47 protein-coding genes and 1 riboswitch are annotated in these 57,671 nt (G+C 52.0%); of the genes, 27 read left to right on the top strand and 20 right to left on the bottom strand.

From position 1 onward, the window contains the following. Positions 1-297: 297 nt before the first annotated feature. From A9B99_RS15850 to acuI, 3 genes are all read left to right on the top strand, one after another. On the top strand, positions 298-1,494 hold the full coding sequence (locus A9B99_RS15850; RefSeq protein ID WP_064599127.1) for an MFS transporter: 1,197 nt from the start codon (positions 298-300) through the stop codon (positions 1,492-1,494). 196 nt (positions 1,495-1,690) lie between these two features. Then, positions 1,691-2,320, top strand: a complete 630-nt coding sequence (gene acuR / locus A9B99_RS15845) for an acrylate utilization transcriptional regulator AcuR (protein ID WP_231889204.1) — start codon at positions 1,691-1,693, stop codon at positions 2,318-2,320. A 21-nt stretch (positions 2,321-2,341) separates the two neighbouring features. Beyond that, positions 2,342-3,331: an acrylyl-CoA reductase (NADPH) gene (gene acuI, locus A9B99_RS15840; RefSeq protein WP_064599124.1), complete on the top strand. Its 990-nt coding sequence runs from the start codon at positions 2,342-2,344 to the stop codon at positions 3,329-3,331. Between the two features lie 34 nt (positions 3,332-3,365). Here the strand turns inward: acuI and dhaR are convergent, their stop codons facing one another. Together dhaR and A9B99_RS15830 are read right to left on the bottom strand one after the other, a co-directional pair. Then, positions 3,366-5,279 carry a dihydroxyacetone kinase operon transcriptional regulator DhaR gene (gene dhaR, locus A9B99_RS15835; RefSeq protein ID WP_064599122.1) on the bottom strand — a complete coding sequence of 638 codons (1,914 nt, stop codon included), beginning with the start codon at positions 5,277-5,279 and terminating at the stop codon, positions 3,366-3,368. 229 nt (positions 5,280-5,508) lie between these two features. Further along, positions 5,509-6,606, bottom strand: coding sequence for a glycerol dehydrogenase (locus A9B99_RS15830; protein WP_064599120.1), 1,098 nt, complete (start codon positions 6,604-6,606; stop codon positions 5,509-5,511). A 612-nt stretch (positions 6,607-7,218) separates the two neighbouring features. Here A9B99_RS15830 and dhaK point away from each other — a divergent pair. Genes dhaK through dhaM form a run of 3 tightly spaced genes read left to right on the top strand, consistent with a single transcriptional unit; the run spans position 7,219 to position 10,376 of the window. After that, positions 7,219-8,289: a dihydroxyacetone kinase subunit DhaK gene (gene dhaK, locus A9B99_RS15820; RefSeq protein WP_064599116.1), complete on the top strand. Its 1,071-nt coding sequence runs from the start codon at positions 7,219-7,221 to the stop codon at positions 8,287-8,289. Between the two features lie 2 nt (positions 8,290-8,291). Continuing rightward, a complete protein-coding gene (gene dhaL / locus A9B99_RS15815) occupies positions 8,292-8,939 on the top strand; it encodes a dihydroxyacetone kinase subunit DhaL (protein WP_064599114.1) in 648 nt (215 codons plus the stop codon). Between the two features lie 3 nt (positions 8,940-8,942). Further along, on the top strand, positions 8,943-10,376 hold the full coding sequence (gene dhaM / locus A9B99_RS15810; protein ID WP_064599112.1) for a dihydroxyacetone kinase phosphoryl donor subunit DhaM: 1,434 nt from the start codon (positions 8,943-8,945) through the stop codon (positions 10,374-10,376). On the opposite strand, the gene A9B99_RS15805 is transcribed toward dhaM, so the two are convergent. The 3 genes from A9B99_RS15805 to A9B99_RS15795 all read right to left on the bottom strand — a co-directional run bounded on the left by A9B99_RS15805 (position 10,377) and on the right by A9B99_RS15795 (position 14,568). Further along, the gene (locus A9B99_RS15805) at positions 10,377-12,305 is read right to left on the bottom strand and encodes a sensor domain-containing diguanylate cyclase (protein WP_082917893.1); all 1,929 of its coding nucleotides are present in this window, start codon (positions 12,303-12,305) and stop codon (positions 10,377-10,379) included. It abuts the gene before it with no gap. 120 nt (positions 12,306-12,425) lie between these two features. Further along, a complete protein-coding gene (locus A9B99_RS15800) occupies positions 12,426-13,508 on the bottom strand; it encodes an MBL fold metallo-hydrolase (protein WP_064599110.1) in 1,083 nt (360 codons plus the stop codon). A 205-nt stretch (positions 13,509-13,713) separates the two neighbouring features. Next, positions 13,714-14,568: a helix-turn-helix transcriptional regulator gene (locus tag A9B99_RS15795; RefSeq protein WP_064599108.1), complete on the bottom strand. Its 855-nt coding sequence runs from the start codon at positions 14,566-14,568 to the stop codon at positions 13,714-13,716. A gap of 107 nt (positions 14,569-14,675) precedes the next feature. On the opposite strand from A9B99_RS15795, the gene A9B99_RS15790 reads away from it, so the two are divergent. The 3 genes from A9B99_RS15790 (at position 14,676) to A9B99_RS15780 (ending at position 17,025) form a co-directional block, all read left to right on the top strand. Next, entirely contained in the window at positions 14,676-16,118 is a 1,443-nt protein-coding gene (locus A9B99_RS15790) for an MFS transporter (protein WP_064599734.1), read from the top strand. Between the two features lie 179 nt (positions 16,119-16,297). Beyond that, positions 16,298-16,609: a type II toxin-antitoxin system HigB family toxin gene (locus tag A9B99_RS15785; protein ID WP_064599106.1), complete on the top strand. Its 312-nt coding sequence runs from the start codon at positions 16,298-16,300 to the stop codon at positions 16,607-16,609. Next, positions 16,606-17,025, top strand: a complete 420-nt coding sequence (locus A9B99_RS15780) for a helix-turn-helix domain-containing protein (protein WP_064599104.1) — start codon at positions 16,606-16,608, stop codon at positions 17,023-17,025. Before A9B99_RS15785 ends, A9B99_RS15780 begins: the two co-directional genes overlap by 4 nt. Before the next feature lie 81 nt (positions 17,026-17,106). Here the strand turns inward: A9B99_RS15780 and A9B99_RS15775 are convergent, their stop codons facing one another. Then, a complete protein-coding gene (locus tag A9B99_RS15775; protein ID WP_064599103.1) occupies positions 17,107-18,381 on the bottom strand; it encodes an MFS transporter in 1,275 nt (424 codons plus the stop codon). Beyond that, complete coding sequence (locus A9B99_RS15770) at positions 18,378-19,802, bottom strand: M20 family metallopeptidase (RefSeq protein WP_064599102.1); 1,425 nt, start codon at positions 19,800-19,802, stop codon at positions 18,378-18,380. The genes A9B99_RS15775 and A9B99_RS15770 overlap by 4 nt, the downstream gene beginning before the upstream one ends. Before the next feature lie 170 nt (positions 19,803-19,972). Between A9B99_RS15770 and A9B99_RS15765 the strand changes: the two genes are divergently transcribed. The 8 genes from A9B99_RS15765 to lpxC all read left to right on the top strand — a co-directional run bounded on the left by A9B99_RS15765 (position 19,973) and on the right by lpxC (position 30,243). Then, complete coding sequence (locus tag A9B99_RS15765; RefSeq protein ID WP_064599732.1) at positions 19,973-20,908, top strand: LysR family transcriptional regulator; 936 nt, start codon at positions 19,973-19,975, stop codon at positions 20,906-20,908. A 203-nt stretch (positions 20,909-21,111) separates the two neighbouring features. After that, a riboswitch (guanidine-I (ykkC/yxkD leader) is annotated at positions 21,112-21,206 on the top strand. Positions 21,207-21,266: 60 nt separating this feature from the next. After that, entirely contained in the window at positions 21,267-22,322 is a 1,056-nt protein-coding gene (locus A9B99_RS15760; protein ID WP_064599100.1) for a putative urea ABC transporter substrate-binding protein, read from the top strand. Positions 22,323-22,336: 14 nt separating this feature from the next. Then, positions 22,337-23,149, top strand: a complete 813-nt coding sequence (locus tag A9B99_RS15755; protein ID WP_064599098.1) for an ABC transporter permease — start codon at positions 22,337-22,339, stop codon at positions 23,147-23,149. Positions 23,150-23,173: 24 nt separating this feature from the next. After that, positions 23,174-23,947, top strand: a complete 774-nt coding sequence (locus A9B99_RS15750; RefSeq protein ID WP_064599096.1) for an ATP-binding cassette domain-containing protein — start codon at positions 23,174-23,176, stop codon at positions 23,945-23,947. Between the two features lie 21 nt (positions 23,948-23,968). Next, entirely contained in the window at positions 23,969-24,682 is a 714-nt protein-coding gene (locus A9B99_RS15745) for an urea amidolyase associated protein UAAP1 (protein WP_064599094.1), read from the top strand. Between the two features lie 2 nt (positions 24,683-24,684). Next, positions 24,685-25,320, top strand: a complete 636-nt coding sequence (locus A9B99_RS15740) for an urea amidolyase associated protein UAAP2 (protein WP_064599092.1) — start codon at positions 24,685-24,687, stop codon at positions 25,318-25,320. Between the two features lie 80 nt (positions 25,321-25,400). Next, a complete protein-coding gene (gene uca / locus A9B99_RS15735) occupies positions 25,401-28,979 on the top strand; it encodes an urea carboxylase (protein ID WP_064599090.1) in 3,579 nt (1,192 codons plus the stop codon). Between the two features lie 307 nt (positions 28,980-29,286). Beyond that, complete coding sequence (lpxC, locus tag A9B99_RS15730) at positions 29,287-30,243, top strand: UDP-3-O-acyl-N-acetylglucosamine deacetylase (protein ID WP_064599731.1); 957 nt, start codon at positions 29,287-29,289, stop codon at positions 30,241-30,243. A 67-nt stretch (positions 30,244-30,310) separates the two neighbouring features. Here lpxC and A9B99_RS15725 read toward each other — a convergent pair whose 3' ends face one another. Next, entirely contained in the window at positions 30,311-31,177 is an 867-nt protein-coding gene (locus A9B99_RS15725) for an NAD(P)-dependent oxidoreductase (RefSeq protein WP_064599088.1), read from the bottom strand. Positions 31,178-31,975: 798 nt separating this feature from the next. Between A9B99_RS15725 and A9B99_RS15720 the strand changes: the two genes are divergently transcribed. The 4 genes from A9B99_RS15720 (at position 31,976) to A9B99_RS15705 (ending at position 36,263) form a co-directional block, all read left to right on the top strand. Beyond that, entirely contained in the window at positions 31,976-33,631 is a 1,656-nt protein-coding gene (locus A9B99_RS15720; RefSeq protein ID WP_064599087.1) for a methyl-accepting chemotaxis protein, read from the top strand. Between the two features lie 234 nt (positions 33,632-33,865). Beyond that, entirely contained in the window at positions 33,866-34,324 is a 459-nt protein-coding gene (locus A9B99_RS15715; RefSeq protein WP_064599085.1) for a MarR family winged helix-turn-helix transcriptional regulator, read from the top strand. Between the two features lie 46 nt (positions 34,325-34,370). Next, a complete protein-coding gene (locus tag A9B99_RS15710) occupies positions 34,371-35,612 on the top strand; it encodes an MFS transporter (protein ID WP_064599083.1) in 1,242 nt (413 codons plus the stop codon). 102 nt (positions 35,613-35,714) lie between these two features. Then, positions 35,715-36,263 carry a GNAT family N-acetyltransferase gene (locus tag A9B99_RS15705; RefSeq protein WP_231889203.1) on the top strand — a complete coding sequence of 183 codons (549 nt, stop codon included), beginning with the start codon at positions 35,715-35,717 and terminating at the stop codon, positions 36,261-36,263. On the opposite strand, the gene A9B99_RS15700 is transcribed toward A9B99_RS15705, so the two are convergent. Genes A9B99_RS15700 through speB (A9B99_RS15685) form a run of 4 tightly spaced genes read right to left on the bottom strand, consistent with a single transcriptional unit; the run spans position 36,232 to position 40,574 of the window. Further along, on the bottom strand, positions 36,232-37,767 hold the full coding sequence (locus A9B99_RS15700; protein WP_064599081.1) for an amino acid ABC transporter permease/ATP-binding protein: 1,536 nt from the start codon (positions 37,765-37,767) through the stop codon (positions 36,232-36,234). The genes A9B99_RS15705 and A9B99_RS15700 overlap by 32 nt on opposite strands. A 37-nt stretch (positions 37,768-37,804) precedes the next feature. Next, positions 37,805-38,629 (bottom strand): ABC transporter substrate-binding protein, encoded by an 825-nt coding sequence (locus tag A9B99_RS15695; protein WP_064599079.1) that lies wholly within the window; start codon positions 38,627-38,629, stop codon positions 37,805-37,807. Beyond that, on the bottom strand, positions 38,626-39,612 hold the full coding sequence (gene speB, locus A9B99_RS15690; protein WP_064599077.1) for an agmatinase: 987 nt from the start codon (positions 39,610-39,612) through the stop codon (positions 38,626-38,628). Before speB (A9B99_RS15690) ends, A9B99_RS15695 begins: the two co-directional genes overlap by 4 nt. Then, on the bottom strand, positions 39,609-40,574 hold the full coding sequence (gene speB, locus A9B99_RS15685; protein ID WP_064599075.1) for an agmatinase: 966 nt from the start codon (positions 40,572-40,574) through the stop codon (positions 39,609-39,611). Before speB (A9B99_RS15685) ends, speB (A9B99_RS15690) begins: the two co-directional genes overlap by 4 nt. A gap of 155 nt (positions 40,575-40,729) precedes the next feature. On the opposite strand from speB (A9B99_RS15685), the gene A9B99_RS15680 reads away from it, so the two are divergent. Continuing rightward, positions 40,730-41,638, top strand: a complete 909-nt coding sequence (locus A9B99_RS15680; protein ID WP_064599074.1) for a LysR family transcriptional regulator — start codon at positions 40,730-40,732, stop codon at positions 41,636-41,638. Positions 41,639-41,668: 30 nt separating this feature from the next. On the opposite strand, the gene gap is transcribed toward A9B99_RS15680, so the two are convergent. The 3 genes from gap to cfa all read right to left on the bottom strand — a co-directional run bounded on the left by gap (position 41,669) and on the right by cfa (position 44,985). Beyond that, on the bottom strand, positions 41,669-42,679 hold the full coding sequence (gap, locus tag A9B99_RS15675; RefSeq protein ID WP_064599072.1) for a type I glyceraldehyde-3-phosphate dehydrogenase: 1,011 nt from the start codon (positions 42,677-42,679) through the stop codon (positions 41,669-41,671). A gap of 65 nt (positions 42,680-42,744) precedes the next feature. Beyond that, positions 42,745-43,740: a GlxA family transcriptional regulator gene (locus A9B99_RS15670; protein WP_064599070.1), complete on the bottom strand. Its 996-nt coding sequence runs from the start codon at positions 43,738-43,740 to the stop codon at positions 42,745-42,747. A gap of 93 nt (positions 43,741-43,833) precedes the next feature. After that, on the bottom strand, positions 43,834-44,985 hold the full coding sequence (gene cfa, locus A9B99_RS15665) for a cyclopropane fatty acyl phospholipid synthase (protein WP_064599068.1): 1,152 nt from the start codon (positions 44,983-44,985) through the stop codon (positions 43,834-43,836). Between the two features lie 114 nt (positions 44,986-45,099). Here cfa and A9B99_RS15660 point away from each other — a divergent pair, with 114 nt between their 5' ends. After that, positions 45,100-45,888 (top strand): helix-turn-helix transcriptional regulator, encoded by a 789-nt coding sequence (locus tag A9B99_RS15660; RefSeq protein WP_064599066.1) that lies wholly within the window; start codon positions 45,100-45,102, stop codon positions 45,886-45,888. Here A9B99_RS15660 and A9B99_RS15655 read toward each other — a convergent pair. The 3 genes from A9B99_RS15655 to A9B99_RS15645 form a co-directional block, all read right to left on the bottom strand. Further along, positions 45,882-46,241, bottom strand: coding sequence for a hypothetical protein (locus A9B99_RS15655; protein WP_064599064.1), 360 nt, complete (start codon positions 46,239-46,241; stop codon positions 45,882-45,884). The genes A9B99_RS15660 and A9B99_RS15655 overlap by 7 nt on opposite strands. A 290-nt stretch (positions 46,242-46,531) precedes the next feature. Further along, the gene (locus tag A9B99_RS15650) at positions 46,532-47,320 is read right to left on the bottom strand and encodes a prepilin peptidase (protein WP_064599062.1); all 789 of its coding nucleotides are present in this window, start codon (positions 47,318-47,320) and stop codon (positions 46,532-46,534) included. Beyond that, entirely contained in the window at positions 47,320-47,589 is a 270-nt protein-coding gene (locus tag A9B99_RS15645) for a hypothetical protein (RefSeq protein ID WP_064599061.1), read from the bottom strand. The genes A9B99_RS15650 and A9B99_RS15645 overlap by 1 nt, the downstream gene beginning before the upstream one ends. 1,043 nt (positions 47,590-48,632) lie before the next feature. Between A9B99_RS15645 and A9B99_RS15635 the strand changes: the two genes are divergently transcribed. Further along, positions 48,633-50,264: a sensor histidine kinase gene (locus A9B99_RS15635; RefSeq protein WP_064599056.1), complete on the top strand. Its 1,632-nt coding sequence runs from the start codon at positions 48,633-48,635 to the stop codon at positions 50,262-50,264. Further along, positions 50,261-50,980 carry a two-component system response regulator DcuR gene (gene dcuR / locus A9B99_RS15630; protein WP_064599054.1) on the top strand — a complete coding sequence of 240 codons (720 nt, stop codon included), beginning with the start codon at positions 50,261-50,263 and terminating at the stop codon, positions 50,978-50,980. The genes A9B99_RS15635 and dcuR overlap by 4 nt, the downstream gene beginning before the upstream one ends. Before the next feature lie 74 nt (positions 50,981-51,054). On the opposite strand, the gene A9B99_RS15625 is transcribed toward dcuR, so the two are convergent. Together A9B99_RS15625 and A9B99_RS15620 are read right to left on the bottom strand one after the other, a co-directional pair. Further along, complete coding sequence (locus A9B99_RS15625; protein ID WP_064599052.1) at positions 51,055-52,032, bottom strand: FAD:protein FMN transferase; 978 nt, start codon at positions 52,030-52,032, stop codon at positions 51,055-51,057. Positions 52,033-52,098: 66 nt separating this feature from the next. After that, positions 52,099-54,876, bottom strand: a complete 2,778-nt coding sequence (locus A9B99_RS15620) for a flavocytochrome c (RefSeq protein WP_064599727.1) — start codon at positions 54,874-54,876, stop codon at positions 52,099-52,101. Positions 54,877-55,566: 690 nt separating this feature from the next. Between A9B99_RS15620 and A9B99_RS15615 the strand changes: the two genes are divergently transcribed. Continuing rightward, entirely contained in the window at positions 55,567-57,078 is a 1,512-nt protein-coding gene (locus A9B99_RS15615; RefSeq protein WP_064599050.1) for an anion permease, read from the top strand. Between the two features lie 150 nt (positions 57,079-57,228). Further along, on the top strand, positions 57,229-57,671 hold a 443-nt coding region (locus tag A9B99_RS15610; RefSeq protein WP_197499255.1), incomplete at its 3' end, for a fumarate hydratase.

The following is a 57,671-nucleotide window of genomic DNA, read 5'->3' as shown; positions in this document are numbered from 1 at the left end:
TAAGTCAATCACCATCAAATGCACATTTTTTTAAAAAATAGTTTTAAATTACCTTTCAGGTCCAATAATGAATAATCAGGTGAACTATAATCATCCATACTAGTAAACTAAAAAATATTTACACTGTGGCAATCAGACATGCCGGGCAATAATTTTTCATACAACAACCTTGTACAGGCGAAACACAAAGCATTTCTTGGGTAACAACCAGCGACAACAAAAGTAACATTACGCACTGGTAACCAGCCTTGTTGATCAGTTACATTTGTCATACCAATCTGCTGTCCGGGATATGTCATGTCCGCCCCATTAACTGGCGCCAAACTGAATTTGCGCATTATTTCAATCGTTGTTTTCACCTGCATTTGCTACTTCTCTATCGGGCTGCCGCTGGCAGTTTTACCCAGTTTTGTACATTACGATTTAGGCTACAGTACGTTGCTGGCAGGCATTGTTATCAGTATTCAGTACATTTCCACTCTGTTCAGCCGCCCCCATGCCGGGCGTTACACTGATACCTGGGGTCCCAAAAAAGTGGTGTCCCTGGGGATTATTTGTTGTGGGCTGAGCGGGTTGTCCACACTGATTGCCGCGTTTCTTACCCATTCGCCTGCCCTGGCCGTTGCCGCATTACTGGTTGGCCGCCTGTTTCTTGGTGTGGGCGAAAGCTTCACCGCCACTGGCGCGACGTTATGGGGCATTAAAACGGTGGGCAGTATTCATACTTCCCGGGTGATTTCCTGGAATGGCGTAGCAACTTATGTCGCCATGGCATCCGGTGCACCGCTCGGTGTTATTCTGAACCAATATTTTGGGTTAGCCGGCTTTTCAATACTCATTATTGTTATCGCAACCATTGGGTTGTTTTTTGCCCGTGGTAAAGCGGACGTCAAAGTGGTCGCAGGTAAACGCGCGCCATTTCATAAAGTTGTCGCCCGCGTGTTCCCGTTCGGGATGGGGCTGGGTCTGGGTACCATTGGTTTTGGGGTTATTGCCACATTTATTACCCTCTACTTTGCTCAACGCCAGTGGCAGGGCGCAGCTTTTACGCTCTCACTGTTCAGTATTGGGTTTATCTGCGTCCGCCTGGTTCTGAGTAATACGATAATCCGGTTTGGTGGTATACGGGTGTCACTGGTGTGTTTTATCGTGGAGTGTCTGGGGTTATTGCTTATCTGGCTCGCGCCAAATGCCTGGCTTGCCGGTGCCGGAGCATTTATGGCAGGTTTTGGTTTCTCACTGGTATTCCCGGCACTGGGTGTTGAAGCGGTTAACCGCGTGGAAGAACAAAATCAGGGGTCAGCACTGGGGGTTTTTTCCGCATTTCTTGACCTGGCGCTGGGAATTACCGGGCCGGTTGCCGGGTGGGTAAGCGGCCTGTGGGGTATGCAATCGATATACCTGTGCGCGGCCATCATGGTGATGGTCGGCTGGGGGCTAATGTTATGGGTTAACACCCGTTCCCCTTCTCAGCAGAAAAAAAATACAGCTTAAGGCAGTTATGCCATTCCCGCATCAATACAACACCCTGGCTTTCCGGGGTGGTGGCGGTTGCCACGGCAGACCGTTCTTAATTCCACTTCCAGACACATCTCCATCCTCATATTCTGGAAAACCCTAAAACCCTTACTTTACTGTGCCATTATTATTGCATTTTATAGACGACCAGTCTAAATTAAGCGCCATGAACATGCCCACGATACAAAAGCGCCGTGGTCGCCCGCCCAAAGAAGGGCGCAGCCGCGAAGAAACCCAACAGGCCCTGCTCAGAGCCGGGACAGAAGCAATGACCAGTCATGGCTTTACCGCGTCTGGCCTGGATCAAATTCTGAAGTCGGTTGGTGTACCTAAGGGGTCGTTTTACTACTACTTTTCCAGCAAAGAAGCCTGGGGAATGGCAGTGCTTGAGTGGTACGACGCCTTCTTTCGCCGCATGCTGGAAAAACACCTGAATAACACGGCTCGCCCTCCTCTCAGCCGCCTGGCGGATTTCGTTGACCATGCCTGCGCAGGCATGGCGAAGTACCAGTTCACCCGGGGCTGCCTGGTTGGCAACCTTGGGCAAGAAGGCCCGTTACTCTCTGCTGATTTTTGCGCCCGGCTGGAGGCTGTGCTGCAAGGCTGGCAAGCTCTGGTGGAACAAACATTACAAGCCGCACGCGACGATGGCACTCTCGCGCCAGGTGCAGATTGCGCACAACTGGCCGCCTTTTTCTGGATTGGCTGGGAAGGTGCGGTATTGCGCGCCCGCCTGACACGCAGTGAAGACCCGATGCGGTTATTCCTCGCAGGATTCCTTGCCGGTCTCCCCCGAATTTAATACAAGCTAACAGGAGTTTTTATGAGTCAGTTTAATGCTCTGCTGGTAGAAAAAGATGACGCCGGCTACCGCTGCACAACCCGCTGCCTGGATGAAAGCCAGTTGCCTGATGAAAACGTCGCAATTGATGTTGAATACAGCACACTGAACTTCAAAGACGGGCTGGCAATTACCGGAAAAAGCCCGGTAGTACGCACCTTTCCACTGGTTCCTGGTATTGACCTTGCGGGAACTGTCACACACAGTACCCACCCGCGCTTCAAAGCGGGCGACAAAGTGGTGCTGAATGGCTGGGGTGTTGGTGAACAATACTGGGGTGGCCTGGCACAAAAGGCGCGGATTAATGGCGATTTTCTGGTGCCACTGCCAGCAGGTATTACGCCGTTTCAGGCAATGGCGACTGGCACCGCTGGTTATACTGCCATGTTGTGTGTGATGGCACTGATGCGCCACGGCATTAAACCGCAGGATGGTGAAATACTGGTTACCGGCGCAAATGGCGGTGTTGGCAGCGTGGCTGTCGCACTGCTGGCAAAATTGGGCTACAACGTGGTGGCATCCACCGGTCGCCCTGAACTGGCCGAAGGCCTGAAAACACTGGGCGCCAGCACGATCATCGACCGCGACACCCTCAGCCAGCCGGGCCGGCCGTTAGGGAAAGAACGCTGGGCTGGCGTGGTGGATTCCGTTGGCAGCCACACGCTGGCAAACGCCTGTGCAACGACTAAAGCCGATGGTGCGGTTGCCGCTTGCGGGCTGGCGCAAGGTATGGATTTCCCGTCAACCGTTGCGCCGTTTATCCTGCGCGGTGTGAGCCTGTTGGGCATTAACAGTGTGACCCGGCCTTATGAAGAACGCACTGAAGCCTGGTCCCGCCTGGCTGAAACGCTGGATTTCTCCTTGCTGGAAGGGATCACCCGCACCATCGGCCTGGAAGAAGCGATTCCGGCCGCCAGTGATTTGCTGGCCGGGAAAATTCGTGGCCGCCTGGTTGTGGATGTAAACCGCTAAACACTCTGCCCCGCTGGCTGGCTTCTGGCGGGGTTTATCGTTCCCGAAATTGCCTGGCATCAATATGGTACTGCTTCATTTTGCGCCACAACGTGGTACGGCCAATATTAAGCAGGCGTGACATTTCAAGAACCCGTCCCTGTGTCACTCTGGCTGCATGTACGATGGCATCCCGTTCTATTGCCGGAAAAGATAAGCCCGACGCCATGGCAGGCCAGGTCGATTCACCGGATGCAGAAATACTCAATAAATAATCGGGTAAGTTACTTAGCCGGATACGCCCATTATCACTGCGCATTGCCATATTTTCGACCACGGTATTCAGCTCAAAGTCATTACCAGGCCAGGTATAATCCGCCAGCTGAGCCAGTACTTCATCATCAATTCGGTAACGGACAGCGAAAGGCTTTTCCAGCTGCGCCAGTTTATGGCGCACCAGTTTCTCAATACTGGCTTTACGCTGGCGCAGTGGCGGAATGTGAATTTCAAAGGCATGGAAAGCGTAATACAACTGACGGCTGAACTGTTTTTGCGCCACCCGGTCTTCCAGGTTTTGCCCTGTCGCCGCCACGATTTTGACATCCACCGGGATCATGCGCTGGGAACCCAGGCGGGTAACCATACCTTGCTTGATAACCTGCAATAGCGCCGACTGAATCTCTCCCGGTAAAAATTCAATATTATCCAAAAAGAGCGTTCCACCATGAGCCAGTTCAGGCTTACTTAACTGGCCGTTTTGCTCATCTGTTGGACCAGTACCCAGGAAATCGGCCACCGCGTCCGGGTCGGCAAAACGCTGGCAGTTAATGGCAATATATGGCCCACCCGCCTGGCGGGTTTCATTATGAATAGCTTCACTGAGCCTGGTTTTCCCCACACCTTCTTCACCAGTCAGTAAGACCGGAAAATTGCCTTTTGCCGCCTGACGCCCAAAGTGCACCAAACGCCGTGAATCGGCGTCCTGCTGAGGCATTTGTTCGAAAGTATGGCTGACCCGGCTTATCTGGCTGGTCATTAACTGGCGCATCTGCTCAGGCGGATGCAACAGCAAAATAAAACTGTCGCCCTGAGCATCATGAATGGGCTTGAGCGTCACCACCAGGTCAATGAACTGGTGCTGGCTCTCAAAAGTGACTTCAACATGGTTCAGGCGCTGACGCTTACGAATACTTCTGCGTAGTAATGCCGGTAATGTAATCAGTTCCTGTAACGGTTGTCCCTGGCTCAGTTGCGGCTGTAACAGCAATAATTCGGCCGCCTGCGGATTCAGAAACTGCACAATACCTTGAGAATCCCAGGCCAGTACGCCGTCGTTCATACTTTCCAGCAAACCATAAAGTTGGTTTAAGTGGCGATTTGACTCTGCCAGCAGGCTGTCGGTCAACAATGAGTTGCCCACTTCACGGGCAATGGCCAGCGTCAGTGGCAAGTCACCGGGACAAGTTTCTTCACTCCGGCACACCAGTGCCACAGAACCCGCCAGCCGCCCGTGGTTATCAAATACCGGCGTGGCACAAAAACACCAGTCAAACAACGCCTGTTTAAAATGCGCACGACCTGTGGTTTTAACCGGCTGGCCCAGTTGAGCGGCAAGGGATAACGCACAACTGCCAATAATGCTTTCCGAACAATAGCACCCGGCGCTGAAGCCCAGTTCAGCCAGCGCGGCTAACGTCTGTGGGTGCCCGCAACTTTCCAGCAAACAGGCAGACTCATCCAGCACCAGTAGTGCGCAATGCCGCCGGTCCATAAACTCCAGCGCATCTTCCAGTGCCGCCTGAGCAATGGTTATTAACGCAGCTTTGCGCTGGCAAATAGAACGAAATGTAACGCCCAGAGCCCGGTGCGGCTGGCGCCAGGTTTCCGGGTGCATCATCGCGGCACAGCGATGCCAGGATTCATGGATATAAGGCGGATATTCAGACGTGGACGTTACGATATCTGTCATGCGGGATCCGGTAGCTGCCTGGAAGCAAAATAATTCGAGTTACAGCGAGGCAAACACCTCAGAGGCTGGCACCCGCCAGTGACCAGGTGATGAGAGCAGCCAGCATAACTGCAATTCGAAGAGTGAAGAATATCAGGCCATTATTATCCCTGCCTGGCAAAAAAAGGGGGCGAGACGGATCATATTTCTGTTAATCCCCCGCCAGTTTCCTGATGGCGGGGGAATAATCTTACTTCGTCAGCCACTGCTGGCCGAGTAAATCGGCGGTCAGGATGGCACCATAAACCTGTTCAGGAGTAACCGGGAACGGCATATTATGGATGGTTTCACCTTCAGCACAACTGGCTTTCGCTACCGCCATAATGCTGTTTTCAATATCGGTAGTGACACCCATTTCAGCCAAAGTAACCGGCAGACCGACCCGGTGGCAGAAGCCCAGTACGGTTTCCAGCTCTTCCATTGGGCTATTTTGCAGCACCAGTTGAGCAAGTGTCCCGAAAGCCACTTTTTCACCATGATACAAATGGTGGCAGGACTCCAGCACAGTAAACCCATTATGAATGGCGTGAGCCGCCGCAAGGCCACTACTTTCAAAACCGATACCACTCAGGTAAGTATTGGCTTCAATAATCCGTTCCAGCGCCGTAGTTACCACGCCCGCCTGGGCGGCAAGGCGTGCTTTCTCCCCTTCCGCCAGTAAAGTGTCATAGCACAGGCGGGCAAGACTAAGAGCCGCGGCAGTAGACTGCCCCCCGGCCATGCTCACAGCATGGGCGTCATAACAGGCTTTGGCTTCAAACCAGGTGGAAAGCGCGTCCCCCATCCCCGCCACCAGCAGGCGCACCGGCGCTTTCGCAATAATGGCGGTGTCCATTACCACCATATCGGGGTTTTTCGGGTAAATAAGATATTCTTCAAACTCGCCCTGATCGGAATAAATCACGGATAATGCACTGGTTGGTGCATCAGTAGAAGCAATAGTGGGCACTACAATCACCGGCATATGCAGGTAGTAACCCATGGCTTTCGCGGTATCGAGTGTTTTCCCGCCACCAACGCCAATGACGCCTTTACTTCCCTGGGCTTTCATCAGTGCTATCAGGCGGTTAATTTCATTGTGGCTGCATTCGCCACCAAAACGTTCGGCATGGCATTGAATGTCATTACGGTGCAGGCCATTCATCACTTTTTCTCCGGCCAGTTTCATGACCAGATCATCGGCAATCACGAAGAAACTGTCTGCAAGGTTTTTGGCATACTCGCCAAACAGTGCTGCTGCATCCGGGCCTTGCAAGTATTTAGAAGGGGACTGAATTACATTGAGCATTGGTTATCCTCCACAACCAGGTTGTTTTCTTGCCCGTATTACGACCGGAATCGGGTTGTAATAACCCTTGTTTCACCTCAGCGCTCCGGCATTAATTGGGCCATATCCTTTCACTGTTTAATGCACTGATGTCATTCTGGCCCTCACCAAAAGATAAAAAACAAAAAATATTAACGTTTCATTTTGAAACAAATTAATAAATACTGCGTTTCAATCAGAAACAGATATCCAAAAAACCAGGCGAAATTGCGATCCAGACATCACTCAAAAATGGGAAAACCGCCTGCTACAGCCGGGTTTAGTTTGTTCCTTTAGAGTAAAAACCACGGAGAGGCATACACAGAAAAAGAGTAACCACCCGCCTCATTCACAATAAACCTTGTATTTCTGGCATAACAAACCTGGTCTGGCATTAGTTTATTTGACATCAGTCGCAGTTTTTATTTCAGCAACCAACATACGTTTCATAATGGAACATATATTTATTTTTGAGTTCCATAATGGAACGCCATTTTTGGTTTTTTTATTTCACGAAAGCCCAGGCAAGAATAATGTGGTGAACATAAGAAACTCTCTGTCAACCAGCCCCCCTGAAATGGAGCATCAAACAAAATGAAAAAACTGATTAATGATGTTGAAACTGTGCTAACGGAACAACTTACCGGTTTGGTAAAAGCGCACCCCACATTGCGCTTGCACCCGGATCCACTTTATGTCACCCGGGCCGATGCCCCCGTGAGTGGTAAAGTGGCGCTGCTGTCTGGCGGTGGAAGCGGGCATGAACCAATGCATTGTGGCTATGTCGGCAAAGGAATGTTGAGCGGTGCCTGCCCGGGAGAAATTTTCACCTCACCCACTCCGGATAAAATTTTCGAGTGCGCCCAGGCAATAGATGGCGGTGAAGGCGTACTGATGATAGTCAAAAACTACACTGGCGATATTCTCAATTTTGAAACCGCGGCAGAATTACTACACGAGAGTGGTGTGCGGGTCGCGACGGTGATAGTTGATGATGACGTGGCAGTAAAAGACAGCCTGTATACCGCAGGGCGCCGGGGTGTGGCGAACACAGTGCTGATTGAAAAGCTGTTGGGCGCGGCCGCACAGCGTGGTGATTCATTAAGCCAGTGTGCGCAGTTAGGCTGGCAAATTAATAATCAGGGGCATTCGATTGGTATTGCACTCAGTGCCTGTACCGTACCAGCTGCCGGAACGCCGTCGTTTACCCTGAATGAACATGAAATGGAGTTCGGCGTGGGTATTCATGGTGAACCCGGCATTGATCGCCGGGCGTTTACCAACCTTAACGATACTGTCGATGCCATGTTCGCCACACTGCTGGAAAATGGTACCTGGCAACGCACCCTGCGCCAGTGGGACTGCAGCCAGGGTGAATGGCAGGAACACACAGAACAAAAACAAGCGTTACAACAGGGCGACCGGGTTATTGCCCTGGTGAACAACCTTGGCGCAACGCCACTGTCTGAATTGTATGGTGTTTATGACCGGCTGGCACACTGTTGCCAGCAAGCCGGGCTAATCATTGAGCGCAACCTGGTGGGGTCTTACTGTACCTCCCTGGATATGTCCGGCGTCTCCATTACCTTATTAAAAGTAGATGATGACCTGCTGTCATTGTGGGATGCGCCAGTCAACACACCTGCACTGAGATGGGGAGAATAATCATGAGCCAGTCATTAAGCCGTGAACAAATCGTCAACTGGTTAACGCTGTGTACTGAAGTATTCACTCGGGAAAGTGACTTTCTGACCGGGCTGGACAGAGAAATCGGCGATGCCGACCACGGTCTGAATATGCACCGTGGGTTTAATAAAGTGGCAGAGAAACTCCCGGCAGTGGCCGATAAAGACATCGGTTTTATATTAAAAAATACCGGCATGACGCTGCTTTCAAGCGTGGGCGGTGCCAGCGGCCCACTATTTGGTACCTTTTTTATGCGCGCAGCCCAACCCGCTCAGGCACACCAGGCACTTACCCTGGAGGAACTGACTCAGGTCATTCAGGAAGGTGCCGCAGGTGTTGCCAGCCGTGGCAAAGCCGAGCCAGGAGACAAAACCATGTGTGATGTCTGGTGGCCGGTGGTTGAAAGTTTACGCCAGTCCAGCCTGCAACAGATACCTCTGAATGATGCGCTCGCTGCCGCCAGCAGGTGTGCTGAAGAAGCAGCGCACAGCACAATTACCATGCAGGCGCGCAAAGGCCGTGCCAGCTATCTGGGTGAGCGCAGTATTGGCCATCAGGACCCGGGGGCAACCTCAGTGATGTTTATGATGCAGGCGCTGGCACAAGCCGCACAGCCACAGGGAGTATGAGATATGGTTAATCTGGTTATCGTTTCACACAGTGCCGCTTTGGGTGAAGGCGTGTGTGCGTTGTCGCAACAAATGTTGCAGGGGAAAACGAACTGCCGGATAGCTGTCGCCGCCGGGTTGGATGACCCGGACTTCCCCATCGGCACCGATCCGGTAAAAGTGATGGATGCCATCAACTCCGTTGCCGATACTGCCCATATTCTGGTGTTGATGGATATGGGTAGCGCCCTGCTCAGCGCTGAAACAGCGCTGGAACTGCTTGACCCGGAGGTCGCAGCCAAAGTCACACTCTGTGCCGCACCTCTGGTGGAAGGGGCGCTGGCAGCAGCCAGCATTGCCGCTACAGGAGCCAGTATCGAGCGCGTAAAAGCTGAAGCAGAAAATGCACTGCAGGCAAAGCGTGCCCAGTTAGGGGTGGAAGAGAACGCACCATTGCCTCCACCGGTTGCGCTGGCGCAGGCACCAGGTGAGAGCGCCATGACAGCCAGTTGGGTGGTCACTAACCCTCATGGGCTGCATGTGCGCCCGGCGGCCCACCTGGTGGCAGCGCTGAGTGGGTTTAATGCCGCTCTGTCGCTGGAGAAAGACGGCAAATGTATCTCGCCGATTACCCTCAACCAGATTGCCCTGCTCCAGGTACGCTGTGGCGATACATTGCGGTTAATCGCCCAGGGTCCGGATGCCGCGGCGGCCATTGACGCGTTTCTGGCTCTGGCACAAAACCAGTTTGGTGAAAGACCAGGCACAGCAGGTACAGCCACTGAATTACCGGCCAAAATAACGGGTGTTGTTCACTGGCTGGCACAGGACAACGCGCCATTTACGCCAGAAGCGCTGTCCCGGTCAACAGCGTCATTTTCCGCACTGGAACAGGCTATCAACCATACACTGGATGACCTTCTGGCTCTGGCTCACCAGGCGGAACACGACGGGCTGGCAGATATTGCCGCGATTTTCAGTGGGCAGCATACATTGCTGGATGACCCGGATTTACTGGCTGAAACCCGCACACACATGCAGCAGCACCAACAAAGTGCCGCACTGGCATGGTTTCAGGTGATATCCGGCGTGGCAGAGAGTTACCGCGGGCTGGACGATGCCTATTTACAGGCACGTTATATTGACATAGACGATATTTTGCACCGCACGTTGTGCCACCTGCTCAGTATACCGCTTGCCGTGCCAACCTTCCCTGCGGGCAGCGTATTGTGTGCTGAAAACCTGTGGCCGTCACTGGCGATGCAGTTGCCTGTGGATGAAGTCCGTGCTATTTGCCTGCGCGCCGGCAGCCCGCAATCCCACAGTGCCATTATTGCCCGTCAGCGCGGCATCGTCATACTGACCGGGCTGGAAGACACACTGGATAACTGGCAGGAAGGCGAAGCCATTAGTGTATTCAGTACAGGCAAGATCACCCGGCCGGGCGCTGAGTGCTGATCACCCGGTGACTTCAAGCCCGTCAGGTGGTGGCGGCAACTCTGAGGCTACCACCACCTGAGCCCTCCCCAGGTGTTTTGCATGATACAACGCTTCATCTGCACGGCTGATCAGTTGCTCCTGGCGGGCGTCTTCCGGCCAGGTTGACACGCCCACAGAGACAGTAACCGCACCAAAGCGTTGGTAATCCGGTAGCTGATTAATAGCTGCGACATGCTCCAGCACCTGGCATGCCACGCTTTTTGCCGCCGTGCTGTTCAGTTCAGGAAGCAAAATCAGAAATTCTTCTCCGCCGTAGCGCCACAAATGGCCCCGTTCGCCCACCACCCGTTTAAGGGTTGCCGCAACCTGGCGAATCACATCATCGCCCGCCTCATGGCCAAACTTATCATTGAGTTGTTTAAAATTATCAATATCCACCATCAGGCAACTGACTGGTTGCGAATTTTGGCTTGCCTGATCCAGGCAATTTTTCAGGGCGTCTTCAAGATAATAGCGGTTACGCAACCCGGTAAGGGAATCAAACAACGCCTTTTCCTGCAAGGCTTCGCGCAATTTCTGGCTGGTCAGTGCCTGCGCCAGCGTTTCTGCCACCAAATCCAGATACAGAAGCGGGAATTCAGCTTCCGGGTCATTTTGGCGCAGCACCATCACACCAATATTTTCCCCGTAAGCCATTAACGGCACACAAACATGATGGCGAGAGTCTTCACCAGATTCAGACAAGTGCAGGCAGCGCATATCCGGGCCCAACAGAGTGGCACTGTGGCGGTGACTACGGCGAATCGCCCAACAGGCCTGGGGTAAAAAAGGCGCTGAATCGCGTGTCATACCTTGCCAGGCGGCAACACAATGCATCTCACCTGAAGCATTTTTTTGCACAAAAAGCTGCCCACCAATACCTGGCGCGATTTCTGGCACAAAGACGCCCGCAACCCGCCAGATATCTTTTCGATGTTCACAGGCCTGGAGGCGCTGAGCCATGGTTGCCAACAAACGCCGCCGGGCGAGGTCTGCTTCGCGCTCCTGCTCCAGTTGCTGGCGCACCAGGCCATTTTCACGAAATATGCGCAGGGCCTGAGCCATATCGCCAATTTCGTCAATCTGGCGGTAATCGGGTGGTTCAGCGGCATAGTCCTGGGCCGCCAGGCGACTGACCACATCACTCAATTTAACTACAGGTTGTAATAAGCGGCGGCGTAAAATCACCCCGAGCACCAGCAAAAATAACCCGGATGTCATCACAACGATAACTTCAGAAAGGGTGCGTAGCTGGCGGGCCGTTTTCCCGGTTTGCACCACTATATTTTGCGCCTGGGCGTTTACCTGGTTATAAAACGACGTTACCGCGCTATCTATTTGTTCCAGTTGCTGTTGGTATTCCCGGTTAAACAGTAAATTCACCGCCTGATGGTCATTCCCGCCATCTTTCTCAGCCATCGCCTGGCGCTGAAGTGCTGTTAAAGCATCGCTCTGCGCCAGCGCTTTGCGCAGTATATCCAGCGCGCTGTCGGGGATCCCCCGCACCCGGTAATGTTCCAGCCGAATCTCCATTTTATTTTCAACAACCTGTAATTGCTGCCACGCCTGCAAATCCTGCGGATCATGGTCAATAACATAGTCGCGGGCAAGATCGCTTTCTCCGTAAATATCTTTATCCAGTTGCTCGCTGAGGTCATCCAGCGAGGCTCTTTGCGCCACCGCCTCGCGCTCAGCGGTATCAGCCCGGGAGGCAAGAATCAACGCACCACCAGAAATTAACGTGAATGCCACGGTAATGCCGTAAGCCCAGTTAGTGATTGTGGCGATACGCACAGGGAACCTCGTTTGTATGGAAAGTTTTACAGAAAGTGTAGTAATGGCAGCCAGTAAGCGGCGTGTTAATGCCCACAAAGCATAAAGCATCTCACTAACTGGAATCCAGCGCATATAAAAACCGGCAGAAACCTTTTGCGATACCCTGGAGCGCGCAGACCGTGCGTTATATGAGGCGAAAAAACAAGGCAGAGACTGCCTTGTTTACCTCACTTAGCACCGGCCAACAGGGTTTTACTGGTTACGCCACCAGTCTGTAAACACTTGTTGCGGGTCATCAATGTTAATGCGTTCACCAATGCGTGGTGTTTTTAGCCGCCAGCTGTGGTGCTGGCTTGCGGCAGAAATGCGCTCCAGTGGTTCATACCAGGCATGGTGCGCCAGCTTGAATTTACTATTATGGGATGGCAGCAACGCAGTACTGTGCAAATCAGATGCTGCCCGCGCAGTTTGTTCCGGTGTCATGTGGATACGCGGCCAGTCATCGTCGTATTGCCCACACTCAAGCACGCTGATATCAAACGCCCCAACCCGTTGGTAAATTTCCTGAAAATGCGGGCCATAACCACTGTCGCCGCCAAAATAAAGGCGATGATGCGGCGTAATAATGGCAAATGATCCCCACAAAGTTGGGTTACGTTTAAATAAGCGCCCGGAAAAATGTTGGCTGGGCAAAATATGCAGTGTTAAATCGCCCTGCTCTACTGTGCTGAACCACTCCCCTTCGGTAATAACGCTTTCAGGAAAACCCCATTTTCTAAAATAAGATCCCACACCAGTGGGTGTGACCACATGGCGAATTTTGTCACGCAGTTGAGAAACCGTGGGGTAATCAAGGTGATCCCAGTGATCATGGGTGATAAGCAGGTAATCTATTTCCGGAATATCAATAGCATGGTAAACATTACTGCCTTTAAAGGCCCGGTTGGTTCCCGGTACCGGAGAAGCCTCGTCACTGAACACCGGGTCAACCAAAAACCGGTACCCGTCAACCTGGCAAAAATAGCTGGAATGCCCCATCCAGATAATCACGTTATCAGTCAGCGACAGCGCATGCAGGTCCACTTTAACCGAAGGCAATGCCTGCTGCGGTATAGCGTCTTTCGGTTTTAGAAACAAAAAACGATACCACATAGCCAGCACACTTCGGGAACGCCCCGAGCTGACCGGAGCAGGAGCAACCGGGTTACTGAACTGGCCGTCACGGTACAGTGCACTTTCGCTTCCGGCATCACACTCAGGTGCGACATACTGGGGCTGTTTTAGCCAGACAAACACACCAAATACAACGATTGCCACCACCAGCAAAACATACATAAGCCACCCACTTTAGCTGAGAAAAGAGAGATGGCTAAGCCTGACAGGCACGGCCACCTTCCCTGTTACTGGTGGCAATGTAACCACTTTCAAGCCTGAAAAGATGTAACAATCTGTGCGGGCTGGCACGTTATTTCTCTGGCGGTTGTGCATACAAGATGCGTTGCACTGCTATCTGTACGTATCCGAAAGACATAATGGCACGTTACGCGACCACCTCCGCCAACGCCATTGCTGCCTGCAGGCGGGCTTTATCTGTATCGTTTTCGGGTAAGAAGACCTGTAAATCACCAGAAATATTCCCGCTGGCATTCGACCAGAACTGCTTCACCAACCGCACCTGGCCTGCCCGGCAATGGCGGTAGTGACGCACAATTTGCTCTTTTGCCTTAACCCGGTGGTTAGCCCACACTTCACGAAATATTGGACCTGAGGCCATCAGTTGATCAAGGCGAAGCTGCCACTCCTGCTCACTCACTCTGCTGGCAAGTGCTGCGCGCACCCGCGCGGAAGCATTGAGCATACAATTTGTCAGTTCATCAGGTGAGCGGACATTCAGCCATTGTTGCCACTGAGGGTGGTGCTCCAGTAGCCAGAACGTATTGCGCTGGTGCACAGGCAGCGCATTCACATCGAACCCCACCATATATTCAAAAGCCTGGTTGACCTGCAGGATGTCGTAAAAATCATTACAAAACAGCGCAGGAACCGGATTAAGCGCTTCCAGTAAATTTTGACTGGCTACAGACAGTTTGTTACAGGTTTCAATACGCCCTGCGCCATCCTGGTAGCCTCCCAGTTGCAGCAAATACCGGGTTTCGCTGTCATCACACCGCATGGCGCGCGCAATACCCAGCAATACCTGCCGGGAAACGCGCTCTGCTTTTCCTCGCTCAAGTTTGGCATACCAGACAGTACTAATCTGGGCCAACTCTGCTACATCTTCCCTGCGTAACCCGGGAGTGCGGGAGCGCAAAGGTTTACCTAACCCCACACTTTCCGGGGCAATCGTGTTGCGTTTCAGGCGGAGAAATTCGCCCAGCCGTTCCGGGTTCGTCATTGCAGTTTGTCCTGTAACAGATACTGCCAGTACACGTCTTAGTGGTTTCTGGTACACCTTTTATTAAGCGCTAATATAGCATGACCTGTTACTTTTTGGAGCGCTTCATGAACAAAACGTCCCCAGGACGCCATACATTGACCATGGCAGGTCTGTTGTTGTTGGTTGCGGGGCAATTGATGCCACAAATGGATTTTTCAATTGTTAACGTTGCGCTGGAATCAGTGAGTATTTCGCTGCATGCCAGTAAAACTCAGTTAGGCTTAATTGTTTCATTATACGGGCTGGCATTTGCCGTTTGCCTTGCATTGAGTGGTCGTCTGGGTGACCGCTACGGGCGGCGGCGGCTCTTTATGCTGGGTATTGCGCTGTTTGCCATTGCGTCCTTCTTCTGTGGGCTGGCAACCACCATTCATCAGTTAATTGTGGCCCGCATCGCCCAGGGTGTGGCAGCGGCACTATTAATGCCACAAATTCTCGCCACCATTCATGTTTCACTTTCAGGAGCCCGCCATTCACAGGCGATTGGTATTTATGGCTCGGTTGGTGGATTGTCCTTTGTTATCGGCCAGGCGCTGGGTGGCTGGCTGGTGTCAGCAGATTTATTTGGTCTGTCATGGCGTACCGTGTTCTATATTAATTTGCCTGTCTGCCTGGTGATTCTCTATTTCGCCCGCAAATTTATTCCAGAAACCCAACAAGACGGGCAAACCATATTTGACTGGTACGGCACAGCACTCCTGGCGCTGGTCATCACACTGATTTTAACCGCCATCTCCTGGGGGCCGGAATGGCAATGGGGCTGGCCGGTTTGGCTATGTGCCACAGCAGTCATCGCGCTGTTGCCTGGGCTGGTTCGGGTAGAAAAAAAATTGGCAGGGCTCGGCAAAATGCCACTGCTTCCACCTGCGTTGTTGCAACGCCGCACTTATCTGGCTGGCGTGAGCAGCCTGGTTCTCCAGGTGGCGTCTTATGGTGGCTTTATGTTTGTGGTGGCCCTGACACTACAGTCGGGGTTTCAGTGGTCATCTGTTGAATCCGGTAATGCGTTTATTGCGCTGGGGGTTACGTACTTCATTACGTCACTGTACGCCGACCAGGTGGCTAAATGGTTTGGACGTCTGTCTTACTCTGGTCTGGTCATGTGTGCCAGCCTGATTAACCTGTCCGGTTACTGGTTATTATTCCAGTTGATTACAGCACATCAGGGGGCGCTAACCCCCTGGGACCTGATTGCGCCAATGGCGATTACCGGGATTGGCAACGCCTTTTCCGTTAACTGTTCGGTACGTATTGGGTTAACCGATTTGCCAGCCCAGTTTGCCGGTGCCGGGAGTGCACTGATGACCACTATGCAGCAAACCGCTATTGCTCTGGGTACAGCACTGGCGGGGGCCATGTATATTCAGCACCTTGCCAGTGATGATATCCACCAGTTAAACGCGCTGAAAGCTGGCCTGCTGGTGCTGGGATGTATGATGTTGCTGCAATTCGCGTTGCATGCTGCAAGTGTGGTTCGCCGGTTGCGGGCAGCACCAGCACGCACCTGAGCAGGGTTATCATCGGGGTTGTAACTGCTCCCTGGCCGCAGCGCGCACGCAGCCGGTCAGGGCATCCAGCACCTGTGAATGGAGATTCCGGCAATGCTGGCTTTTCGTTTACATATTGTAAACCATCCAGCTTAACGTTATAGTGTTTACATAATGTAAACGGATGGAACCAATGCAAGATGCACGTCATTTCAAAGGAGCCTTTCGAGGAGGCGGCAAAGCGGTATCCCAATGATTCGTTAGCCATACTGGCACTGTACCGCTTAGTGCGTGAAATAGATTTCTCTTCTCCGGCTGAGATGAGAACACTGATTCAAGGCCTGGACAATTTTAATTACCGGAATAAATGGTGGTTTTTGGACGTGGGAGGCAACAACCTGCGGGTTGTCGCTTACATTAACTTTGTGAATAACCGCTTTTACGTCAAGCATATTACAACCCACGCTGAATACGACAAGTTGACCCGTTATTACAGGGAGAACCAGGAATGATAACCAACGCTGCAAAAGCCATTGAAGCTACCAGGCAACTCGTAGACGCAGTCCCTTTTCTGGGAAGTAACGCCTCAGAGAGCGATTACCTGGAGGCACTGTCGTTGGTAGACTATTTGATAGAGAACGATGATGAGAACCCGCTTATTGACTTCCTGGCGAGTAAAATAGCTGATTATGAGGATAACAGCGAGCGTTTCGCCAGGTTCAATAAAGCCCAGGCTGAAATGTCGGTCGGCGTGGCGCTGCTGCGAACACTTATTGACCAGCACAAACTCACCTACTCAGACCTGAAAGAAGAGATCGGTTCAAAATCGCTGGTAAGCCAGATTTTATCCGGCCAGCGCTCTCTGACCATTACGCACATTAAAGCGCTATCCGCCCGCTTCGGCGTAAAACCTGAGTGGTTTCTTTAAACCGCACTCTACCTACATTAGGGCAACCGCTTTAATGCCGGGCAAGGCACCGGGAAACACCTGGTGTCTTGCCCGTTATTATCAGCGTTGTTTTTTCTGCGCCTGCCACAGAGCCAGCACACTCAGGAACACCGTTGCCATCAGGTAAAAACCGGGGGCAAAGTGAGAGCCGGTGGTGCGAATCAACAGCGTACAAATGAACGGCGCAAACCCACCAAAGACCGTGACGGCAATGTTATAGCTTACCGCCATGCCGCTGGCCCGCGTGCTGATGGGGAAAATATCCGCCATCATTGAGGGAATTGTCGAGAAGTAGACCGATTTCAGCAGGGCCATCCAGCCTACTAACAATATCAGCGACCAGGCAGTGACATCCCGGCTCATTAACCAGAATGCCGGCAGGATGGTGAAGCCCAGTAGCGCCAGCGCACTCCATAACAGGCGCCCACGCCCAAAACGCTCGGCTGCCAGCCCGGCAAACGGCGTGACTACGGTGAGGATAATCCCCGCGACCAGTGTGGCGGTATACGCCGTTGAGGCGGGCAGCCCCAAAGTGCGGGTTGCCCATGTTGGCACATAGTTGAGCATGTAGTTAATGGCGGTCGAGACCACCATCAGCCCAATCGCCACTGCGATAAGGCGTTTTTGCCCACCGAAGAGCGCCCGCACCGGGTGTGCGCTTTTCTCTGCCTGGGCATAACGTTGCGGTTCATGCACATGTCGGCGAATGTATAAACCAATCGGGCCAATAATTAACCCAAACGCGAAAGGAATACGCCATCCCCATGCCATAAGCTGGTCCGTGGACAGGCACTGCGCCAGCCCCAAACCAAATGCCGAGGCCAGTAACGTACTTGCGCCCTGGGTGGCAAACTGCCAGCTGGCAATAAACGCCTTGCGTTCCGGAAAGTGTTCAACCAGAAATGCCGTAGAACTGCCGAACTCACCTCCCGCAGAAAAGCCCTGAATCAACCTGGCGACCAAAATCAGCAGAGGTGCTACCAGGCCAATGGTCTGGTAGCCAGGCATAAAGGTGATTATCGCGCCACCCAGCATCATCAGGTTGATGGACAACAGAAGCGAGGCTTTGCGGCCATGTTTGTCTGCATATGCACCCAGCACAATGGCCCCTAATGGGCGGATTAAGAACGCCACACCAAAGCTGCCAAATGTCAGTAACAATGAAACTGACGGGTCGGTTACCGGGAAAAAAGCATGAGCAATATAACTGGCAAAAAAGCCGTATACCGCAATATCAAACCACTCCAGCGCATTACCAATACAGGTGGCAAATAAGGTTTTGTACAGGCTGGGGCGCACGGTAACAGTGCCGTTTTCACGTACAATACTGGTCATTGTGCACCTCCGGCCTGGTACTGGCGGTGAGCATCGAGCAGAGCATTACCATTTTCGCCTAACTCCCAGAACAGATGCGTCATAATCGCCAGGCCTTCGCGAGCAACACATACCAGCAAATGTTCGTCTGGCGCATGCTGGCCACAAGCCGGGTAAGAGTGCGGAACCCACAATGTAGGCAAACCGAGGATCCCGGCGAACACATCGTTTGGCAGGGATCCGCCCAGGTTGGGTAATAACGCAGGTTTTTTCCCCGTGGTGTGTTCCATCGCACTCAGCGCCCAGTTCACCAGCGGGTCACAAGGGTCGAAGCGGGTTGCCGGTGTACCCCGCACTTCACTGATTTCCACCATGGAAAAACCGCAGGCGTCCAGGTGAGTACGCACATGGGAGGCCAGATTTTCCCAGTCCGTACCCACCACAAAGCGTAACTGGCAAACGGCTGTGGCCTGGCCGGGAATCGCGTTCATGGGTTGCGCCGGGTTCCCGGTCAGAAAAGCCAGCACTTCAAGGGTATTCCAGCCGAACAGTTTTTCTGCCGCGCTTAAGCCAGGTTCGCCCCAGGCAGCGTCGGTCTGTGGGTCGCCCGGGTTACCGGCAGGTGTGACATCCGCAAGAATAGCTTTGAGTGAATCCGTTAAAGCGGGTGGTTTCAGGCCTGCAACCTGAATCGCTCCCTGGCCGTTCACCAGGCAGGAAATAGCATTAGCCAGTTGTGTGCCCGGATTGCTGAGCAGCCCACCCCAGTTGCCGGAATGGTAGTCTTTCGCACGGGCATTAATACTGAGGCGAAAGTTGATACACCCGCGGGACCCTAAAAAAAGTGTCGGCCGTTCAGCATTAAGTCGAGGGCCATCGGACGCGATAAACAAGTCGGCGTTAATGCGGTTTTTCAACTGGCTGCACACTTGCGCAAGCCCTGGGGAGCTTATCTCTTCCCCCATTTCACACAACCACACACAGTTAAAACCAAGGCGCCCTTCACGGGCACGCCACACCTGTTCCAGTGCAGCCAGGTTAACGCTGTGCTGGCCTTTGTTATCTGCACTGCCGCGCCCGTACCATTTACCGTCTTTTTCGACTAACTGCCAGGGCGACAACCCTTCACTCCACCGGGCATCATCACCAAAAACCACATCACCATGGCCGTAACACATCACGCTGGGAAGTGACGGGTTTTCCTCGCGTATCGCCAGTAAAAATGGCCGGGCCGGGTTAACCGGGTTAGGGATGATTTCTGTGGTGAAGTCCATCTGCGTGAACGCAGGAATAAACACGTCATCATAATAACGGCGCAGCTGCTCATCACGGTCTGTTCGCTGGCTCTCACTGGCAATCGCTACACGCTCTGCCAGCAGTACTTTGAAATACCCGCTGTCGAACCAGTCCAGTGCCTGGTTAACCACCTGTTGTGTTTTCATGTTGTGTACCCTGTCCGGTATCAGCCCGCTGCATGTTGCGCGGGCTGTTGTTGTTGTCTTTTTGTTCTAAACCAGACCAGAGCATTGCCACAATAATAATAATTGCAATTATGCATTGCCTTTTTTATAACGCTAATATGCACACTTTTGGCGCACTGGCAGGAACCACGATGTTAAATAATGAGTTACGCTATTTTTTGGCTGTTGCCACCACAGGCTCATTGAGCCAGGCCAGCCAGCAACTGTATGTGGCGAGTTCGGCAATCAGCCGCCAGATCCACAAGCTGGAAAGCCGTATGGGGGTCACACTGTTTCAACGCCACGCGCGGGGAATGGTCCTGACGGATGCCGGGCAAATACTGGCAAACCACGTTCGCAAAAGCCTGCGCGATATGGATAACGCGGTGGCAGAAATTCAGGGACTGAAAGCCGTGCGCAAAGCGCTGGTTCGCCTGGCCTGCACTGATGGAATGGCGTTTGATTTATTTCCCGGGCTGATAGCCCGCTTTCGCCGCCACTACCCCAGTGTGAGTTTTGATTTACAGGTGGGTACGGCACAGGCTGTTGCCGAATGGGTACGTAAAGGCACCTGTGATGCAGCCTGCCAGTTCAGCCTTGCGCCAGAACGCGATGTAGATATTGTGACTAGCTGGCCTGCGCCGGTATTATTGCTGTTACATCCGGGGCACCCCCTGGCACAGCAGGAAAAAATTGCCATCAGTGATTTACAGGATTACCCCGTGGCATTGCCAGAATCCGGTACCACCATTCGCCAACTGTTCGACCTTTCCTGCCGCCTGGCCGGAACATTTCTGGAACCCGCACTGAGCTGCAATAACTTCGCGACACTCTATGGTGCGACACGCCAGTTATCCGGTGCAGTAACGGTATGCAGCCATTTCAGTGTGCTGTGGCGTGCGAAACAGGATGGAATGGTGTTAAAACCTATCGACAGCCCCACATTAAGCCAGCGGACCCTGCAGTTACAAACCCCGGCAAGCCAGAACCGCTCAGCCGCCCTGAATCTGTTTTTAGAAGAGACAGTGGCAACACTGACGCAGGCACATCACAGCCATTTTCCTCCGGCGAGCCATGCTCCGAAATAACGCAGAATTGCGCCAGCTCAGTGCACCCGTTACGGGCATTGCACCAACATCACTCACAGAACACAGGGGGAGCAATGCTCAAAGGTGAGTGTTATCCATCTGTTTTTAAAGGTTTTTAAAAATATCAGCCAGACTGGCACCATTCTTGCCTTGCTAAACCAGCAGGGGTGACAAGCGGGTAACCGGTGTCGCCAGACAATCTGGAAATGGATCACTAGGGTTCCGGTCTTTTGACGCAGGTCCGAGAGTGATCGACCGCCCTCTGGCGGTTACACGGCGGGATAAAAGCCCGGGAGGATAAGCGACCATTACGCGCCGCCCTCCTGCTTTTATTTACTCCAACGTCAGAGGAAATTTCATGCTTACAGCCTGTAAACGCGCCCTGCTCCTGGTCACGCTCGCCCTGTTCACCACAGGCGCACTCGCCGCCACACCAACCTTCAAACTGTGCTGGTCCATTTATGCAGGCTGGATGCCGTGGGATTACGCGCAACAAAGCGGCATCCTGAAAAAATGGGCAGATAAATACCATATCAACATCAAATTTGTGCAGGTCAACGACTACATTGAGTCTGTTAACCAGTACACCGCTGGCGGGTTTGATGGCTGCACCATGACCAACATGGATGCCCTGACTATTCCGGCCGCAGGCGGTGTGGACAGCACGGCACTGATTGTCGGGGATTACTCCAACGGCAACGATGGCATTCTGTCGAAAACCGCTAAATCCATTAAAGACCTGAAAGGCCAGGACATTAACCTGGTGCAGTTGTCGGTTTCCCATTACTTGCTGGCCCGCGCCCTGCAACAATCGGGCATGAGTGAAAAAGATATCAAAGTCGTGAATACTTCTGATGCCGATATCGTCTCTGCTTTCACCACGCCAGAAGTTAAATCCATTGTCACCTGGAACCCGTTACTGGCAGAAGCCGCCAAACAACCGGGGGCCAAATCACTGTTCACCTCAGCCCAGATCCCGGGCGAAATTCTCGACTTACTGGTGGTGAATTCTGCCACGCTGAAAAAACACCCTGAGCTGGGTAAAGCACTGGTGGGAGCCTGGTTTGAAACACTGAAAACCATGGAAGGTAACAGTGCCACGGCGAAAGCGGCCCGTACCCAAATGGCAACGGCATCAGGAACTGATCTGGCCGGGTTTGATGCGCAACTGGCCGATACCTGGTTGTTCGACACCCCGAAAAAAGCACTGGACTTCACCACCAGCCCGCAGTTGAAAACCACCATGCAAAAAGTGGCCGAGTTCTCTTTCGCCCACGGCCTGTTAGGCGATGCCGCGCCTTCTGCGGATGTGGTGGGTGTTGCGACACCGGCTGGCAACTGGGGTAACCCGGGCAACATCAAACTGCGCTTTGACGATGAATTTATTCGCATGGCCGCCAGTAACCAACTGTAACCCGGAGGTGCCCAATGCAAAAGATCATTAACTACCAACCCCAGCCGATGAATCGCCTGCTGCTGGGCACCCTACCACTCCTGGTGGTGCTGGTTGTCTACCTGGTCGCGTCTGATGCGCGGCTGGCCGCCAACAGCGCCGACAAGTTACTTCCCGGTTTTAATGCCATGGGTGACGCCATTATGCGCATGGCGTTTACCCCCAGCCCACGCACCGGGGAATACCTGCTATGGGCCGACACCTGTGCCAGCCTGGCGCGCCTGCTGATGGGCACCGCGCTCAGCGCCCTGCTCGCACTGGTCTTTGGATTGTTCTGCGGGGCTCTGCCAGTGGTGCGTGCGTTTCTGTCACCGTTAATCACCGTGATTGCGCTGGTGCCACCGCTGGCAATACTGCCCATTCTGTTTATTTGTTTCGGCCTGGGCGAACTGGCAAAAGTCGTGCTGATTATTATCGGTATCACGCCGTTTATTGTGCGTGACCTGCAACTGCATGTGATGTCGATTCCTGAGGAACAGTTAGTGAAAGCCCAAACACTCGGCGGGCATTCCGGGCAGATTTTGTGGCGTGTGGTATTGCCGCAGTTACTACCACGGCTGATGGATTCTGTACGCCTGTCACTGAGTTCAGCCTGGTTATTTTTGATTGCCGCAGAAGCCATTTCCGCAACCGATGGTTTGGGTTACCGCATCTTCCTGATGCGCCGTTATATGGCAATGGATGTGATTTTGCCTTATGTCGCCTGGATAACACTGCTGGCGTTTGCGCTCGACTTCGCCCTGCGCTTTATCAACCGCCGCTGTTTCCCCTGGTACTACGCAAAATAACCCCCGGCCGCTTAAGGAACTGTTATGCCGTTAATTGAACTGAAAAACCTTGAGAAACACTACGACGGGCAGGTCGTGCTGGAACGGCTGAATGTCAGTGTTGATGAAGGTGAGTTTGTGTCCATTGTCGGGGCATCTGGTTGCGGTAAAACCACCTTTCTGAAGATGCTGTTAGGCACAGAGTCCCCGAGCAAAGGCGAATTACTGCTGGCAGGGAAACCGCTGGCGAAAGAGCCGGATGCCAACCGTGGCGTGGTTTTTCAGCGCTACTCGGTATTCCCGCACCTGACCGTTCTGGGCAATGTCATGCTCGGGGAGGAATTCAGTGAATCCCGCTGGCTTGGCAAAGTTTTTGGCCGCCGCCGTGCTGCCATTCGTGAACGGGCACGCAACATGCTGAGCCAGGTAGGGTTACTGGCGGCACAGGACAAATACCCCCACCAGCTTTCTGGTGGGATGCAGCAACGCCTGGCCCTGGCACAGGCGCTTATCAAACAACCGCGTATTTTATTGCTGGATGAACCTTTTGGGGCGCTGGATCCAGGCATTCGGGCGGAAATGCACACGCTGATAAGCGAGCTATGGACCCGGCACCAGCTCACCATCTTCATGATAACCCACGATCTCAAAGAGGGATTCTCACTGGGTTCACGCCTGTGGGTGTTCGATAAAGTGCGTCACGACCCGCACGCCCCCGATGCCTTTGGCGCAAGCATTACTTACGACATCCCGCTGGAGCGTTCTCCGGCGGGCTCTCCTGCTGCCGGGCCAGCCCCGCTGGTTAACCGCGCAGCCTGATACACCTGGACGGAGATAATCATGACAACCCTGAACTACCACACGGTTTTGCCTGCTGGCAGCCACTGGTCACTGGTGATGCGCCGTGGTACGGCACTCACCCTGACCGACATCGATGGCGGGGCCAACGCAGCCGTGCTGTTTTACAACCCGGAGAACTTACTGGAGCGGTATAACGCACCAGATACGCTGAAATGCCAGCATACGTTCCGCCTTGGCCGCGGCCACTGCCTCTATTCCGATATGGGGCGAATCTTCTGCGCCATTGAAGAAGACAGTTTTGGCTGGCACGACACGGTCTGCGGCAACAGCAACGCCACCCTGGTTGCTGAGCGCTTTGGTGCGCTGAATTACCAGACCGCACACAATAAGCGCCACCAGAATGGCTACGACAGCTTCCTGGTTGAGCTGGCGAAATACGGTCTGGGAAAACGCGACATGGCCGCCAACATCAACTTTTTCACCCAGGTCACGGCGGGCGCAGACGGCACGTTACACCAGGGGCAGCACAGCAAGCCGGGTGCCGAAGTCCGCCTGCGTTTTGCCATGGATACACTGGTACTGCTGCATACCTGCCCACACCCGTTGCATGCAGGCGGTGATTACCCGCGCGCTTCTCTGGGTATCACCCTTGATGGTGAGCGCAAACCACTGGCAGAGCACTGCCTGGTACGGGAAGAAAACCAGCGCGGCCTGCGCAATAACCAACTCTATTACCTGAGCGAAGGAGTCTGAACATGTTGCAAACCAGCCCACGAGTAACCGGCGATGCACTGTACCGCATGGCTGTACCGGCCGGTGATTACTGGCTGTACCGGGTGGAAGCCGGGCAAGTTTTACGAATTACGGACCTGGAAGGCAACCAGGCCGCCGACACCCTGTTTTTTAACGCCGATGACACTGCCGAACGCTACAGCGTAACCGACACACTGCGCGGCCAGGGAAACCTGTTTCTGACCACAGGCAGCGTGCTGCGATCCAATGAAGACCGCCCGATGCTGACCATTGTTGCCGATACCTGTGGCCGCCATGACACCCTGGGTGGTGCCTGCGCCACCGAGAGTAACACCGTGCGTTACGACCTGGAAAAACGCCATATGCACGCCTGCCGTGATTCCTGGATGCTGGCGGTTGCCGAACACCCGGAATACGGCCTGACCCGGCGAGACATCACCCATAACATCAACTTTTTTATGAATGTCCCCGTTACTGAACAGGGTGACCTGACATTTGCCGATGGCATTTCCGCACCCGGAAAATACGTTGAGCTGGAAGCACACATGAATGTACTGGTGCTGATTTCCAACTGCCCACAACTTAACAACCCCTGCAACGGTTATCACCCCACTCCTGTTGAAGTCGCGGTCTGGTAAGGTTGGGCGCTGCGGGACGACCCGCAAGGACGCGCCAGGATTGACGCAGGACGACCTGCATAGCCTGAGGCCAGTGAGTTATGTTAACCCGAATTCTAATTGCCAACCGTGGCGCAATCGCGGTGCGAATTATCCGTACCCTGAAACAGATGGGTATTACCGCCATCGCGGTGTATGCCGAAGCAGATAAGCATGCAGGCCATGTGCGCCTGGCCGATGAAGCCTGGTCGCTGGGCGATGGCAACGTCCGTGAAACCTACCTGAACCAGGAAAAACTCTTTGCCATCATCCGTGAAAGTGGCGCTCAGGCGGTGCATCCTGGTTACGGTTTTTTAAGTGAAAATGCCGAATTTGTTGCCGCCTGCGCTGCCGCTGGTGTGCGGTTTCTTGGCCCTACCACAGAGCAAATGGCCGCCTTTGGCCTGAAACACCGGGCGCGCGAACTGGCACAACAGCAGCAGGTTCCGCTGTTACCCGGCAGTGGATTACTGACGGACTGTGACGCCGCACTCCAGACGGCGCTGGCAATTGGCTACCCGGTTATGCTGAAAAGCACCGCAGGTGGCGGTGGTATTGGTATGCAGCGCTGCAATGATGCCGGTGAACTGCAGGCCGCCTTTGAACGGGTAAAACGCCTGGCAGGCAATAACTTTGCCGATGACGGCGTTTTCCTGGAGAAATTTATTGCCCGCGCACGCCATATTGAAGTGCAGGTATTTGGCGATGGTCAGGGCAATGTACTGGCGCTGGGCGAGCGTGACTGTTCCGCACAACGGCGTAACCAGAAAGTTATTGAAGAAACCCCGGCGCCGTACCTGAGCGAACCAACGCGCCAGGCACTCCAGCAAACCGCCATCCGCCTGTGCCAGGCCGTAAAATACCGTAGTGCCGGTACCGTCGAATATGTGTACGACGCTGAAGCAGACCGTTTCTATTTTCTGGAAGTGAACACCCGCCTGCAGGTAGAACATGGTGTGACTGAAATGGTGTTTGGCGTGGATATTGTGCGCTGGATGGTGGAACTGGCACAGGGAACACTCGCACCATTAAACCGCCTGAAAAGTGAACCCCGCGGCCATGCCATCCAGGTGCGTCTGTATGCCGAAAACCCGGCGAAAGATTACCAGCCCGTTGCCGGGTTATTAAGTGATGTCAGCTTCCCCACTGCGGTTTCTGGTGCAACGCTGCGTATTGACCACGGGATTGCGACTGGTACGGAAGTTTCTCCGCTATATGACCCTATGCTGGCAAAAGTCATTACCCATGCGCCAGACCGCAACACCGCGCTGAAGGCACTGCGCACTGCCCTGGCGGAAACCCGGTTATATGGTATTGAAACCAATCTGGCATGGTTGCGGCATATTCTTCAGCAACCTGCCGTGCGTGACGGTCGCATGCTGACCTCCACGCTGAGCCAAATCCACTGGCAACCCAACACGCTGGATGTGCTAAGTGGCGGTACGCTGACCACGATTCAGGATCTGCCGGGCCGGACAGGCTACTGGCATGTCGGTGTTCCCCCATCCGGACCTTACGATTCACGTTCATTTCGCCTGGCAAATACTTTACTGGGGAATGCCCCGGACGCCGCCGGTCTGGAAATCACCCTGCGCGGTCCGGTGCTGAAATTTAACCAGCCCTGCTCCATTGTACTGACTGGGGCAACACTCGATGCCACACTGGACGGCATACCCGTGTTGATGGGGGAAGTAACCCGCGTCGACCTTGGACAAACCCTGAGCCTGGGGGCAATTAACGGCGCAGGTTGCCGCAGTTACCTGGCGGTTGCCGGTGGTCTGGATTGCCCGTATTACCTGGGTAGCCGCAGCACGTTTACTTTAGGTAAATTTGGCGGTCACGCCGGGCGGGCGCTCCGTACCGGTGATGTGCTTCACCTGGCCGCTCCCGAAGTGCGGAGTAACGCGACACCAACAGATATTGCCATGCCAGAGTTGAGCAACAACTGGCAATTGCGGGTTATTTATGGCCCGCATGGCGCGCCCGAATTCTTCACCCCTGAGGACATTGCCGCGTTTTTTGCCGCACGCTGGCAGGTACATTATAACTCCAGCCGTACCGGCATTCGCCTGACTGGCCCGAAACCAAACTGGGCAAGGCCGGATGGCGGTGAAGCGGGTATGCACCCGTCAAACATTCATGACAATGCTTATGCTTTTGGGTCCGTCGATTTCACCGGTGATATGCCAGTTATCCTTGGCCCGGACGGCCCTTCATTGGGCGGGTTTGTCTGCCCGGCAACGGTCATAGATGCAGATTTATGGATGCTTGGGCAACTTAAGGCCGGAGACAGCGTGCAGTTTGTTCCGGTGACACTGAGCACTGCAGATGCACTGAGTGGAATTGGCGCAATGCCCACCGGGCAAGAAGCCAGCCCCAATGCACTACCCTCCCCCATATTGCTGCATGACCCGGCACGCGACGGGATGCCAGAATTAACTCTGCGGGCAGCGGGTGATCGCTTTTTACTGGTGGAGTATGGTGAACAACGCCTGGACATTACCCTGCGTTTTCGTGTCCATGCCCTGATGCAGGAACTGGAAAATGCGCCACTTGCCGGGCAACTGGAGTTAACACCGGGTATTCGTTCGTTACAGATTCACTTTGACCCGCACCTGTTACCCCGCGACAGGCTGATCAACGCCATTACCACAGCAGACGCAAAACTGGGCGACCTGCGCGACGGGCGCGTCCCTTCGCGCACCCTGTGGTTACCTTTGAGCTGGAATGACGAAGCCTGCCAGAAAGCCATCGATCACTACACCCAGTCTGTTCGCCCTGGCGCGCCATGGTGTCCAAGCAATATTGAGTTTATCCGGCGCATCAATGGCCTGCGGCATATTGATGAGGTGAAAGACATTGTGTTCAACGCCCGTTACCTGGTTATGGGGCTGGGGGATGTGTATCTCGGGGCACCGGTTGCCACACCACTGGATCCACGCCACCGCCTGGTGACGACCAAATATAACCCGGCCCGCACCTGGACGGCGGAAAACTCGGTGGGTATTGGCGGCGCTTATATGTGTGTGTACGGCATGGAAGGCCCCGGAGGCTACCAGTTTGTCGGGCGTACCATTCAAATGTGGAACCGCGACCGGCAAACACGCGAGTTTACCCAACCCTGGCTGCTGCGTTTCTTTGACCAAATCCGTTTTTACCCGGTCAGCCACGATGAACTGATGCAGTTGCGCGAACGCTTCCCCTGGGGTGAAGTACCGCTGCGTATCGAAGAAGGTGAATTCAGTCTGGCGGAATACCAACAATGGCTGGCGAGTGAAGCTCACAGCATTGAAGGCTTCCAGGCTGTACGCCAGGCCGCTTTCGATGATGAACTGGCACGCTGGCGGGCTGACGGGCAATTTACCTATATTGCTGAAGAAACAACCGCGACACCAGACGATGATGCAATACCGGAAGCCTGTTATGGCGTGGAAAGCCAGGTGGCAGGCAGCATCTGGCAGTGGATGGTTAGCGAAGGCGACAGCATTGAGCCCGGCCAGGTGATAGGCCTGCTGGAATCTATGAAAATGGAGATTCCGGTGGTTTCCCCGGTTCAGGGTAAGGTTCGTAAAGTGCAACGCCAACAGGGCCAGAGAGTGGATGCCGGGCAATTGCTTGCCATTATCGAACCCGTGGACTGACACCTGAGTCTGGGAAAATAAGCAGTGCAGCAACCCGGTTCTGCCTGGCCTGCACTGTTCATTTTCATCCCGGCAATTTTTTTACCCGGTGAATCTGGCTGGTTACTGATGTTATGAAACCCTGGCAAAAAAGTGGCACAATTTACGCACTCACTGCAAATTTCCCTCATAATCATGCCCTATTCTTACTGCTCCGGCGGGTAACCCTGTACAGGCCTGGTGGTTATTGTACGCCACTGAAAAAGTGATGTTCCCAGGGATATCCTTAATTGCGTATAATGACATTTTCGTGCATCGCCAAACTGCCATGTTAAAACAAAAAACAATTAGCCAGCATATTGAAACCACTGGGATTGGTCTGCACAGTGGGAAAAAAGTGCATATGAAACTTTCTCCGGCACCAGTCAATACAGGTGTTGTGTTTCGTCGTGTCGATCTTTCCCCGGTAGAAGAGATTCCGTTACGCGCGCATCGGATTAAAGACGCCGTTCTCGCCACCAATTTATTCAATGATAACGGTGTACGCATTTCGACTATCGAACACCTCTCGTCGGCCATTGCCGGGTTAGGCATTGATAACCTGTATGTCGAACTGGATGCCGCCGAGGTACCGATTATGGACGGGAGTTCCAACCCGTTCGTGTACCTGCTGCTTCAGGCCGGGGTTCAGGACCAACAGGAAGCAAAATCCTTCCTGAAAATTACCAAACCCGTACGAGTTACCGATGGTGACAAGTGGGCCATGCTGGAACCAGGCACCGGTTTTAGTCTGGATTTCACTATTGAGTTTAACCACCCGGCTATTGCTGCCGATACTTGTCAGTTTGCACTACAACTCACCCCAGAACGCTATGTGGCTGAACTGTCTCGCGCCCGTACTTTTGGTTTTATCAAAGATATTGAATACTTGCAGAAACAGGGCCTGAGCCTGGGAGCAAGCCTGGACAACGCCATTGGTCTGGATGAATTTACGGTAGTAAACCCGGATGGCCTGCGTTACCCGAACGAACTGGTACGCCATAAAATGCTGGATGCGGTGGGCGACCTGTTTGCCGGTGGGCACAACCTGCTGGGTCATTTCAGTGCGTATAAATCAGGCCATGCACTGAATAATGCCCTGATTTGTGCGGTGCTGGATACGGCCAACGCCTGGACACTGATTACCAGCGAGGATCCGGGGGTTAACGGGCAAGAAAATTACCGTGCAGTGCCAGCGGTTACGCGCTCCAGTTTCCCATCTCTGGCATTCACCACACACCATTAATGTTTACCTGCCAGGCAGGCTTCTGTCCTGGCAGGTCGCATCGGTATGATAGCCGCTCAGGCGCGATTTACTTCACAAATAAACGCACCACGCCGCTCATATCCTCTTCACCCAGGCCTTGCGCCATGGCTTTACGGAACGCATCACGCGCACCGCTGATGGCGGGCATTTCCGTAACTTCTTCGTCGGCCGAGCGCAACATGTAATCCAGGTCTTTTTCTATCAGCTCAACCGGAAACAACGGTGCAAACTGCTGTGTAAGCATAGACTGAGCAACCCGGCCAGCCATTGGGCTCCAGGAAGCCGTGCCCGCGACGGCATCCAGTACCCGGGCGACATCCACCCCTTCACGAATCAGGATAGCAATAGTTTCCGCCAGCGCCGCAACCTGTACTCCCAGCAACGTATTGGTCGCCAGCTTACTCATTGCCGCGGCACCATGGCTCCCGACATAAAATACATCGGACCCCATTTGTAATAATAAAGAGCGGACATGATCCACATAGCCTTCATAGCCGCCCACAAAATAGATAAGGCTGGCATTATCAGCCTGAGGGCGCGACCCTGAAACCGGAGCCTCAAGAAACGGGCGGTCACGGGAAGACATTATCTGAGCAAGCTCTCGCACCCAGGACACAGTCAGCGTACTACTTTCAATAGCGATGGCACTGGCCGGCATTCCCGCGAGTGCGCCCCATTCCGGGTTAAGCCACACTTCCCGTGAAGCCTCATCATCGCGTAATACCGAAATTATCACGCCAGCCTGTGCAACGGCTTCTCGTGGCGTGAAAGCCTGGCCGGCCCCGGCATCAACCAGTGGAGCAGCGGTTTCCGGAGTACGGTTCCACACCGTTACATCATGCCCGGCTTTCAGTAAGTTCATTGCCATGCGGCTGCCCATTGCCCCGGTGCCAAGAAATGTCACTTTCGCCATGATGGTTACCTTTTCAAGATTCTATACGCGGCGGTGACTGGTACGGGAGGGAACCGCCGGGAAATGCCGGTTGCCTGTTGCTGTCAGGCTCGCCCCGCGCCGGCTAAATGGGCTAAGGTATCTGACGCTTTATTCATCCTGGTTGCAAGTATGAATTGCCTTAATCAGACAAATTATTAGCATGGTACGTAAATAAAGCAGGCTGAATTCTCCCAGAGCGTTAGGAAGATACCTGAACCAAACCAGATACAGGCATTATTGATTTATTTTACAATAAACAATAACCAACCAGCCCCAATAAAACACCGAAATTTAAGTTAAGTAAAACACGACAAAAAAACAGAATAACCCCATCTAAATTACGCCAATATAAATGCATCAATAAGGTATTATTACACTACCCACAACGAGGTATTTTTAATTAACCACAATCACCTAACATAATTACAAGTCACTAATTCAAAAGACAAAAAATAACAATAATTATTTTTTAATAACGCAGTAAATTAAATTTCAGCAATAGCTTAAGACTATTTTAAGTAATTACACGTATATAATAAATTATACAACAAGGCGATAAACGCCGAGTGTAATTGCAGTATTAAAGTTTTCTTATTTATTTAATTATGTCTTAACTGTTTTACCAAAACCTGTGCCTGGCTTAATTGTAGCTGTAATACTCTGCGTAACAAATGACAGGATATTTTTTGAAACTGAATTTCAAATAACGCAAAGCCAGTCTCATGTTGGCCATTATCCTTAACTGTGGATAACCACACTGATTATCCGGAGCCAATTATGCAGATCTTAAAAGATATTACTATCAGAAAAATGTTGTTGATCATCCTTGCCCTGTTCACATTGATTTGGGGTGTGGCGGCAACATCAACACTGAAAAACTTCAGTGATATTAATCAACTACTTGACCAAACCATGGTGCAGAAAAAAACCTACGCCATGTTGGTAAAAGGTAACGACCAGTATTTCCGCACCATGACGCGGATGTTACGTGCGGTTGACTTCCGTCAGTCCGGTGATGTTGCAGATGCAGAGAAAACCTTCGCCTCAGCAGGCAAGGCACTGAAAATCACTCAGGATATGCTGGCTGAGTTTCGCCAAAGCCAACACCCGGGCGTAGATGAAGCACTGGTCCAGAACATGGTTCATGATTGGGAAGCCCTGCTCAACACCATCGCGCCCATGTTACAAAACGCTGAAGCGAATAATCTGGATGCTTTCCGCCAGACATTTCGCCAGGTTTATCCGCCGCTGAGTGTACAGTTTGGCGTAACCGCCGAGAAATACACCAAAGCGATTCAGGCTGACAGTACTGTTCAGCAAGCTCAGTCGCACATTAACAGCAACCGCTTTATTCTGCTGAGTGCCCTGGTGGCAGGCATTATTACCCTGTTTCTGACAGACCGTTACCTGGTGGCTTATCTGGTGCGCCCTGTAGGCATCATCAAGAAGCACCTGGAGCGCTTAACCGCAGGCCAGTTACAACATAACATCGATGACTTTGGCCGCAACTGCGCAGGGCAGCTGATCCCTTACATCCGTAGCATGCAAGAGAGTCTGCGCAATACAGTGACAGTAATCCGTGACAGCTCTGGCACCATTTACACCAGTACCAGCCATATCCGTAAAGGTAATGAAGAACTCTCTGGCCGTACCGACCAGCAGGCAGCGGCATTGCAACAAACTTCAGCGAGTATGGAAGAACTGACTTCCACGGTAAAAAACAACGCGGAAAATGTTCACCAGGCATGCCAGTTAACCGATGAAGCACAAAGTGTGGCCCAAAAAGGGGGGGAAATTACCAGCACAGTGGTGAAAACCATGGCAGGAATTTCTGAGAGCTCACACAAAATTGCGGATATCACCAGCGTAATTAACAGCATCTCGTTCCAGACCAATATTCTGGCACTGAACGCCGCAGTCGAAGCTGCCAGAGCGGGTGAACAAGGGCGTGGTTTTGCCGTCGTCGCCAGTGAAGTACGCTCTCTGGCACAGCGCAGCGCACAGGCCGCCAAAGAGATAGAAGGTTTAATCAGTGAATCTGTCAACCGTGTGACTACTGGCGTGGGCCAGGTTCAGGAAGCAGGTAAAGCAATGGAAACCATCATTACCTCTGTTAGCCGGGTACGGGAATTGATGGGTGAAATATCTGTCGCTTCAGATGAACAGACCCGAGGTATCGACCAAATCAGCCAGGCGATGAATGAGATGGATAGCGTCACTCAACAAAACGCTGCGCAAGTGCAACAGGCCGCCACCAGTGCCGCTGCCCTGGAGATGGAAGCAGAACACCTGACAGGAGCCATTGCGGTGTTTGACCTGGGCAGCAGCTATACCCCAAAAGCGAATTCTGAAGTGAGAAAGCCGGCGCTAAAACCGTCCCAGAGCGTGAAGGCGCTTACCGCCAACACCGGGGAAAACTGGGAAACATTCTAATAATAAGCAGTAAATAACGCAGAGCGTTGCCGGGAAATTCACAGGTTTCCCGGCTTTTTTATAAGGTTCGTAAAAAACCACATTGGGCATTCCGTGCGGTTTTGTTTTTTTACACAGGAAAACTTTTCAGTTTAGCTGTACAGTTTAGCTGTAGATACTTCAACTGACAGGTCGCTGCCAGCAGGCCTGTAATTTGACGAATTAAGAACACAGCTGGCTGGCAATGAACTGCATATGAATACATCCATCCCTTCAGAACAAAGCGCCATTCTGGCTCAGTCCCTGCAAACTGCTATGCGCAAACTCCGTCGCCGGTTGCGCCAGCAGTCCACCTTGAGTGAACTTTCCGCCTCTCAACTTGCCGTGCTACACCACCTGGAGAATGAGGGTGCAGAAACCGTTTCAGCATTGGCGCGCTCTGAAGGTATTCGCCCACAATCGATGGCGGCCATTGTCAACAGCCTGATGGCAGCGGGGTTTATCACAGGCAATCCGGACCCCAATGACGGGCGACAGACATTACTTTCGCTTACTGATGCCTGGTATGCGTGGGTTATGCCCCGCCGGGCACTGCGTAAGGACTGGTTAACCCGTTCGATTTCAGCGTCTCTCAGTGAGGATGAGCAAGAAACGCTTTCCCAGGCCATCAGCCTGATTAACCGGCTGACCGATGATGCCAGTAACGGGAAATAATCAACCGGCCTTCTCCCCAGAAACTATGTGCTAACCGCAGGTCGCTATGTCAGTCACCACGATTTTTCGTTCATTTCGCAATACCAATTACCGTATTTGGGCCTGCGGTGCCTTTGTGTCAAATATTGGCACCTGGGTACAGCGTGTGGCGCAGGACTGGATAGTCCTGACGCAACTCACGAACCATAATGCGTCAGCCGTTGGCGTCGTCATGGCATTGCAGTTTGCCCCACCGTTATTGTTCCTGCCGTGGACCGGTTTTGCAGCGGATTACTTTAATCAGCGTAAGTTATTGCTGACCACACAGGCGATTATGGGCATCCTGGCCCTGGGGCTTGGAGTGCTGACCATTACCGGCCTGGTTCAGTTATGGCATGTTTATGTCTTCGCATTTTTGTTTGGTACAGCCAATGCCTTCGATGCCCCGGCCAGGCAAACTTTTGTTGCCGAACTGGTTGGCGATAACGATTTACCCAATGCAGTAGCACTCAACTCTACCTCGTTTAATTCGGCGCGGATGATTGGCCCTGCCGTGTCCGGGCTGGTGATTGCCGCCGTAGGTACCGGCTGGGCGTTTGCGCTAAATGGGCTGTCGTTTATCGCTGTGCTGATTTCACTGCTGTTTCTGCAGGCAGATAAGCTCTACCCCCAAGTGCGGGCAGCACGCAAGAAAGGCAATTTTGTTGAAGGGCTGCGCTATGTTAAAGGCCGGCCTGATCTGAAAGCCATTCTGCTGATGCTGTTTTTTATTGGCACATTCGGCCTTAACTTCCCGATTTATATTTCGACAATGGCTGTCAGTGTATTTCATACCGATGCCCGTGGTTTTGGTTTGCTCTCCTCGGTGATGGCTTGTGGCACGCTGCTGGGCGCACTGATGTGTGCCGGGCGCGAACGGCCACGTTTCACCACCTTAATTCTGGGTGCCGGTTTTTTCGGTATAGGTTGTATTCTGGCTGCTGTATCCCCAGGTTACTGGTGGTTTGCCGCGATGCTGGGCATAACCGGGGTTGCGTCACTGACTTTTATGAATACCTCCAACAGTCTGGTGCAACTGACGACTGAATCCAGCATGCGTGGACGGGTTATGGCGTTGCGTATCTGTATTGCCATGGGTGGGACGCCAATCGGCGCGCCTATTGCGGGCTGGGTCGCAGACAACTATGGTGCGCGCAGTGCCATGGGAATTGGTGCTGCAGCGGGTATCATCGCCGCAGTAATTGGCATTGTGGTTTGGTTACGCCAGCACAGGGCGCAACTTTCCACCACAACTCACGATGTGCCCTAAAAAAACCGGGACACCACAACAACACAAGACCAACAACCGGGCAAACGTGGTATGGTGACAGCGTTTTTTTTGCATCCCACTACTCTGCCATATGTAATTGCCATGATGAAAAACGAACTTTTCACCGCACGCCTGGTCCTGGCCCCTCTTAATGCCAATGACTGGCCGTTTTACCTGGCGCTGCGCCAGAACCCGGACGTCATGAAATACATGGCGGAAATTGATAATGAAGACGGTATTCGCCAGAGTTTTGAGCGCCTGCTGAACCAGGAACCGGGCTGCTATTTTATTATTCGTGAACAGCACAACCCTCAGGCGGTAGGCGATATTGGCCTGAATATCAACAGACTGGTGCCCGATGCGGCGGCTGTAGGTTACAGCCTGTTGCCACACGTTCGGGGAAAAGGCTATGCATATGAAGCCCTGTCTGCGGTATGCCAGTTTGCTCTCAATCTGCCCGGCATAAAGAAAATCAGTGCACTGGCACTCAGAGAAAACCAGGCTTCCATTCAGTTGCTGGAAAAGGTGGGGTTTCGCTGTGAAATAGTGACCAAAGAGAGCTATTTACTGAATGGCCACTATTACGATGATTGTGAGTACCGTCTTTATGAAGAAAACTTCAGGCCACTTCAGCCGCATTCACACCCATAAACTGGCGAATGCGTTGTAAAGCGGGGCTGTGCTCTCCACAACGAATATGGGCCGGTGTGGCATCGGCCTGAATATTCCCCTGGTTCATGAGTATCACCCGGTCCGAAATGGCCAGGGCAAAATCCATCTCGTGCGTAACAATAACCATTGTCATGCCTTCCCGGGCCAGCTCACTGATCACTTTCAGCACTTCACCCACGCGTTCCGGATCCAGTGCCGAAGTCGGTTCATCAAACAACATGATATCCGGCGACAACGCCAGTGCTCTGGCTATCGCCACACGTTGTTGCTGCCCACCGGATAACTGGTGCGGGTACTTATCCACATGCGCCAGCAACCCCACTTTATCCAGCAACCACAGCGCCTGGGCACGGCGTACTGTTTCTTTTTCGGGTTGGTGGTGATACCGCTGAGCCAGCATCACGTTTTGCAAAATAGTGTAGTGGGGAAACAGGTTAAACCCCTGAAAAACCATACCAATACGGCGAATACCTTGTTGTTCAGCCTTACGGTTGCGGGCATTGCCTGCCTGAATAAACCCTTCACCGAATAACACCACCTCACCTTTATCCAGACTTTCCAGGCCATTAATGGTGCGAATTAATGTCGTTTTTCCCGAACCCGACGGACCAATCACACTGACTACTTCACCGGGTGCAACCCGTAGTTCTACGCCTTTCAGTACTTCATGCTGCCCCCAGGCTTTATGAATATCCTTCATTAACAGCGCATCAGGGCTGCCGTGTTGTATTGCTGGCTGGCGCAATGCCAGAGGCTGAGCCTGTTCACGTAACGCGGCAAGCTGTTCGTCGGCCAGGGTTTGTGGTGTTTTAGCCTGCACGTTAACCCGACGCTCAACAAGCTGGAACAATAAGCTGAAGACCGAGACTATCAATACATAGTAAACCGCCACTGCCGCCAGGGTTTCCATCACCAGAAAGTTTTCAGCATATAACCGTTGGCCGGTCATCAGCAGTTCAGGCAATGAGATAACGGACACCAGAGAGGTTTGCTTCACAATGGTAATAAATTCATTGATAAGAGATGGCAGTGCGATGCGTAGTGCCTGCGGGATAACCACCATGCGCTGAATGCCAACATAGCCAAACCCCAGTGCATGGCCTGCTTCGTGCTGCCCTTTAGCCACTGAGAGCAACCCGCCACGATGGATTTCCGCCATATACGCGGTTTCCACCAGCACGGTTGCTATCAGGCCAGCCACAAAGGCGTTACCCAAAATAGCACCTGTGCCGGGGAACAGTTGCGGCAGGTTATAGACAAACACCACCAGCACCAGCAGAGGTACGCTGCGAAATAACCAGATATAGACCTGGCTGATACTTTTCAACCAGCCCGGCCCGGACAGCCGGGCACTGGCCATCAGAAAGCCCAGTACCAGGCCTGCCAGCCAGGAGAGCACGCTTAATTCGACCACGGTGACACAGGCCTGCCAAAACGCATTCATCGAAAAAAGTGAAAAGAAATAGGCCCAGTTAAATGTCATATGCTGCTCTCTCCTGTCCGGTTAACACCACCTGCCATTAGCGGGTCTGGGTATCCGTAATGCCGTAACGGGCATACTTTTTCAGTAATGCGGCGTATTCCCCGTTCTGGCGCAGAGTTGCCAGGGCCTTAGTCAGGCTGGCTTTCAACGCGTCATTGCCTTTTTTCACATAGATACCCAGGGTTTGCGGGTAAATGGTGTTGGGTGACGTGATTTTCACCCGGCCATGGCTGCGTTCAGCAAACATGCTGACTGCACCGGCGATATCCACCTGAGCCTGAACATGGCCTGCCAGCAAAGCCTGCATGGTTTCCGGCGCGGTAGGGAACTCTTTCACCGTAATGGTGCCTTTACCGCTGGTTTTGCAGTAGCTGTCTGAAAGCTCACGCAGTTTTTTCACCCAGGATGTCCCCTGCTGCAACCCTACTGTTACGCCACACAGGTCTTTTTCTGTTTTTGGTGCAATGGTGCTGTCATTACGCACCATGATGTACGCGCCGGTGTCGGCATAAGGAATGGCATCGGCCTGAGCTGTGCGCTCTGGCGTGATATACAGTGCGGAAATGACTGTGTCATGGCGGTCGGCATTCAGCCCGAGGATCAGTCCACTGAATTTGGTATCTGCCAGTTGCAGTTGTAAGCCCATTTGCTGGCTGAGTAATTGCGCCAGCTCAGCATCGAACCCGACAATTTTGTTGTCCTGCCAGGATTCAAACGGCGGGTAAGCCACTTCCATCCCCACTTTTAATACCCCCGGTTTCAGCGTGCCATCGGCCGCACTGACTGCTGAAGAAACCGTGCCCAGGCCCGCCATTAACGCCAGGGCCACACATACACCACGAAGAGAAACAGCCTGAGTCATCGCATTGCTCCTGTAGAAGTCATTCGCCGATGATGCGCACCGGCAAGCTGGCAAAGTAATTCAAACATCATGGTGGCACCGGTCATGCTGGTCAGGTTGCCCTGGTCAAAAGGCGGTGCCACTTCCACCACATCAGCGCCCACTAAGTTCAACCCCTGCAACAGGCGCACACCGTGCTGTGCCTGAAGCGTGGTCATTCCTCCGATTTCTGGCGTACCGGTACCGGGTGCATAGACCGGGTCCAGCACGTCAATATCGAAACTGATATAGGTCGGTTCCATCCCGACAATGGCTCTGGCCCGCTCCATTACGGTTTGCATACCTTCTTGCGTCACTTGTTCCATGGGAATAATGGTGATGCCGTTGGCCCGGGCCCAAACGTGGTCATGTTCACTGAACAGCGCGCCACGGATACCAATTTGTACTGTGCGTTGGGGATCAAGCACACCCTCTTCCACCGCACGGCGAAACGGTGTGCCATGGGTAAAGCGTTCACCGCCAAAATAGGTATCGTTGGTATCGGAATGCGCATCAAAATGGATCATGCCCACTGGCTGTTCCCGCCCCAGCGCCCGCAGAATGGGCAGTGTGGTCAGGTGATCGCCGCCGGCTGTCAGTGGCATTACCTGCTGCTGATACAGAGTGCGGTAATAGTTTTCGATCCGCGCCAGGCTGTCCTGCACATCGACCGGGTTAACCTGCACATCGCCCAGATCCCCCACTCTTGCCAGGTCATAGGGTGACTGGTATGTCACCGGATGAACCCGGCGTACCAGGCTTGAGGCATTACGTAATTCGCGTGGTCCGTGGCGGGTTCCCGCCCGGTTGGTGGTACCGCCATCCCAGGGCACGCCCACCACACCGATATCCAGCGATGCAATTTGTGCGCCAAATGGCAGGCGAAAAAAGGTCGGCAGCCCGCTGTAACGGGGAATATCGCCACTTTGGGGCTGCGGATAATCCGTTGAAGTTAATGTATTCACAGACGTGTTTCTCCTTGATAACGCACTCCGGGCAACACACACAGCATTTCGTACAGCAAGTTGGCGCCAAGTTGTGCAGTCATACCGCTAATATCGTAAGGGGGGGAGACTTCGACCAGGTCGCAGCCAGTCAGGTTTAACCCCCGGCAACCACGAACAATTTCCAGTGCCTGAATGGCGCTGAGCCCGCCAACTTCCGGAGTACCAGTGCCAGGTGCCCAGGCCGGGTCAATGCTGTCTATATCGTAAGAGAGGTACACCGGGCCCGCGCCCATCATTTGGCGCACTTCCGCCATCAGGGGGGACAGGCTTTTATGCCAGCACTGCTCAACCGGGATCAGCCGGAACCCCTGGTCTACCCCCCACTGGAAATCACCACTGGCATAGCCCTGGGCACGTTGCCCAATTTGCACAACACGCTGGCAATCCAGCAAACCCTCTTCTACCGCCCGGCGGAAAGTGGTGCCGTGAGCGATTTTCTCGCCGAACATGTCATCGTTGGTGTCGGTATGGGCATCAACATGAATCAGCCCCACCGGGCCGTGTTTTTTCGCCAGTGCGCGCAGAATGGGCAGCGTTAACGTGTGGTCACCGCCCAGAGTGAGGGGGATAAGCGGCCAGTCGTTAAGACGGGTATAAAAATCTTCAATGATGTCGACAGATTTCAGTAAGCTGTAGGTGTTAATTGGCACATCGCCAATATCACCAACCTGCAAAGAATCAAAAGGTGCCGCTCCGGTTGCCATGTTGTACGGGCGAATCATCACGGATTCATTGCGGATATTACGTGGCCCGTAGCGGGTTCCGGCACGTTGTGAAGTACCCACGTCCAGAGGGATCCCAACAAATGCCACATCAAGGCCAGCAGGGCTGTCGCAGAAAGGCAGGCGTAGCATGGTGCCACGCCCTGCAAAGCGCGGCATTTCATTGCCCCCCTGCGGTTGGTTATACACTTTCTCCATGAGCACTTTCTCCTGGTTAGCGGAGCAGGCAACTCTGCCCCCGGTGTGTCTGGAAATAGTGCATCAGGGAGAAAGGATGAAAAAATAGCAAAAAGCAAAAAATTAGTTTAGAAAAAGGAAAACTAATTGATGGAATAAAACAGAGGTAATCGCTTATGGCTGCTGGGAAATTCCCCAATCTTCGGTTGGTGCATATTTTTGTCACTGTGGCCAAACACCAGGGGTTTGCCAATGCCCAGGGGGAGCTGAATTTAACTGTATCGGCTATCAGTAATTACATGAGTGAGCTGGAAGATAAGCTGGGGTTTGTGCTGTGCCGCCGGGGGCGAGGCGGGTTTGCGCTGACAACCAAAGGTGAAGCCTTTTTACAGCAGAGTATGACGTTACTGAACACACTGGAAAATTTTGACCGCTACACGGCGTCACTGCGTGGAGAACAAAGTGGCACTCTCAACCTGGGCATTATTGACTCCACGATTACCGACCCAATGCTTCCTGCCAGTAAAGCTATTGCCCGGTTCAGTGAACTGTTTCCCCTGGTTCACCTTAACCTGCAGATCAAAAACCCGAATGCGCTGTTACACGGCATTCTGAATAATGAACTCGATATTGCTGTTGGCACTTTTTCTCTGCAAGGCAACAGTGTGGTCTCACACCCGTTATACCGTGAACAACACTGGTTGTATTGCAGTGATCAACATGAATTATTTACGGTTCGCCACCCTACAGTGGCGCATATTTCCCAGATGCGTATGGTCACACGCAGTTACTGGAGTGCGGCAGATTTGGGTAAGAAAGGGTTTAAACAGAGCCTTGCCAGCGTGGAGAGTATGGAAGCACAACTGATGCTGATCCTCTCGGGAAAATATATTGGGTATTTACCAGAACATTACGCACTGAACTGGGTAAAGCAACAACGGTTGCGGGCACTGTTACCCACCGATTATGGTTATCAGGCTCCCTTTTCCCTGATTTTCCGCCGTGGGCGCAGTAAAGAGATATTGATACGAACAGTACGTGATTTGCTGAGAAATTCTGCGAAAAATAGCAAATCCCGGCACTGAATGCACCGGGATAAAGCGAGGATAAACCCGTTATAACCCAAGGCGCGCCATCATCAGCGCCAGGTCGACCAGGCGGTTTGAAAAACCCCATTCGTTGTCATACCAGGCAAGCACTTTCACCATGCGTCCACCAATAACCAGGGTAGACAACCCGTCAATAATGGAAGAGCGCGGGTCGCCCCGGTAATCACTGGACACCAGTGGTTCATCGCTGTAGCCGAGGATCCCCTTCATCGGCCCTTCACTGGCGGCAGCCCGAAAAGCGGCGTTCACTTCTTCCACAGTGACATCCCGTTTCAGGTTCACACTCAAGTCGACAATTGAGACTACAGGCACCGGCACCCGTAAAGAATACCCGGTAAGCCGGCCATCAAGCTCTGGGATAACCCTGCCAATTGCTTTTGCCGCGCCACTGGAATACGGCACGATAGATAACGCAGCGGCACGGGCACCACGCAAATCTTTTTCCGGCTGGTCGTGCAGTGCCTGGCTGTTGGTATAAGCATGCGTGGTGTTCATCATGCCATGTTCAATACCAAACGCCTGGTTCAGTACCTGGACTGCGGGAGCCAGGCCATTGGTGGTGCAACTGCCGTTACTGACCACGATATGCTTTTCAGGGTTGTACTGGGTGTCGTTTACCCCCATCACAATGGTGATGTCATCGTTTTTTCCTGGTGCCGAGATAATCACACGTTTAGCGCCGCCGTGAGTGACATGCACTTCTGCTTTGCTTTTTTCGGTAAAAAAGCCAGTGGCTTCAATGACTATATCCACATCCAGTGAATGCCAGGGGATCTCTGCCGGGTCGCGGTGGGCAAAAACCCGAATGGGTTTGCCCCCAACTAACAAGTTATCACCTTCGGGTTCCACGCTGACCGGAAATTTCCCCATCAGGGAGTCGTATTTGAGTAAATGCGCCAGAGTGGCGCTGTCGGTGAGGTCGTTAATTGCGACGACATTGAAATCATCCTGGCCAAGCGCCGCGCGCAGTACATTGCGGCCAATACGCCCAAATCCGTTAATGCCTACCTTAACCATAAATACCTCCTCAGTCAGTTTCTGTTAACTACTGTACTGAGTACGGCGACTGGCGAATATGACATTTAACGATCAATTTCAGCCATCGTGCTGGCATAAAAGCGTTCGCGGTAAGTCGTGGGGGCAACCTGTAAATGGCGTTCAAAGACGCGGCGTAAGTTGATTCCTGAACCAAAACCAGTCTGTAATGCGATTTGCTCAATCCCTTCACGCGTTCGTTCCAGGTACTCCCGGGCAGCATCCAGCCGGACATGCTCAACATATTTTGCCGGGCTGGTGCCCGTTTCCCGTAAAAATACCCGGTTGAAGTTACGTGGGCTCATTGCCAGAGATTCCGCCAGCTTTTCCACTGATAAGTTTTCAGCCAGGTTGCTCTGAATCCAGTCCTGTAAATCCCGGATTGGCCCCGGCTTTGCGGCTCTGGCTGGCAGGTAGCGGCTGAACTGGCTTTGCCCACCCGGGCGGCGCAGGTACATCACCATATCCTGAGCCACTTCACGGGCAATGGCATGCCCCATATCCGCTTCCACCAGTGCCAGTGTGAGATCAAAGCCAGAGCTGACACCGGCTGATGTCCACACCGGGCCATCATGGACATATATTGGCCCGCGCTCAACGGTAATATCCGGCCAGGTTTGCGCCATGTAATCCAGCAGCCGCCAGTGAGTTGTTGCCCGGCGCCCGTTCAACACACCCGCCATCGCCAGTAATAACGCGCCACCACACACAGAGACGATACGTTGTGTATACGGAGCCGCCATGCGTAACCAGCTGGCAACTGCATCATCTTCCTCTGCATCCACACCACGCCCGGTGACCATTATCGTGCCACGCTTTTCCCGGGGATCCAGTTCCGTCAGCCGGGCATCAGCCAGCAATGTCAGCCCGGAACGGCCATGCACTGCTTTATGCATTTGGGTCGTGGCAATAGTGACCTGATATGGCGCTTGCGCCAGGCCACTACAGGCATTACGTTCGTTCGCCTGCATCAGGATGTCGGTTACCCCGACAGATTCAAATAACATGCCCCCATCGGGAACAATAATCAGCACTGAGTTCATTGGCAGCCAGGGCGTTATGGTAACTGGATTGGTCACTAATTATAACCAGTAAACAAATTCAGACAACGCCCTGCAACTACCGGCAGTACCGAATTAACGTGGTACGCGCAGCCCACCTTCAGTGCCGTGAGAGAACACCACCTGCCATAACTGAATGTCACGGGAGCGGAAAGCCCCGGCACAGGCATTAAGGTAATAGGTGAACATTCGTTTAAAACGTGGAGAGTAGTTGCTGGCAATCTCTGGCCAGGCAGTGAGGAAACGCTGGTACCAGGCCATGAGCGTTTTGTCGTAATCCGGGCCAAAGTTATGCCAGTCTTCCATCACAAAATGGGGTTCGCTGGCATCTGCTATTTGGCGCACAGATGGCAGGCAGCCGTTGGGAAAGATGTATTTATTAATCCATGGGTCAACATTCATATCCGTTTTATTGGAACCAATAGAATGCAATAAGAATAACCCGTCAGGATTGAGATTGCGGGCCACAACGGAGAAATAGGTGGCATAGTTTTTCGGGCCAACATGTTCAAACATCCCAACCGAAACAATGCGGTCGAACTGTTCGTTCAGGTCGCGGTAATCCTTGAGCAGGATAGTCACGTCCAGGCCAGCACAGCGCTGTTGCGCCAGTGCCTGTTGTTCACGGGAAATGGTGACCCCGTACACGGACACACCATATTCCCGGGCAAGAAATTCGGCCAGCCCGCCCCAACCGCAGCCAATATCCAGCACTTTCATTCCCGGGCGCAGTTGTAGTTTTTCACCAATCAGGCGCAGTTTCGCTTGCTGGGCGCTGGCAAGATCAGTGGCTGTTTTCCAGTACCCGCAGGAATATTGCATAAAGGGATCGAGCATGCGGGTAAACAGATCATTTCCCAAATCATAGTGTTCTTTGCCCACAATCCACGCCCGTTTACGTGACTGGAGATTGACTGTCCGCGCCCATAAAATACGTAATACATCTTTCAGGTGGTGAGGAATTTTAGTGTCCAGCCCGGCGTTAAGAATACGGGTAAAGAAGAGGTCAAGGCGTTCGCACTCCCACCAGCCATCCATATAGCTTTCCCCCAGACCAAGGGATCCTTGTTGCAATATGCGCTTAAATACGTTGGGATTTTTTACCTGGATATCCGCAGCCCCCGAACCATTAATTGTGATACCGGCTTCATCAAGTAGTGTTTCGGCAATACGCCACCAGGCATCACGTTGCGTGGAAGACTCCACCGCGAGAGAGGTATGACTCATTCTGGTTTCCTGCAGATGTTTGAAAGGTTAGTCGTCTGATTATTTTATGGAATTCATTCATGGCAGGTATTACCATGCAAAGACAATTTATATCGAATACAGGACAACCTTGCGATGCCACGCCCTGCCAGAGTTGAAGACCCAGCCGCTACCCGTGCGGCAGAAATCACCCACCTCCCCCGGCCGGTGTATTTCCGCAGTTACCCGATACCCAACAACCACTATGTTGCTCAGCATCAGCATGGGTTTGTTGAGTTTCTTTACGCGCGTAAAGGCGGAATGCGGGTTGAGGTGGATGGCAGAACGCTATTTGTGCCGGTATTTCATGGTATCTGGATCCCACAAAATACACCGCACCAGGTGCAGGCCAGCGGTGATACCCAATTAGAAAGTTTGTACATTTCGCCAGGGAAAATCGCACTGAACCACGCCAGTTGCCATGTGGTGGTGGTGAGCCATTTTGTGCGGGAATTTATTCACCATGCGACAACTCATGTTCCGGCGCATTATGAAGAAACCGGGCCAAATGGCATGTTGGTTACGGTATTGCTCCACTTGCTGGAAAAATTGCCTGATGCCGGTTTTTCGCTTGCCTGGCCTGCTTCCCCGGCAATTATGCAGGTGTGCCGGGCTATTCAGGCTGAACCCGGGCACGCCCATACTATTGATGAATGGGCAGCGCACTGTGGCATGTCTGTTCGCACTTTTTCCCGGCGCTTCAAAAAAGAAACCGGTATTACATTCAGTGAATGGAAACAGAAAATGCGCTTACTGGACGCCGTTATTTTACTAAAAAACAACCATAGTGTGACTCAGGTGGCACTGGATTTAGGCTATTCCAGCATCGCATCCTTTACATATGCGTTTCGCCAAATGTTTGGTGTTCCACCTTCGCGTTACTGAAGGCTCGCCCATTTTTTATGCCAGGCGGCAACAAATGCTTTTGAACGCCCGGTCATGCTCTGTACCTCGGGAGCACTGTACCCCTGGTTGAAGTAAGCTATCACAAGCTGGCGGTCATCCACCAGTTGCTGGCGCCGTTGGGCTGCCTGCAACGCTTTCTCTATTCCCTGGCGGCGTTTTTCATCTGCCGAGATTTGTGGTTCGCCTATCATATGCCATGCGCGTTTACGGGCGGAATCAGGGGTTTCAGGAGAGGTGGCGATATCACGCAGCAAACGTGCGGCACGGCGGTGCATACCCGCAGCCAGTAAACTTTCAGCACGGGAAAACAACTGGTCAATTGAGTCGTACATCAGGAAGTCTCCACAACTGTTGCCAAATCTGCGTGTTACCGCAGATAAATGTAAAGCAACCAACGAAAACGGCACAGACCGGCGCTATTAGCCAGCCACGCCATGGAAAACGAGCAGTTGTCTGATTATCCATCAAAACGCGTTGTCCGTTATTACGCCACTAAGACAGATGTTATAGATTAACGGACAATATCACCCGATAAGTGCAGTGTTGTGTAGTAAACCCGGTACATCAGGCAGGAAGATTACCCAGGCCTGTCCCTCTGCCAGGCAGTAGTAAACCACAGCGTTTACCAGAAAAATGGCAGGTGAACGGCCTGTAACCAGCCCAGCCAGCCACTCACCGCAAGCCCCGGCCCAAAAGGAACGGCCTGGTGGAGTGAACGCTGATTCATGGCGTGCGCCACCAGCATAAACACCAAAGTCAGCAATGCCGCCCCCAGCAAAATGAACGGAAGCATTTGCCAGCCACACCATGCTCCGAGCGCCGCCAGCAGTTTAAAGTCCCCATGGCCCATCCCTTCTTTATTACGTACCAGCAGCACAACCCAGTACAGCAGCCATAAAGCTAAATACCCTGTTACCGCGCCTGCCAGGGCTAATTCCAGGCTAACCGGCCCGGCACCGGAAAGCGCCAGTAACAGCCCACTCCACAGTAAGGGCTGTGTGAGCATGTCGGGCAGTAACATATGCTGTAAATCTGTCAACAACAGTGCGGCCAGTAACGCTGATAACAGTACGCCAGCGGCAAGCAAAACCTGACTGGTCAACAGGCAGGCCAGCCACAGTGAAATCGCAGCCAGCGACAACTCGGTCAGCACATAACGCCAGGCCAGAGGTTGCAGACAACAGGCAGTGCGCCCTTTCAGCAATAGCCAGCCCAATACCGGCACATTGTAATACCAGGCAACAGGGGCTTTGCACAGCGGGCAGTGTGAACGGGGCAGGCAGAGGTTAAAATCACGGTTATGGGGTTGTTCCAGCATTATTGGGATACGCCAGAGCAAAACATTCACCACACTCCCGGCACTGGCGCCCAGTAAGGCAATAAAGGGAAATGAAAACAGTTCAATGGCCATTAACGAAGTCCCTCACAATGAGGTACCAGCACAACATCAATACAGGAATTCGTTACTGCTGCGGTTTCACCATAGTACTGTGCGCTATTTTCACGCAGCGCGACGATTTCGTAACCGGCTGTTATCACTAACCTGGTGGTACGCTGTGTATAACATAGTGCTGAACCGCATAGCTGATATGCACACAATAAAGTCGGCAGCGCACTCTGAATAATATTTCCCATTGTACTATTTTCTGGTTGAACACTTAATTTCGGAACGAATTCCATTTTGCCTCCTGAATATTAATACTGCCTCACCCTGCACACAGTTGGTAACTATGGGCAGAAGGTGTATTTCCTGTTTGTAACGCACAATAGAAAAACATGAATACATGCTCTGTAACCCATACCAGTGAAACCACCCATAATTCATTTTACCGGAATCATGAATGCGCGGGTGAACACAGTTATATTGAGAAACAACCAGACAATCATTAGCCACGAAAAAAAGAAAGACAAAAAAACAGCAGAGATGCTATTTTCCCGCCACACCAAACAGCAACAAAAATATTACCATGAATACATTGATATTCTGTATGAAAAACTTTTTCTTTTATTGACTACATTCGCCAGGGAGTTGATGACTGAGTACGCGCTTCATTCCAGAATTCTCGGGCAAAGCACCCCTGCGACGTAATCACGCTCAGGCCTGGTAGTACATAAGCGGGCGCTCCATATTGAAGGGCTACCGGATTCGCACTGGCGGGCGAACAATAACACCTGCAACGCAATTACCGCATCTCAATTTACAATTCACTGAAAAATTTGGAACTGGCACCGTAAAACAGCTAAAAATAATAAAAAACCATTAAAAGAAGACAAGCAAAAATTCACACTACTGGTACGAAATACAACAAACCTTATATTCAACCTGAACAGAACAACCAATTAACATTTCAGGATTCGCTCTGAAAACCCACTCACACCAACAAAAAAACGGATAAAACCCAACAAACCAACAGATATAAGCTCATCATAATAATACATAACAATAGTTAACCTGCCTGAATACTGCCCGTTTAAAATCTGTATTCAACAAATAATCCCATAACGTTTTAAAGGTGCTAATCAAGGCAATGATTCTCGCTCTCAAATCCCGCAGCATCCATTTTTCATAACCCGCTAAAGGCACATTTTTCGCCGCAATTCAACAAAGAACAGAGCAACATCTGATTTATCATCATAAATGCATTATCAAAGAGAATCGGATATTTACAAATAACCTCAGCAAGCGATAATAATCACCTGATTTTTTTGTGTTAAGGGTGCCCATGAGCGACTCGCAGCAACCCCGCACAGCTCGCAAGCGGCCAATGAAGCTGAGCACATCCGTCATTTTGATGGTGAGCGCCGTCATTATTCCATTATTGTTGGTGGTCCACCTGCTCTACTTTTTTCAGATAAGCGATGCCACGCGTGATGGGCTGGAAGACAAAGCTATGGCTGTCGCCCGCACACTGGCAGATTCGCCACAGGTCCAGCAGGCTTTATTACTGCCACCACAAACCCGGCAAATACAGCCCCTGGCGGAAGCCATTCGCAAACGTAATGACCTGTTGTTTGTCGTGATTACCAATATGGATGGTATTCGTTACTCCCACCCAAACAAAGACGCCATTGGTCACCACTACATTGGCAATGACATTAACACGGCGTTAGTGGGTAATGAGAATGTCTCGGTTAACCATGGTGTGCTGGGTGAAGCGGTACGAGTATATACCCCGGTCTATGATAGCCAGCACCAACAGATTGGCGTAGTAGCGATAGGTATTTCCCTCGATAAAGTAAAAGCGCAAATTAATCACAGCCGCTGGAGCATTGTCTGGACCGCACTGTTCGGTGCATTAATCAGTGCCATTGGTATCTGGTGCCTGGTACGGATGCTGAAACGCATTTTGTTTGGCCTTGAACCCTATGAGATCTCGACATTGTTTGAACAACGCCAGGCCATGTTGCAGTCTATTAAAGAAGGGGTTATCGCTGTTGATGACCAGGCCCATGTCAATTTAATCAACCAGACCGCACGGCAACTGCTGCGTGACACCAGTAGCGTTGATGTACCGCTACCCGGCCACATCAGCGATTCACAGCCACTTATTGCCACGTTACGTGAAGTATTGCAAACAGGCAAACCGCTCCGGGACCAGGAAATAACGCTCAATGGCCGTGTTTTGCTGAGTAATACCGTCCCGGTGCACAGTAATAATACGATTATTGGCGCAATTTGTACTTTCAGGGACAAAACCGAAGTCAGTCAGTTAATGCAGCGACTGAGCGGCATGGTAAACTATGTCGATGCGTTGCGAGAACGCTCCCATGAATTCATGAATAAATTACATGTTATTCTGGGGTTACTGCACATGAAGAGTTATGAGCGGCTGGAAGACTATATTCTCAGCACCGCAAATAACTACCAGGCTGAAATTGGCTCACTGCAGTTAAAAATTAAATCGCCAGTCATTGTCGGTTTTCTGTTGGGGAAAATTAACCGTGCTCATGACGCTGGCCTGCGTCTTACTCTGGCAGAAGATTGTCTGATGCCGGATAACGATAATGAAGACCAGGTCGCGGTATTAATCACTGTTTTGGGCAACCTGATTGAAAATGCCTTTGATGCACTTCAGGGGCAACCCGAAGGGGAAGTCAGTGTATTACTGCATTACCAGGAAGGCTGGCTTTCATGTGAAGTGAGTGATGATGGCCCTGGTATTGCCCCCGAAAATGTTCAGGCTATCTTTGAAAAAGGTTTCTCTTCCAAGGGAAGTGAACGCGGTGTTGGGCTGTTCCTCGCGAAGCAACAAGCAGAAAACCTCGGTGGCTCCATTTCGGTTGAATCAGAGCCCGGTGTTTACACTCAATTTTATGTACAACTTCCCTGGGATGGTAAGAGGATGAGCACATGATCAATGTGTTGATAGTCGATGATGATGCGATGGTCGCGGAACTGAACCGTTGTTATGTTGCCCAGGTACCCGGTTTTACCTGCTGCGCCACAGCCTCAACGTTGCAACAAGCCAGCGAACTGGTGCTCAACAAGCAGCAACCTATCGACCTTATTCTGCTGGATATTTATATGCAGCAGGACAATGGTCTGGATCTGTTACCTGTGTTGCGCCAGGCACAACGCCCCATCGACGTGATTGTGATTTCTTCCGCCGCCGATGCCGACAATATCAAGAAATCACTGAATTATGGTGTTGTGGATTATCTGATCAAACCCTTTCAGTTCTCGCGGTTTGAAGAAGCACTGACAGGCTGGCGTCAGAAGAAAAACTTGATGGATAACCAGCAATATTACGAGCAGGCGGATGTGGACAGGTTGATTCGGGGTAATCTCCAGCAAAACAGCGAATCGAAACGGTTACCAAAGGGCCTGACACCACAAACCCTGCGTACCATTTGCCTGTGGATTGACGCCCATCCGGGTAATGAGTTTTCTACCGATGAACTGGCAAACGCCGTGAATATTTCCCGCGTTTCGTGCCGTAAATACCTTATCTGGCTGGCGCAAAGCGAAATATTGTTTACCAGTATTCACTATGGTGTAACCGGCCGCCCGGTTTACCGTTACCGACTGCAGGCAGAACATTACGCATTACTCAAGCAATACTGCCAGTAACAGTATTTGCCCATGCGTACTTGCCCGGTGTGCGCGTGTTATTGCGCGCTACCGGGGAACCACGCCAGCAGGTATCAACTACCCTGTGGAGCCAGTTGGTAAGATGAGTCCTGCAATGTGAACGTAAATAACTGCTGTGATGAAAGGACAACTCTGCGGTCTTTGGTGACAAAAATCGCTTCAATTCCCGGTTTATTCGCCAGGCAGGCACAACCTTGTTCCACACCCATGCCATATATCAATGTAGTCCAGATATCACCATCAACAGAGTCTTCAGACACAATAGTCACACTGTGAAGTTCGTTATCCAGCGGATACCCTGTGCTCGGGTCAAGAATATGGTGATAACGCTTGCCAGCAAACTCAAACCAGCGCTCATAAGTACCGGATGTCACGACTGACTTTCCTTCCACTTCAATTACGCCAATCAGGTCATCTGGCCCGGCAAACGGTTTTTTCAGGCCGACTGACCAGGGCGTACCCCTCATTTGTGAAGCTCCGCCAAGAGTCTGAACATTGCCGCCCAGGTTAATCAGCCCCTGAAAAACCTGCTGGCTGTGAAGAAAATCCCTGACCCGGTCGGCGATATACCCTTTCGCGATAGCCCCCAGGTCGAGTTCCATACCAGCCTGAGTAAGGAATACGCTATGTTGCTCATCATCCAGTATCACCTGGTGAGGACTGGTTAGGGCTAAACGCGTGCTAATCTCGTCCGCCGGGGGAACACTGCTCCCCTGAAAACCAATTTTCCAGCATTTAACCAGCGGGCCAATGGCGAGGTTAAAAGCACTGTTGGGCAGCAGGCTTGCGGATTTAGCACACTTAATCAACTGATATACCGCCGGGTTAACCACCACCGGGTGCAGACCCGCAGCATGGTTAATGTTCATTACTTCAGAGGGTGAACGGTTAACAGTGAGCAGGTTTTCGTAGTGTTTGATCAGGCGAAAAACCTGGTGGGCCAGGTGTTCATTATGCTGAAAGAGTTTTAACAGAATGGGGGAGCCCATCAGTACGGCGGAGTAAGAATAAACATGAGCTTCTTGCGGCATAGCATCACCTGCAGTATTGCGGGAGAAATACGGTGCCTGCCAGGCCAGCAGGCACCGTAGTGATGTTTAGCGCAACGCGTTGTGTGCTGCGTTACGGCCTGCCAGAATACCGAAGATGATAATATCCGCAACCGCATTACCACCAATACGGTTACCACCATGGATACCCCCAACCACTTCACCGGCCGCAAAAGCACCTTTCAGTACCGCTTTGCTGGCATCCAGAACCTGAGTATCGGTATCAATTGTCACACCACCCATAGTGTGGTGCACCCCCGGGGCGATACGAATCGCATAGAATGGCCCCTGGTTCAGTGGGTGACGCATTGCTGTTTTACGGCCAAAATCTTCGTCATACTGTTTGTCGACAAACACATTGTAACGCTCCAGTGTAGCGAGGAACGCGTGGTAATCCATACCCAGTTTATCGGCCAATTTACGCGGTGATTCAGCACTTTCAACAAACCCGCGCGCGATATACTCATCTGCCGCTTTGTTTTTCAGACGGACCTGTTCATCAAACACCACGTAAGCATATTTTTCCGGTAATGCGATAATCTGCGCAGACACTTTATCGCGGGTTTCCATTTCATTGAAGAAACGGTTACCCGCCTGGCTTACCAGAATTGCCCCACCCCCGCGGATTGATTCAGAAATCAGGTAAGAAGTGGTTTGTTCAACCGTTGGGTGAATTTGAATTTCGCCCATATCCACAGTAGCCGCGCCAATCGCTTCCAGAATGGCAATACCTGAACCTGTCGCACCTTTATGGTTCGTGGTCACAAAGCCATCCAGTTCAGGGCGATATTTCACCACCATGTCACGGTTAGCACTGAAGCCACCGGTTGCCACAACGACGCTTTTTGCGTTGATGACCAGAGATTCATTTTCGTCATTCAACAACTCAACTCCGGCGACAGCGCCATTTTCGTAACGAATCTGGGTTACTGAAGTGTCCAGCATGACATCAATGTTGCGTTTGTTGACGTTTTTCACCAAACCACTTATCAGGAAGCCCCCGACGGCTGACGCGTCAGCCGGGCGGTGAGTACGGTCAATGCTCATCCCACCAGTAATGGTGATGTCGCTCAGTTCGATACCATGCTCTGCCAGCCATTCAATCGCCTGGGGTGCCTGTTCCACAAATTCACGCAGCAAAACCGGGTTATTTTTAAAGTGCCCGCCTTTCAGCGTTTCCTGGTAGAACAGTTCTTTACTGTCTTCAATACCTTTTAATTTCTGGTAGCGTGTTTCTGCCGCGTTCATCCCAACAGAAGCTTTAATGGTGTTCCCGCCAATGCTGGACATTTTTTCCACAATCAGGACTCGGGCACCTTCATCACATGCCTGAATGGCAGCCGCCAGACCTGCACCGCCACTCCCTACCACTACCACATCGTAATGCTGAGGTTGGTTAACATCGCCCCCTTCTTCCAGTAACTGCGCTTTACAGGATTTGGCAATGGCTTTAGAAACTGCTTTTTTCACAGCTTCACTCTGAGTGGTTGCACCGGTAACCGCGTCAACGTGCGGGCTGTTGGCATCCAGAATACGCTCGCGGATGATGTCGAAACTGGTGGAGAACTCAACATCCAGCGCCGGGTTATCCGCCAGGGCAATATCAACAATACGGTCGGTTTCCAGGCTGACATTAATCAATAATTCATTGGCATCATCCTGTACTTTTTCCTGGAAGATACCCGGTTTGAATTTTTTGGAGGCCATGCTCATATCGCGAATCATGGCGTCAACCAGTGAGAATCGCCATAACGGTTCCGGGATGGTTAAGGCTTCACGTTTGGTGCTGTCGATAAACAGATCCAGTTTCTCGCCTTTCGCAATGCGGTCTGCCCAGTCCGGATAGGCAATGCAGGCTTTACCAATAGCGACCAGATCATAGCCATGTTCCATAGCCAGATCCACATCGTCTCTATTCACTACGCCACCTACGCCCATTACCGGAATCTGCGCCAGTCTTTCAGAACGCATGGCAACATATTTCTCGATAAGCGGAGTTGGGTCTGTGGTTTCAACAATGGAAGAACGCAATGTGTAACCAACAGAGAAGTGCAGGTAATCCACACCCCGTTCAGCCAGTTTTTCCAGCAGGAACATGGTGTCATCAAAACGGATGCCTGGTACTTCCAGTTCTTCTGGTGAGAAGCGGTAGCCGATAATAAAAGACGGGTCAGCGTATTGCTGCACCATCTGGTGGGTAATTTCCAGCACAGCCATAGGGAAACGGGCACGGTTATCACGGTTGCCGCCCCATTTATCTGTACGCAGGTTTGAGTTCGGAGAGAAGAACTGCTGAATCAGATAAGTGTTGGCACCGTGAATTTCCACGCCATCAAACCCGGCCTGAATCGCGCGGCGGACACCCTCACCAAATTTGGTTATCATGCCGTCCACTTCTTCAGCGGTCAGTTCTTCTGGTGTGGCAGCTCCATCACGAGGTGCAGCGACAGCGCTCGGGCCAACCGGCGCACGGCCACCAATCAGTTTTGGCTCAACCATACGGCCGCCATGGTAAATCTGCAGAACAGCTTTAGAACCCCTGCTCTTGATTGCTTCCGCGATTTTTGCCAGGCCTTCGATTTTGTTGTCGTTATCAATACCAATAGCGCCAGGGAACGCCAGGCCACGGTCATCAATAAAGCAGCACTCAACAATAACTGTACCTATCGCACCAGCACGTTCACGGTAGTACTCAACCAGTTCGCTATTGACGGTACCATCATAAAAACCGGTACAGGTTGTCATCGGCGCCATCAACAGGCGGTTTTTCAATACAGTGCCATTGGGTAACGTAAATGGACTCAAGACTTTATCGTCACTGTTCATATTAGCAGCTCCAAAGATCATAATTTTAAAAATTGAATTCTGTTGCCGGTGTTTTATTTTTCTTTTTTATTCGTTACCGATTGCATACCTTTAATATAAATCCTTTTTTAGTTCCAAAAGTAATAACATTAGTTAAATAACTATTTACCGAGAAAATTAAGGAGAATTTCACTAATTAAAAAGCAATTTTAAATTCATAATTTACATAAACACAATCTTATTTAACCTTTTATTTACCTATAATCAAAAGTGTTAATAAACACAATAAAAGACCACAAAACCCGCACCATCAAAGGGATGTAACAACTCCTACCAGTAGAAACTTAACGTAAAAAAATGAGAATAAAATACAAACAAAGGGATTATCTCAATCGAGGTTAAAAAAAATCGCAATTCACATGCAAAATTAAAGGCTATTCTCGTGATTTTTATTTACATTAGAATTTATTATTCAAAAATGAAAATATCGCCGTAATTTATTGATCCTGATCAAAAGTAGAAAATATAAAAAAAGCATTATATAAGCATTTAGTCGGGCCAGGAGATTTACTACCGATCCGTAGAAAATACCAAAGAGAGGTCGATTAAAATGTCACTATTAAATAACTAAAAAAACTTAAGTAACTAAAAAAATCAGAGCTGTCTTATCTGTGCATCACAAGATTCTTAACTACTTATAGACAAATCATCATGAAAGAAACTACGAAAACATCGGTTACAAAACCGGCAAGCAAAGCACCGGGGGGTAAAAAAAACCGCCTGCTGTTTATGCTCCTGCCAGTTCTGGTAGCAGTATTACTACTGCTGGTCCCTACTCCTCAAGGCTTACAACCCTATGCATGGCACTTCTTTGCCATTTTTGTTGGTGTTATTGTCGGGCTGATTTTTGAGCCGTTACCCGGTGCCGTGATTGGCCTGACAGGTGTCGTTGTCATCGCGCTGTTTAGTCAGTGGTTGCTGTTCAGCCCTGACGAGATGGCTGCACCGAAATTCAAAATGGCTGCTGCATCGTTTAAATGGGCGGTGAGTGGTTTCGGTAACTCCACCGTCTGGCTTATCTTCGGTGCATTCATGTTTGCCGCAGGCTATGATAAAACCCAGTTTGGTCGCCGCCTGGCGCTGATTCTGGTGAAATATCTTGGCCGCCGCAGTCTGACACTGGGTTACGCCATTACTCTGGCAGATCTGTTACTGGCTCCGTTCACCCCCTCAAATACAGCACGTAGTGGTGGCACGATTTACCCCATCATTGCCAACCTGCCTCCACTTTACGGTTCAAAACCTAATGATCCGAGTGCTCGCAGAATTGGTTCCTACCTGATGTGGGTAGCCATTACCGCCACCTGTATAACCAGCTCCATGTTCCTGTCCGCGCTGGCACCAAACCTGCTGGCACTGGCCCTGGTGAAAAGCACCGTCGGTATTGCTATCTCCTGGGGCAACTGGTTCATGGCTTTCCTGCCTCTGGGTGTACTGCTGATTCTCATTATGCCGCTGTTGGCTTACTGGCTGTATCCGCCTGAAGTCAAAATCAACGATGAAGTACCGCGCTGGGCGAGTGAAGAACTGGCTAAACTGGGGCGTCTGTCTCGTAACGAAATTCTGTTGCTGGTGTTCGTGTGCTGTGCACTGATGATGTGGATTTTCGCTGCCAGTTGGATTGAACCGGCAATGGCTGCATTACTGGTTATCACACTGATGCTGTGGACTGGTGTACTGGAGTGGAGCGATATTACGGGCAACAAAGCAGCCTGGAACACATTTGTGTGGTTCGCAACGCTGGTTGCGCTGGCAGGTGGCCTTTCTTCAACCGGCTTTATTAGCTGGCTGGGTAAAGAAGGTGGCGCACTGATGAGTGGTATTTCTCCGGGCACTGCAACAATTGTACTGCTGCTGGCGTTTTACCTGCTGCACTATCTGTTTGCCAGCACGACGGCACACACCACCGCATTGCTGCCAGCTGTACTGACTATCGGTTCCACTATTCCGGGTATGAACATGCAAGTCTTCTGCCTGTTGCTGGTCACTTCGTTAGGTGTGATGGGTATCATCACGCCATATGGTACTGGCCCCAGCCCGATATACTATGGTAGTGGTTACTTACCGACCAAAGACTACTGGCGTCTGGGAACCATCTTCGGTGTCCTGTTCCTGGTAGCACTGATTGTGATTGGCTATCCATGGATGTCCATGATGTTCTGATGATTACCGGGGCGCTACGCCCCGGTTTTACACTGTCTGCACCTCAGCCTTTGCCATGCTATATCGCTGGCGAAGGCATCAATAACGACCGTCGCCAACAGCTGTGTCACTGGAAGAATGGCGACAATAATGGATGAAGTGAGGAACAAAATGTCAACCAAACCCTTCTACTACCAGAATCCTTTTCCTGTAGCAAAAGACGATACCGAATACTATCTGTTAACCAAAGACTATGTCTCTGTCAGTGAGTTTGACGGCGAAAGCGTCCTGAAAGTGGACCCCAAAGCCCTGACCCTGCTGGCTCAGCATGCATTCCGCGATGCCGCGTTCCTGTTGCGCCCGTCGCACCAGAAACAGGTGGCGGCCATTCTCAGCGACCCACAGGCCAGTGAAAACGACAAATATGTGGCGCTGCAGTTCCTGCGTAACTCGGAAATTGCCGCCCGTGGCGTGCTGCCCACCTGCCAGGATACCGGTACCGCCATCATTATGGGGAAAAAAGGCCAGCGCGTCTGGACCGGCGGCGGCGATGAAGCGGCCCTGGCGCAGGGGGTGTACAACACCTATACCGAAGAGAACCTGCGTTATTCCCA

Origin of the sequence: Mangrovibacter phragmitis, assembly GCF_001655675.1 — a bacterium.
Classification (GTDB): Bacteria; Pseudomonadota; Gammaproteobacteria; order Enterobacterales; family Enterobacteriaceae; genus Mangrovibacter; species Mangrovibacter phragmitis.
This window is presented reverse-complemented; position numbering and strand designations above follow the sequence as displayed.

Excerpts from the sequence above, each read along its gene's own strand:
- A9B99_RS15850 (WP_064599127.1), top strand. The coding sequence starts at position 298 with ATGTCCGCCCCATTAACTGGCGCCAAACTGAATTTGCGCATTATTTCA.
- acuR (WP_231889204.1), top strand. The coding sequence starts at position 1,691 with ATGCCCACGATACAAAAGCGCCGTGGTCGCCCGCCCAAAGAAGGGCGC.
- acuI (WP_064599124.1), top strand. The coding sequence starts at position 2,342 with ATGAGTCAGTTTAATGCTCTGCTGGTAGAAAAAGATGACGCCGGCTAC.
- dhaR (WP_064599122.1), bottom strand. The coding sequence starts at position 5,279 with ATGACAGATATCGTAACGTCCACGTCTGAATATCCGCCTTATATCCAT.
- A9B99_RS15830 (WP_064599120.1), bottom strand. The coding sequence starts at position 6,606 with ATGCTCAATGTAATTCAGTCCCCTTCTAAATACTTGCAAGGCCCGGAT.
- dhaK (WP_064599116.1), top strand. The coding sequence starts at position 7,219 with ATGAAAAAACTGATTAATGATGTTGAAACTGTGCTAACGGAACAACTT.
- dhaL (WP_064599114.1), top strand. The coding sequence starts at position 8,292 with ATGAGCCAGTCATTAAGCCGTGAACAAATCGTCAACTGGTTAACGCTG.
- dhaM (WP_064599112.1), top strand. The coding sequence starts at position 8,943 with ATGGTTAATCTGGTTATCGTTTCACACAGTGCCGCTTTGGGTGAAGGC.
- A9B99_RS15805 (WP_082917893.1), bottom strand. The coding sequence starts at position 12,305 with ATGCGCTGGATTCCAGTTAGTGAGATGCTTTATGCTTTGTGGGCATTA.
- A9B99_RS15800 (WP_064599110.1), bottom strand. The coding sequence starts at position 13,508 with ATGTATGTTTTGCTGGTGGTGGCAATCGTTGTATTTGGTGTGTTTGTC.
- A9B99_RS15795 (WP_064599108.1), bottom strand. The coding sequence starts at position 14,568 with ATGACGAACCCGGAACGGCTGGGCGAATTTCTCCGCCTGAAACGCAAC.
- A9B99_RS15790 (WP_064599734.1), top strand. The coding sequence starts at position 14,676 with ATGAACAAAACGTCCCCAGGACGCCATACATTGACCATGGCAGGTCTG.
- A9B99_RS15785 (WP_064599106.1), top strand. The coding sequence starts at position 16,298 with ATGCACGTCATTTCAAAGGAGCCTTTCGAGGAGGCGGCAAAGCGGTAT.
- A9B99_RS15780 (WP_064599104.1), top strand. The coding sequence starts at position 16,606 with ATGATAACCAACGCTGCAAAAGCCATTGAAGCTACCAGGCAACTCGTA.
- A9B99_RS15775 (WP_064599103.1), bottom strand. The coding sequence starts at position 18,381 with ATGACCAGTATTGTACGTGAAAACGGCACTGTTACCGTGCGCCCCAGC.
- A9B99_RS15770 (WP_064599102.1), bottom strand. The coding sequence starts at position 19,802 with ATGAAAACACAACAGGTGGTTAACCAGGCACTGGACTGGTTCGACAGC.
- A9B99_RS15765 (WP_064599732.1), top strand. The coding sequence starts at position 19,973 with ATGTTAAATAATGAGTTACGCTATTTTTTGGCTGTTGCCACCACAGGC.
- A9B99_RS15760 (WP_064599100.1), top strand. The coding sequence starts at position 21,267 with ATGCTTACAGCCTGTAAACGCGCCCTGCTCCTGGTCACGCTCGCCCTG.
- A9B99_RS15755 (WP_064599098.1), top strand. The coding sequence starts at position 22,337 with ATGCAAAAGATCATTAACTACCAACCCCAGCCGATGAATCGCCTGCTG.
- A9B99_RS15750 (WP_064599096.1), top strand. The coding sequence starts at position 23,174 with ATGCCGTTAATTGAACTGAAAAACCTTGAGAAACACTACGACGGGCAG.
- A9B99_RS15745 (WP_064599094.1), top strand. The coding sequence starts at position 23,969 with ATGACAACCCTGAACTACCACACGGTTTTGCCTGCTGGCAGCCACTGG.
- A9B99_RS15740 (WP_064599092.1), top strand. The coding sequence starts at position 24,685 with ATGTTGCAAACCAGCCCACGAGTAACCGGCGATGCACTGTACCGCATG.
- uca (WP_064599090.1), top strand. The coding sequence starts at position 25,401 with ATGTTAACCCGAATTCTAATTGCCAACCGTGGCGCAATCGCGGTGCGA.
- lpxC (WP_064599731.1), top strand. The coding sequence starts at position 29,287 with ATGTTAAAACAAAAAACAATTAGCCAGCATATTGAAACCACTGGGATT.
- A9B99_RS15725 (WP_064599088.1), bottom strand. The coding sequence starts at position 31,177 with ATGGCGAAAGTGACATTTCTTGGCACCGGGGCAATGGGCAGCCGCATG.
- A9B99_RS15720 (WP_064599087.1), top strand. The coding sequence starts at position 31,976 with ATGCAGATCTTAAAAGATATTACTATCAGAAAAATGTTGTTGATCATC.
- A9B99_RS15715 (WP_064599085.1), top strand. The coding sequence starts at position 33,866 with ATGAATACATCCATCCCTTCAGAACAAAGCGCCATTCTGGCTCAGTCC.
- A9B99_RS15710 (WP_064599083.1), top strand. The coding sequence starts at position 34,371 with ATGTCAGTCACCACGATTTTTCGTTCATTTCGCAATACCAATTACCGT.
- A9B99_RS15705 (WP_231889203.1), top strand. The coding sequence starts at position 35,715 with ATGATGAAAAACGAACTTTTCACCGCACGCCTGGTCCTGGCCCCTCTT.
- A9B99_RS15700 (WP_064599081.1), bottom strand. The coding sequence starts at position 37,767 with ATGACATTTAACTGGGCCTATTTCTTTTCACTTTTTTCGATGAATGCG.
- A9B99_RS15695 (WP_064599079.1), bottom strand. The coding sequence starts at position 38,629 with ATGACTCAGGCTGTTTCTCTTCGTGGTGTATGTGTGGCCCTGGCGTTA.
- speB (WP_064599075.1), bottom strand. The coding sequence starts at position 40,574 with ATGGAGAAAGTGTATAACCAACCGCAGGGGGGCAATGAAATGCCGCGC.
- A9B99_RS15680 (WP_064599074.1), top strand. The coding sequence starts at position 40,730 with ATGGCTGCTGGGAAATTCCCCAATCTTCGGTTGGTGCATATTTTTGTC.
- gap (WP_064599072.1), bottom strand. The coding sequence starts at position 42,679 with ATGGTTAAGGTAGGCATTAACGGATTTGGGCGTATTGGCCGCAATGTA.
- A9B99_RS15670 (WP_064599070.1), bottom strand. The coding sequence starts at position 43,740 with ATGAACTCAGTGCTGATTATTGTTCCCGATGGGGGCATGTTATTTGAA.
- cfa (WP_064599068.1), bottom strand. The coding sequence starts at position 44,985 with ATGAGTCATACCTCTCTCGCGGTGGAGTCTTCCACGCAACGTGATGCC.
- A9B99_RS15660 (WP_064599066.1), top strand. The coding sequence starts at position 45,100 with ATGCCACGCCCTGCCAGAGTTGAAGACCCAGCCGCTACCCGTGCGGCA.
- A9B99_RS15655 (WP_064599064.1), bottom strand. The coding sequence starts at position 46,241 with ATGTACGACTCAATTGACCAGTTGTTTTCCCGTGCTGAAAGTTTACTG.
- A9B99_RS15650 (WP_064599062.1), bottom strand. The coding sequence starts at position 47,320 with ATGGCCATTGAACTGTTTTCATTTCCCTTTATTGCCTTACTGGGCGCC.
- A9B99_RS15645 (WP_064599061.1), bottom strand. The coding sequence starts at position 47,589 with ATGGAATTCGTTCCGAAATTAAGTGTTCAACCAGAAAATAGTACAATG.
- A9B99_RS15635 (WP_064599056.1), top strand. The coding sequence starts at position 48,633 with ATGAGCGACTCGCAGCAACCCCGCACAGCTCGCAAGCGGCCAATGAAG.
- dcuR (WP_064599054.1), top strand. The coding sequence starts at position 50,261 with ATGATCAATGTGTTGATAGTCGATGATGATGCGATGGTCGCGGAACTG.
- A9B99_RS15625 (WP_064599052.1), bottom strand. The coding sequence starts at position 52,032 with ATGCCGCAAGAAGCTCATGTTTATTCTTACTCCGCCGTACTGATGGGC.
- A9B99_RS15620 (WP_064599727.1), bottom strand. The coding sequence starts at position 54,876 with ATGAACAGTGACGATAAAGTCTTGAGTCCATTTACGTTACCCAATGGC.
- A9B99_RS15615 (WP_064599050.1), top strand. The coding sequence starts at position 55,567 with ATGAAAGAAACTACGAAAACATCGGTTACAAAACCGGCAAGCAAAGCA.